At 61.6% G+C, this 57671-nt stretch carries 47 protein-coding genes (2 of these 47 only partly in view); 33 read left to right on the forward strand and 14 right to left on the reverse strand.

From position 1 onward, the window contains the following. The 4 genes from ACQ4WL_RS21345 to ACQ4WL_RS21360 all read left to right on the forward strand — a co-directional run. Positions 1 to 909 carry the 3' portion of a lipopolysaccharide biosynthesis protein gene (locus tag ACQ4WL_RS21345; RefSeq protein ID WP_436511540.1) on the forward strand. The gene continues 360 nt to the left of window position 1, outside the view, so 909 of the gene's 1269 nt are visible here — the last part of the coding sequence; its start codon lies beyond the left edge, outside the window; its stop codon occupies positions 907 to 909. Continuing rightward, the gene (locus tag ACQ4WL_RS21350) at positions 906 to 1652 is read left to right on the forward strand and encodes a glycosyltransferase family 32 protein (RefSeq protein ID WP_436511541.1); all 747 of its coding nucleotides are present in this window, start codon (positions 906 to 908) and stop codon (positions 1650 to 1652) included. The genes ACQ4WL_RS21345 and ACQ4WL_RS21350 overlap by 4 nt, the downstream gene beginning before the upstream one ends. A 678-nt stretch (positions 1653 to 2330) precedes the next feature. Next, the gene (locus tag ACQ4WL_RS21355) at positions 2331 to 2942 is read left to right on the forward strand and encodes a PIG-L family deacetylase (protein WP_436511542.1); all 612 of its coding nucleotides are present in this window, start codon (positions 2331 to 2333) and stop codon (positions 2940 to 2942) included. A gap of 801 nt (positions 2943 to 3743) precedes the next feature. Next, positions 3744 to 6002: a DUF4962 domain-containing protein gene (locus ACQ4WL_RS21360; protein ID WP_436511543.1), complete on the forward strand. Its 2259-nt coding sequence runs from the start codon at positions 3744 to 3746 to the stop codon at positions 6000 to 6002. 74 nt (positions 6003 to 6076) lie between these two features. Here ACQ4WL_RS21360 and ACQ4WL_RS21365 read toward each other — a convergent pair whose 3' ends face one another. After that, entirely contained in the window at positions 6077 to 7066 is a 990-nt protein-coding gene (locus ACQ4WL_RS21365) for a glycosyltransferase (protein ID WP_436511544.1), read from the reverse strand. A 181-nt stretch (positions 7067 to 7247) separates the two neighbouring features. Here ACQ4WL_RS21365 and ACQ4WL_RS21370 point away from each other — a divergent pair, with 181 nt between their 5' ends. From ACQ4WL_RS21370 to ACQ4WL_RS21405, 8 genes are all read left to right on the forward strand, one after another. Next, positions 7248 to 8468, forward strand: coding sequence for a glycosyltransferase (locus tag ACQ4WL_RS21370; protein WP_436511545.1), 1221 nt, complete (start codon positions 7248 to 7250; stop codon positions 8466 to 8468). 364 nt (positions 8469 to 8832) lie between these two features. Next, positions 8833 to 9684, forward strand: a complete 852-nt coding sequence (locus ACQ4WL_RS21375; protein ID WP_436511546.1) for a glycosyltransferase family 4 protein — start codon at positions 8833 to 8835, stop codon at positions 9682 to 9684. 31 nt (positions 9685 to 9715) lie between these two features. Beyond that, positions 9716 to 11584, forward strand: coding sequence for an asparagine synthase (glutamine-hydrolyzing) (asnB, locus tag ACQ4WL_RS21380; protein WP_436511547.1), 1869 nt, complete (start codon positions 9716 to 9718; stop codon positions 11582 to 11584). A 7-nt stretch (positions 11585 to 11591) separates the two neighbouring features. Continuing rightward, positions 11592 to 13607, forward strand: coding sequence for a heparinase II/III family protein (locus ACQ4WL_RS21385; protein ID WP_436511548.1), 2016 nt, complete (start codon positions 11592 to 11594; stop codon positions 13605 to 13607). Beyond that, complete coding sequence (locus ACQ4WL_RS21390; protein WP_436511549.1) at positions 13604 to 14914, forward strand: nucleotide sugar dehydrogenase; 1311 nt, start codon at positions 13604 to 13606, stop codon at positions 14912 to 14914. Before ACQ4WL_RS21385 ends, ACQ4WL_RS21390 begins: the two co-directional genes overlap by 4 nt. Continuing rightward, positions 14895 to 16157, forward strand: coding sequence for a glycosyltransferase family 4 protein (locus tag ACQ4WL_RS21395; RefSeq protein WP_436511550.1), 1263 nt, complete (start codon positions 14895 to 14897; stop codon positions 16155 to 16157). Before ACQ4WL_RS21390 ends, ACQ4WL_RS21395 begins: the two co-directional genes overlap by 20 nt. A 217-nt stretch (positions 16158 to 16374) precedes the next feature. Further along, positions 16375 to 17835 (forward strand): mannose-1-phosphate guanylyltransferase/mannose-6-phosphate isomerase, encoded by a 1461-nt coding sequence (locus ACQ4WL_RS21400; protein WP_436511551.1) that lies wholly within the window; start codon positions 16375 to 16377, stop codon positions 17833 to 17835. Between the two features lie 73 nt (positions 17836 to 17908). Next, entirely contained in the window at positions 17909 to 18940 is a 1032-nt protein-coding gene (locus ACQ4WL_RS21405) for a TIGR03790 family protein (RefSeq protein ID WP_436511552.1), read from the forward strand. Positions 18941 to 18999: 59 nt separating this feature from the next. On the opposite strand, the gene ACQ4WL_RS21410 is transcribed toward ACQ4WL_RS21405, so the two are convergent. Beyond that, on the reverse strand, positions 19000 to 19767 hold the full coding sequence (locus ACQ4WL_RS21410) for a PEP-CTERM sorting domain-containing protein (RefSeq protein WP_436511553.1): 768 nt from the start codon (positions 19765 to 19767) through the stop codon (positions 19000 to 19002). Between the two features lie 460 nt (positions 19768 to 20227). Here ACQ4WL_RS21410 and ACQ4WL_RS21415 point away from each other — a divergent pair, with 460 nt between their 5' ends. Further along, complete coding sequence (locus tag ACQ4WL_RS21415; protein ID WP_436511554.1) at positions 20228 to 23242, forward strand: ExeM/NucH family extracellular endonuclease; 3015 nt, start codon at positions 20228 to 20230, stop codon at positions 23240 to 23242. A 10-nt stretch (positions 23243 to 23252) separates the two neighbouring features. After that, positions 23253 to 23882 (forward strand): NF038129 family PEP-CTERM protein, encoded by a 630-nt coding sequence (locus ACQ4WL_RS21420; protein WP_436511555.1) that lies wholly within the window; start codon positions 23253 to 23255, stop codon positions 23880 to 23882. Positions 23883 to 23928: 46 nt separating this feature from the next. Here ACQ4WL_RS21420 and ACQ4WL_RS21425 read toward each other — a convergent pair whose 3' ends face one another. Next, entirely contained in the window at positions 23929 to 24330 is a 402-nt protein-coding gene (locus tag ACQ4WL_RS21425) for a protease inhibitor I9 family protein (protein ID WP_436511556.1), read from the reverse strand. A 231-nt stretch (positions 24331 to 24561) separates the two neighbouring features. Between ACQ4WL_RS21425 and gspG the strand changes: the two genes are divergently transcribed. The 12 genes from gspG to ACQ4WL_RS21485 all read left to right on the forward strand — a co-directional run bounded on the left by gspG (position 24562) and on the right by ACQ4WL_RS21485 (position 34649). Further along, the gene (gspG, locus tag ACQ4WL_RS21430; RefSeq protein ID WP_166447530.1) at positions 24562 to 25005 is read left to right on the forward strand and encodes a type II secretion system major pseudopilin GspG; all 444 of its coding nucleotides are present in this window, start codon (positions 24562 to 24564) and stop codon (positions 25003 to 25005) included. Positions 25006 to 25043: 38 nt separating this feature from the next. Next, positions 25044 to 26249: a type II secretion system F family protein gene (locus ACQ4WL_RS21435; RefSeq protein WP_436511557.1), complete on the forward strand. Its 1206-nt coding sequence runs from the start codon at positions 25044 to 25046 to the stop codon at positions 26247 to 26249. Next, a complete protein-coding gene (locus tag ACQ4WL_RS21440) occupies positions 26246 to 27943 on the forward strand; it encodes a GspE/PulE family protein (protein WP_436511558.1) in 1698 nt (565 codons plus the stop codon). The genes ACQ4WL_RS21435 and ACQ4WL_RS21440 overlap by 4 nt, the downstream gene beginning before the upstream one ends. Continuing rightward, entirely contained in the window at positions 27936 to 28760 is an 825-nt protein-coding gene (locus tag ACQ4WL_RS21445; protein WP_436511559.1) for a hypothetical protein, read from the forward strand. The genes ACQ4WL_RS21440 and ACQ4WL_RS21445 overlap by 8 nt, the downstream gene beginning before the upstream one ends. Further along, complete coding sequence (locus tag ACQ4WL_RS21450; protein ID WP_436511560.1) at positions 28757 to 29305, forward strand: ubiquitin family protein; 549 nt, start codon at positions 28757 to 28759, stop codon at positions 29303 to 29305. The genes ACQ4WL_RS21445 and ACQ4WL_RS21450 overlap by 4 nt, the downstream gene beginning before the upstream one ends. After that, complete coding sequence (locus tag ACQ4WL_RS21455; RefSeq protein ID WP_436511561.1) at positions 29302 to 29874, forward strand: hypothetical protein; 573 nt, start codon at positions 29302 to 29304, stop codon at positions 29872 to 29874. The genes ACQ4WL_RS21450 and ACQ4WL_RS21455 overlap by 4 nt, the downstream gene beginning before the upstream one ends. Then, entirely contained in the window at positions 29871 to 30392 is a 522-nt protein-coding gene (locus ACQ4WL_RS21460; RefSeq protein WP_436511562.1) for a hypothetical protein, read from the forward strand. Before ACQ4WL_RS21455 ends, ACQ4WL_RS21460 begins: the two co-directional genes overlap by 4 nt. Then, entirely contained in the window at positions 30392 to 32422 is a 2031-nt protein-coding gene (locus tag ACQ4WL_RS21465; protein WP_436511603.1) for a secretin GspD/PilQ domain-containing protein, read from the forward strand. Before ACQ4WL_RS21460 ends, ACQ4WL_RS21465 begins: the two co-directional genes overlap by 1 nt. Continuing rightward, positions 32419 to 32901, forward strand: a complete 483-nt coding sequence (locus ACQ4WL_RS21470) for a type II secretion system protein (protein ID WP_436511563.1) — start codon at positions 32419 to 32421, stop codon at positions 32899 to 32901. Before ACQ4WL_RS21465 ends, ACQ4WL_RS21470 begins: the two co-directional genes overlap by 4 nt. 3 nt (positions 32902 to 32904) lie before the next feature. After that, positions 32905 to 33297, forward strand: a complete 393-nt coding sequence (locus ACQ4WL_RS21475) for a type II secretion system protein (protein ID WP_436511564.1) — start codon at positions 32905 to 32907, stop codon at positions 33295 to 33297. A 5-nt stretch (positions 33298 to 33302) separates the two neighbouring features. Then, positions 33303 to 33929 (forward strand): type II secretion system protein, encoded by a 627-nt coding sequence (locus ACQ4WL_RS21480; protein ID WP_436511565.1) that lies wholly within the window; start codon positions 33303 to 33305, stop codon positions 33927 to 33929. Between the two features lie 222 nt (positions 33930 to 34151). Then, positions 34152 to 34649, forward strand: coding sequence for an FxDxF family PEP-CTERM protein (locus tag ACQ4WL_RS21485; RefSeq protein ID WP_436511566.1), 498 nt, complete (start codon positions 34152 to 34154; stop codon positions 34647 to 34649). A 161-nt stretch (positions 34650 to 34810) separates the two neighbouring features. On the opposite strand, the gene murJ is transcribed toward ACQ4WL_RS21485, so the two are convergent. Beyond that, on the reverse strand, positions 34811 to 36358 hold the full coding sequence (gene murJ, locus ACQ4WL_RS21490; protein WP_436511567.1) for a murein biosynthesis integral membrane protein MurJ: 1548 nt from the start codon (positions 36356 to 36358) through the stop codon (positions 34811 to 34813). 297 nt (positions 36359 to 36655) lie between these two features. Between murJ and rpsT the strand changes: the two genes are divergently transcribed. Then, complete coding sequence (gene rpsT, locus ACQ4WL_RS21495) at positions 36656 to 36922, forward strand: 30S ribosomal protein S20 (RefSeq protein ID WP_010395935.1); 267 nt, start codon at positions 36656 to 36658, stop codon at positions 36920 to 36922. A gap of 175 nt (positions 36923 to 37097) precedes the next feature. Here the strand turns inward: rpsT and ACQ4WL_RS21500 are convergent, their stop codons facing one another. The 3 genes from ACQ4WL_RS21500 to ACQ4WL_RS21510 form a co-directional block, all read right to left on the reverse strand. Beyond that, a complete protein-coding gene (locus tag ACQ4WL_RS21500; RefSeq protein WP_436511568.1) occupies positions 37098 to 37550 on the reverse strand; it encodes a DUF192 domain-containing protein in 453 nt (150 codons plus the stop codon). A gap of 128 nt (positions 37551 to 37678) precedes the next feature. Further along, positions 37679 to 37957, reverse strand: coding sequence for a hypothetical protein (locus ACQ4WL_RS21505; protein ID WP_436511569.1), 279 nt, complete (start codon positions 37955 to 37957; stop codon positions 37679 to 37681). A gap of 111 nt (positions 37958 to 38068) precedes the next feature. Beyond that, positions 38069 to 38632 carry a pseudouridine synthase gene (locus ACQ4WL_RS21510; protein WP_436511570.1) on the reverse strand — a complete coding sequence of 188 codons (564 nt, stop codon included), beginning with the start codon at positions 38630 to 38632 and terminating at the stop codon, positions 38069 to 38071. 310 nt (positions 38633 to 38942) lie between these two features. Here ACQ4WL_RS21510 and icd point away from each other — a divergent pair, with 310 nt between their 5' ends. Continuing rightward, a complete protein-coding gene (gene icd / locus ACQ4WL_RS21515; RefSeq protein ID WP_289949925.1) occupies positions 38943 to 40196 on the forward strand; it encodes an NADP-dependent isocitrate dehydrogenase in 1254 nt (417 codons plus the stop codon). 92 nt (positions 40197 to 40288) lie between these two features. On the opposite strand, the gene cspE is transcribed toward icd, so the two are convergent. After that, on the reverse strand, positions 40289 to 40492 hold the full coding sequence (gene cspE / locus ACQ4WL_RS21520) for a transcription antiterminator/RNA stability regulator CspE (protein ID WP_010395943.1): 204 nt from the start codon (positions 40490 to 40492) through the stop codon (positions 40289 to 40291). A 321-nt stretch (positions 40493 to 40813) separates the two neighbouring features. On the opposite strand from cspE, the gene clpS reads away from it, so the two are divergent. From clpS to ACQ4WL_RS21535, 3 genes are all read left to right on the forward strand, one after another. Then, positions 40814 to 41116, forward strand: coding sequence for an ATP-dependent Clp protease adapter ClpS (gene clpS, locus ACQ4WL_RS21525; RefSeq protein ID WP_096234388.1), 303 nt, complete (start codon positions 40814 to 40816; stop codon positions 41114 to 41116). Further along, positions 41113 to 43413, forward strand: a complete 2301-nt coding sequence (gene clpA / locus ACQ4WL_RS21530; protein WP_436511571.1) for an ATP-dependent Clp protease ATP-binding subunit ClpA — start codon at positions 41113 to 41115, stop codon at positions 43411 to 43413. The genes clpS and clpA overlap by 4 nt, the downstream gene beginning before the upstream one ends. A gap of 176 nt (positions 43414 to 43589) precedes the next feature. After that, positions 43590 to 46958, forward strand: a complete 3369-nt coding sequence (locus ACQ4WL_RS21535; protein WP_436511572.1) for a S41 family peptidase — start codon at positions 43590 to 43592, stop codon at positions 46956 to 46958. Positions 46959 to 46963: 5 nt separating this feature from the next. On the opposite strand, the gene ACQ4WL_RS21540 is transcribed toward ACQ4WL_RS21535, so the two are convergent. From ACQ4WL_RS21540 to prpR, 5 genes are all read right to left on the reverse strand, one after another. Further along, a complete protein-coding gene (locus tag ACQ4WL_RS21540) occupies positions 46964 to 47683 on the reverse strand; it encodes a LytR/AlgR family response regulator transcription factor (protein ID WP_436511573.1) in 720 nt (239 codons plus the stop codon). Next, entirely contained in the window at positions 47680 to 48735 is a 1056-nt protein-coding gene (locus ACQ4WL_RS21545; RefSeq protein ID WP_436511574.1) for a sensor histidine kinase, read from the reverse strand. The genes ACQ4WL_RS21540 and ACQ4WL_RS21545 overlap by 4 nt, the downstream gene beginning before the upstream one ends. Positions 48736 to 48744: 9 nt before the next feature. Then, on the reverse strand, positions 48745 to 49617 hold the full coding sequence (locus ACQ4WL_RS21550; protein ID WP_436511575.1) for an alpha/beta fold hydrolase: 873 nt from the start codon (positions 49615 to 49617) through the stop codon (positions 48745 to 48747). A gap of 90 nt (positions 49618 to 49707) precedes the next feature. After that, positions 49708 to 50643, reverse strand: a complete 936-nt coding sequence (locus ACQ4WL_RS21555; protein WP_436511576.1) for a phytanoyl-CoA dioxygenase family protein — start codon at positions 50641 to 50643, stop codon at positions 49708 to 49710. A gap of 24 nt (positions 50644 to 50667) precedes the next feature. Then, positions 50668 to 52293 (reverse strand): propionate catabolism operon regulatory protein PrpR, encoded by a 1626-nt coding sequence (gene prpR, locus ACQ4WL_RS21560; RefSeq protein ID WP_436511577.1) that lies wholly within the window; start codon positions 52291 to 52293, stop codon positions 50668 to 50670. A 209-nt stretch (positions 52294 to 52502) separates the two neighbouring features. Between prpR and ACQ4WL_RS21565 the strand changes: the two genes are divergently transcribed. Next, a complete protein-coding gene (locus tag ACQ4WL_RS21565) occupies positions 52503 to 56162 on the forward strand; it encodes a sensor domain-containing protein (protein ID WP_436511578.1) in 3660 nt (1219 codons plus the stop codon). Positions 56163 to 56242: 80 nt separating this feature from the next. On the opposite strand, the gene xth is transcribed toward ACQ4WL_RS21565, so the two are convergent. Next, the gene (gene xth, locus ACQ4WL_RS21570) at positions 56243 to 57007 is read right to left on the reverse strand and encodes an exodeoxyribonuclease III (protein ID WP_436511579.1); all 765 of its coding nucleotides are present in this window, start codon (positions 57005 to 57007) and stop codon (positions 56243 to 56245) included. A gap of 569 nt (positions 57008 to 57576) precedes the next feature. On the opposite strand from xth, the gene ACQ4WL_RS21575 reads away from it, so the two are divergent. Further along, positions 57577 to 57671, forward strand: partial view of a phiTE_015 family protein gene (locus ACQ4WL_RS21575; RefSeq protein WP_096234395.1) — the 5' portion only. Its footprint extends 277 nt past the window's final position; only the first 95 of its 372 coding nucleotides appear in the window; it begins with the start codon at positions 57577 to 57579; its stop codon lies beyond the right edge, outside the window.

The following is a 57671-nucleotide window of genomic DNA, read 5'->3' on the forward strand; positions in this document are numbered from 1 at the left end:
TCCGGATTCAATTTGTTGTTGCTGTCCCTGGCTGCAGTCTTTCCCGTGATCGGCACGCACAATGCCTATTTCAGACTGGTCAATCAATACAATGTGCTGATGTATGCCGGTTTTCTGACCAATCTGTTCAAGCTGATTGTGCTGTTTGCCGTGTCGCACTATCACCCCACCTTATCGAGCATGATCCTGGCGTATACGGTGCCGGAAGTGTTTCGTTGCCTGATCCTGTTCTTCCTGATTTTCCGCAGCAACTGCGGGATCGAAGGAGCACTGCCGGCGGCTGAGATGCATCAGGGGCGCCTGATGGAAGCGGGCAAGTGGAGTACCTTGCAGGCAATCTGCGATCTGCCTGTGGTGCAACTGGATCGTATCATCATTGGTTTCGCCTTACCCGGGGCCAGCCTCGGAGTATTCAGTATTCTAAAGCGCATCTATTCCCTGGTGAATTTGGCCACAGCGCCGTTCTATTCCACTTCGATTCCTGAGTTTGCCGAACTCGTTAATGCTGGCGATTTGAGGGGGGCATTTAGCTTGTGGATCAAGACGATGAAGATGTTGTTTGGCGTGACATCCGTGGCCGGCATCCTGTGTTATGTGAGTCAATTCTTCTGGATGCCGAGACTTTTCCCCGTGCTGCAAGATTATTTGCCGGAATTTAGCGTCGTTCTTTTGACCGCAGTCATCGCAGGTACTTTCGTGACCACGCATTCGTTTTACTGGGCGCTCGGGAAAATGCGGCAAACGACGATCATTTCTGTGGCGACAAATGCATTGTATTTGCTGGAATTGTGGCTGCTGACCGTGTATTTTGGATTGTTTGGCGCTGTATTTGCCTTCCTTGTCCATGTCATATTCGTTGCCGCTGTCATAATCGTCTTGCTGCGAAAAATTGCCTTGAGAAATAAATGATCCCCAAAATTATTCATTACTGCTGGTTTGGCCGTGGCGAAATGAGTACCTTGCATCGCCGCTGTATCGAATCCTGGAAGAAATATTGTCCAGAATATGAGTTGAAATTATGGAATGAGGATAATGCCGATATCGACAATGATTATTGTCGGGAGGCGATTATTCAAAAGAAGTGGGCTTTCGTTGCCGACTGGGTGCGTTTCGATGTGCTGTTCAAGCAGGGTGGCATCTACCTTGATACGGACCTGGAGTTGATCGCGTCGCTCGATTCGCTGCTGGGTTTGAATGGTTGCCTGATGGCCCGCGAAACGTTCAAGGAGGTGGGCCAGGGCTACGGTACGGGATTTTTGGCCTGCGAAGCAGGCAATCGCGTGATGGCGACGGCCCGCATCCTGATTTTGCACGAGCTGATTGCACAGCGCCTATTCGCTACTTCGCCCGTGGTGCTGAAGAAAGCGGTGGAACTCGATCTCGGCGGGAGCAGCACGCAACTTGAACCGGTTACCTTTTACCCTTTCAATCCGTACGATCGTAGCAACCCGCGTAATGCCATGCAACTGATGTATAGCGACATCACGCCGCAGACTATTGGCATTCATCATTATGGACTGAATGTGTCGTGGGTCGATAGCCGCATCAAGCGGCTGATCTTCAAGATAGTTAAGCGGATGGCCCTGCAGCGTCGTTGGGATATTTCCTTTACACCGTTCGGGCACGTCACACGTATCGCCGATGTTGGATGATGCTCCTGGCAATGTTAACGTTTTTGGCAGCGCTTGTATCATGCAGTACGGTGCCAGTTACGGGAAAGACGTCGTGTGCGAAAAACGTGGCGGGGCCTGAGGAGGAATCCGCTACGGCTGGTGAATAATTACCCTGATCTAGACTGGTAGAAGCCTGGCAGTTGATAGGCAAGAGCTATTCCATCTTCTTGAAGCTGGACTTCCCATGCAAACAATTCTGTCGAATACGTCAATCTGGCTGAATGTCCTGCGCGGCATTGGCTGCTCAGACCGTTGTTGTTGGGCATGCTAATGAGCGGCTTCTGACTATGTAGTAACAAGCAATTTACTCGCTGCCTATGGTTTTTTATACTTATTGCATCTTCCATTGATTCTATTTAGCATGAGTCTTGATCAGGAATTAGTTGCGCCGCAGCTTGTTCGAATCGAGGCGGTACTTCATTGCATGCTGTATTTATTGGCGGTTAATGCTGCTTCAATTCTGTTGTGGGCGGTAAGCGAACGACATGCGGCGGCTATGAGGAGTTTTGTTTTTGCGAGGCTGATCAATCGACGACTGGCCTGATGGGGAATAGTCGATAAGTTAAAAATCAATATGGTCGGAGGAAAATGTTACCCATTATAGTTTTCATTTCTCGCGTAAGTATATTTCGGAAATTTTACGCGTGCGTAAAGCCCTTGTTCTGGAAGGTTAAATTTCCTACATTGGATGTGGTTGCTGATTTCGAGAACATTCTCTTTATCGCCCACCCTGATGATGATGTGATTTTCTTTTATAATTATATTAAGGAATATAAGCCGTTTGTGGTATGCCTGACCAATGGCGACAATTTGGCGCGCCGCACTGAGTTTATTTTTGCAATGAGAGCATTGGGAGTAAAGGGTGTCATTCATGATTTTAAAGATGTTGTTAATGAACCCTTGCCGGAATCCGAACTGGAATATGTACTCTCTCACTATTTGTCGTTGAAGACCTGGCGTGCCGTTGCTACGCATAATGCCGAAGGTGAATATGGGCATAGCCACCACATGCAAATTTCCCACTGCGTCAGAAAATTAGTTGATTTCTCATCATCAGTACTGTTGATGCCGCCTGTCTTGAAAGACCTGGAAGCACCAAAATTTCTCGCTAAAAATATCAATGCGAAAATAAATTTTTTGGAAGAGTTTTATGCGACTCAAGCCCATGGAATATTATATTCTGGGCCTGTTTATCGCCGTTGGGTGGATTTCGAGGGCATCGTGCGACAATGGCCTGCTTGTGATATTAAACAAGATGTGCAAGTTTGACAACGCTGATGAAGAATCACAGCGGGAAATGCCATGATGATGGCGCTGTAGATTAATTAATTGGCCGCCATTCGCCGTGTGCCTCAGTCTAAGACGATTGAATATTCTCACAACTTGCCTTCGGCCACGTAAAAATATATTCAACATCAGATATGTTGCGTGAAGGCAAGGTCTTGTTTTTTTTGATATTCAAAGATATTGCGATTGATTGTCTGGAATTGTTCCATGGTTTATGGGAGTGGTATGGCGCTGCGTTTTTTTGCTGTAGCTGATGGCGATTAATATATGTCAACTCTTTGGGTGCGGCAGTCGTATACAACAGCTCTTGAATTTTTTGCATTTGAAAAAATGATAAATTTCCTGAAGGCATCTGTATTCTATTTTGCCAATAGATTGAAATTAAATCATTGTTTCAGTAGGGCTATTCAGGTTTGCAGTAATGAAAAGTTGATGAATTGTGAGAAATATTTCAAATATGAATATTATTTTCAAGTTCATTAATTTGTTTGAAATATTATGTTTTTTGTAGCTAGAGTGATTGTATTTATATATTGTAATTGGTGTACTTGGAGAAGATTTTTTTTGAATTTATTCTTGGTTTTATGGCTGTTTGTTGACTTCTGGTAACGCAATTTCTTTATATCAGGTGTATAGTTGTGAAAAGGAAGTATGAGGAGTGATATTCAAGTGCTGTGCATAAAGATGATGCACTGTACTTTTTTATACGGCAGCCTGGCAATCTCGATGAGGTTGCAGTGTCGCTCCCGCTTATGTCCGATTATTCTAGTGCTGGAGCCAATAATGATTTACAAGAAGTCTTTTTTTTCCGTCGGCCTTGCGTTGACAATGAGCGTGTTTTCCGGGCCGGGCAGGGCGGACTGGGCAGAAACGACAGATTTATCCGTCGTGCGACCAGCGCCTGTGGATCGCCAGATACAAGCGCAGAACCCGCCAGCCTTTGCGTGGTCGCGCTATCCCGGCGCATCCAAGCCGCCCTCTTACACGCTGGAAGTGCAAAAGAATGGCGCGACGGTCGCAATGTTTACGTCGACCAGTAACGTTTACTTGCCTTCAAAGGCTTTTGCTGCCGGTCAGTACACTTGGCGAGTGCGGCCCAGCACCAAGGCTGACTGGTCGACACCGCGCAGCTTTACGATCGACAGTTCGTCGCAGTTGTTTGAAGTGCCAGAGGCTGGAACGATCAAGGCCAGGATTCTGGCGCATGCGCGCCCGCGCCAGCAGGCCAGCACTTTTCTGCCCAGGTCCAAATGGACGCAAGCCATGATTACAGCGCGTGGCCCGGCCCTGAATCGGCTGAGCTCCTATGTGAGTAGCCAGATTGTTGGCCAGCAATACGCGCTGGCAGCGCCCTCGGATGCAAAATGGCCGTTGACCTCGACCATGCCGTCGGCGACGCGGTCTTTATATATTACCCAGATTTCACAGTCTGTGGGCGATGTCGCCAATCAGACTCTTGGTGCGGCGGTGCTGTATCGCATCACGGGCGAGTCGAAGTATCTGCAGGAAGCACTGACCCGCGGCGACCAACTGGCGGCGTTGAGTCCCGCTGGCATGACAAGCTATGTCAATCACGATATCGGATCGAGCACCATTACAATGGCACTGGCGAAGACGGCGGATTTGCTCTTCGCCGAATTGGCGAAGGATGGCGCACGCAAAGCCCGCTGGATGGCGTCGATCAATGCGCGCTTTGGAGCGCTGTACGCCGATCTTTCCAGCGACGATGGTCGCCTCGACTATCAGCCCTATGATTCCCACGGTACGGAGGCACGCGGTTTTCTGGCCCTGGTCTCGGCCCTGACGATAGGTGATATCCCTGCTGCTGAGAAATGGTTCGATTTCTCCTTCCGTCCCTATGTTAATTCCATCAGTGTCTGGAGCGGCCCGGAAGGCGGCTTTTCCAATGGCACTGCTTACGGCATGTACAGCGCGGATAATATGTTGCAAATGTGGCAGCCGATGGCCGAAATCACAGGCGTGAATATTTTCGATAAACCGTGGGCTGCCGGCTTTTCACGCTACCTGATGCAGTTCCTGCCGCCAGGAGCGCCCGGCCATGTATTTGGCGATGCGCACGAGGAGGATATGTATAACTTTGTGCTGAAAGGTTTTTCATCGCGCATCAAGTCGGCCAATGCCGCATGGTATGCCAAGAATATCCCCGGCGAGGAAGATGATTTGATGTTGTTGCAAGCGCCATACCCGCTGCCGGTCCAGACGGTGGCCGAAGCGCCGCTTCCTCCGCCAAATGCCGCCTTGTACCCGAGTATCGGCTGGGTCGCCATGCACAGCAATTTGTCCGACCTCAAACGCACCTCGGTGTATTTCAAGTCCAGTCCTTACGGTTCCTATAATCATAGCCACGGAGACCAGAATTCGCTTGTGATCGATAGCGGTGGACGCCGTTTGTTGATTGAATCGGGTTACCAAGACTATTTCTATTCGCCGCTGGGTATGTCATGGTATCGCCAGACCAAGGCTAAAAACGCCATCACCTTCAATAACGGCGTTGGGCAAATCATCGATCAAAATACGCAGAATCTGGCCATGAATGGCAAGATCACGGCGTTTTCCACTACGCCAGCACTGGACTATGCCGCCGGCGACGCGACGCCTGCCTATGGCGGCGCACTGAGTTCGGCCGTGCGCAAGGTATGGTATCTGCGCGGACAGGATGCGGTGGTCGTGGTCGACAAGCTGAGCGCGCCGACGGCGCTGTCGTTTGAATGGAATCTGCATGCGGGTGGGCCGATTCTCAAGGAGAAAGCGACCGCTGTGAAGATTAGCAAAGTCGATCGCACGCTGTGTATCAGTTCCCTGGGCACTGAAAAAAATGGCTATCAAGTTCGCACAGGACCACCGCCAAAGCAGGGCACGACAGAAGACCATGGGGCATTCGTCAAGACGGTGAAGGCGAAGTCTGCAGAATTTATCGTGTTGCTTGACGTGGGATGCAAGCGTCCGAAGACGACGCTCACGTCGACCCAGACGGGCAGGGTTCTGAAGGTGGGAGCGCAGACGATCACGATACCGAACTAAAGAAGTGACGTTCACACAGGCACTGTCATGCAGTGCCTGGCTTGAAAAGCCTGCGGCGTGCCGCAGGCTTTTTTTCAATCTGATAACAGAAACCGCTCGATTTCTTCCCCCGGGCTGCTGCTACGTTCCAGGTGCTGGTTGGCCTGGCGGATCTGGTTGCCGAGCGTGTTCCGGAAATCTGCGTCTTGCAAGGCACGCAGCAGCGCGCTGCGCATGGCGCCGGCGTCGCTGTGAGGGACGAACCCTCCGTAATCGCGGCCCAGATAGGCTTCGATCGCCTCATGGCGTGTCGCAATCAGCGGTTTGCCGTTGCGTAGCACGCGCAGAAGCACGCTTTGGCCGCAGGCCTCCCCTTGACTCTTCAAGGGCATGGCAACGACCCGACTGCGCGCCAGCAGTGCTTCAAATTTCTGTTCAGCAATATCCCGGTGTACCATGGCATGGGGGTGATCCGCAGCATCAATCTGATTGTGCGCGGAGGCGACGATGCAGAGTGGAACATCGATATCGCGCGTCGCCCTCAATAGCAGTTCATAGTCGCGATTGGAAAAACCGCCGCTGAAAATAAAGCCATCATCGCCAATGGTTGCCGCATCAGCCTGGCCATCGAGCGCCTGGCGCCACAGATGGAAATGTACGGCTGCCACATCCATGCCGACGTTGTCGACCAGATTGCGAGCTTCGCCTTGCGAGAAGGCGATAAACCCCATGCCAGGGAAGCGCAGCCATCGCCAGGCCCGATTGACAATACGGCGCGCCCGCTGCCCATGGATGAAGCAAGCCATTACCAGCAACTTCTTGGGCCGAGGCAATATGCCGAGACGTATCATGGCAAGTATCGGCAGCGATTGCCAGCCGATCACCAGAACGCGGTCGTTGGCCGTCCAGGCGCCGCGCGCTCGCAGCAAGGCTGGGGAGAACATCGACTTCAGAATGCTTTTCTTGCTGTGTATCCCTGCATCGGCGTTTGCTGGCCCGACGCTGATCACTTGCGCACCGCGCTGATGCAAGTGATCGACCACATCGCGATAGCTGCCAGTTTGCGACAACAAAATATGCATCATCGACGCCTCGCCAAAAAGATGCAATTATCGCATTAATTGCCGCCAGAATGACATATGCACGCAAAAAGATGTTCGCAAGCTAATTTTTCACCAATTGGTGGTATATCATGCAATTTTTATCTGTCGTGGCTAGCCGTATTCGGCCTTCATTTGCATTTTCCGGCTATTTTTCTGATCGACTATGTTTCTAAAAATTCTGCAGTTCGTGCCCGAAACCTTGCCCACTTTCCGCGCCGATGTCAGCGTGTTATTTGGCAAATATCTGCCCCGCCACCAAGTGCTGTGTGATGTGGTCGGCAAGGCGTCTCTCGACGCCCCCGACCTGCAAGGCTTCCGCTCGGTGCGTCGGCCAGCTTACCAGCGTAGCCGGGTGCGCCGTGAGCTGGCATATTTGTGGTTGAGCCTGAACACCTTGCTGGAAGCGAAACCGGGCGAGTGTGACGCCATCCAGGTGCGCGACATGGTGCCGCTGGGCTGGCTGGCCATGCTGATCGCCCGACGCAAGGGTATTCCCTTCTATTACTGGGTGTCGTATCTGATGAGCGAAGGGCGCATTGAGCGGGCACAGGAACAATTGCGGCGCGGCGCAGGGCTGCGCAGCCGGCTGGTGCTATGGAAGGGGCAGCTGGAACAGGCCTTGTTGTACAAGGTAGTCTTGCCACGCGCGCAACACGTTTTCGTGCAAAGTGACGCCATGCTGGCGGTGCTGCAGGCGAAGGGTATTCCAGCAGAGCGCATGACAGCGGTGCCGATGGGCGTCGATATGGAGCTGCTCGGCAAGTCCCAGCCTGAGCCGCGCCGGCCGGAAGGCTGGGGGGATGTGCCGCTGATTGCCTATCTCGGTACGCTGGACAAGTCGCGCCAGCTGGAACGGGTGATCGACGCGCTGGCGATCGTGCGCGCAACGTCGCCGACGGCTTGCCTGCTGTTGATAGGCAATTCGCCGACGCCACATGATGAAGTCATGCTGCTCGAGTATGTGCGCCAAGCAGGACTGGCGGAGGCCGTGCGCATCACGGGCTGGCTGCCATCGGCGCAGGCGTGGCAATTGCTGGTTGCCGCCGATGCGGCCGTGTCATATATTCCCCGCGGGCCGCTGTACGACGTCAGTTCTCCCACCAAGCTGCTCGAGTACCTGGCGCTGGGCATGCCGGCCGTGGGCAATGACACGCCTGATCAGGTACATGTACTGCAAAGTAGCGGTGCCGGCTGGCTCACCGCCAGCGACCCCGCTGCGCTGGCACAGGCACTGAACGAAATCCTTGTTGATCCGGCTGGCGCGCGCGAACGCGCTGCCACGGGGCCGGCATTTATCGAAGCGCAGCGCAGCTACCGCGAGCTGGCCGCCATGCTGGCCAAGCGCTACCGTACCTTGTTGCCCGCGCCTCCCCAGCGACGCTAGCGCAGCTGGGGGCGTTTGCTGTGTCACGGGCGCCGAACAGACATTAAACAACAATAAATATATTTTAGAAAAATGTCGTGTTTTTGCCAACCTTGTTGCTAAGAAATAAACTATACTCAAGGGTATGACTACTATCATGTTGCTTGGTCCTTCCTTGGGCGCTATCAGTGGGGTGAGCACTCACTTGAATCAGCTGCTGCAGTCGGCGTTACCCGGTGAGTTTCGCTTCGTGCTTTTTCAGGTCGGCAGCGAAGGCAGGGCGGAATCGCTACCGGGCAAAGTGTGGCGCCTGTTATTTAGTCCTGTGCTGTTTTTCATCGCGTTGTTGCGTGAGCGTCCAGCGATCGTGCATTTGAATACTTCGATGGAACCCAAGAGCTACTGGCGCGATGTCGTGTATCTGACAATTGCCAAGCTGATGCGTAAAAGGGTAATTTATCAGGTGCATGGTGGCGCCTTGCCGCAAGAGTTTTTCGGTGGCCGGCATCTGTTGACGGGCTTGCTGCGGCGCGTCCTGCGCCTGCCCGATGCGGTGGTGCTGCTGGCGCAGTGCGAATTGCGCGGCTATCGCAGCTTCGATGCAACCTTGGCGCTGGAGGTGATTCCGAACGCCATCGATGCGGGTCTGGACGCGGGCGCCAAGCCGCTTGCGCCGCAGCGCCCGTTGTCGCTGGTGTACGTGGGCCGCCTGGTGGACAGCAAGGGACTGTTTGAACTGATCGAGGCGATGCGGTTGGTGCGCGCTGCCGGCGTGACGGCGAGCCTGTCGCTGGTTGGCAGCGGTCCGGACGAGGCGGCCCTGCGCGAGCGGGTGGCGGCCTTGGGCCTGCAGCAGGAGGTCACGTTCCCGGGGCAGAAGTTTGGCGCGGAAAAAGATGCGGCTTGGCGCAATGCCGACCTGTTCGCCTTTCCCACGTATCACGAGGGCTTGCCGTATGCCTTGCTTGAAAGCATGGCGGCGCGTACGCCGGCGCTGCTTTGCCCCGTGGGCGCGATTCCCGACGTGGTGCAGGATGGCATACATGGCGTGTTCGTGCCGCCGCGCAATGTGCAGGCGCTGGCTGACGCCATCGTGCGCCTCGACGGCGACCGCGCCTTGTTGCCGCGCATGGGACAGGCGTGTCGCGAGCGCATCGAGAGCCACTATACGGTCGAGCGGCTGGCGCAGGATTTCCGCCGTGTCTACCGCGCCTTGCTGGCGCCGCCAGCGCTCTAGTCGGCCCCCTATTTTTTTTAAGAGAGCCATTATGTGCGGTATAGCCGGTTTGATTTTCCCTTCGTCCGTCGCCGGCCTGCCGGCTGCACTGGACGCCATGGGGTGCGCCATCGCGCACCGTGGCCCCGATGACACGGGCGTGCTGCAGGCGGGCACCGCCGACGGCGCCTGGCAGGTGGGCTTGCTGCACCGCCGCTTGTCCATCATCGATATCGCCACGGGCCACCAGCCGCTGGGCAACGCGGCGGGCGATGTGCAAATCATCTTCAATGGCGAAATCTACAATTTCCAGCCCCTGCGCGACGAACTGATCGCGCTGGGCCACCATTTTCGCACGGCATCAGACACGGAAACCATCGTGCATGCTTACGTGCAATGGGGCGAGGAGTGCGTGCAGCATTTTCGGGGCATGTTCGCGTTTGCCATCTGGGATGCGCGCAAGAATTGCCTGTTCATGGCGCGCGACCCGTTCGGCAAGAAACCCCTGTTCCTATGGCAACACGAAGGCAAACTGGCTTTCGGCTCGGAAATCAAGGCGCTGCTGGCCTTGCCCGATGTGACGCCGCAACCCGACCAGGCTGCCATCTGGGATTATTTCGCTTACCGCTACGTGCCAGGCCCGGCCACGCTGTTCCAGGGCATCCGCAAGCTGGCGCCCGGTTCCACGGCCACGTGGGAAAACGGCGTGCTGCGCGAGCGCGTGTATTACACGCCGCCCGACAGCCGGCCCCGCGCGGTGGCGCCGCTGCCGGCCGATCCCGTCGCTACCTTCCTCGACAAGCTCGATGAATCGGTGCGCATCCGCATGATTTCCGACGTGCCTTTCGGCGCTTTCTTGTCCGGTGGCATCGACTCGTCGGCCGTGGTGGCGCTGATGTCGCGCCATGCGGGCGTGCCCGTGAAAACCTTTTCCGTCGGCTTCAAGGAGGGCGGCTTCAGCGAGTTGGGGTATGCGGCCGATATCGCCCGTCAATTTTCCACGCAACACCATGAGCTGGAAGTGTCCGTCGACCAGGTCATCGCCTTGCTGCCCGACCTCGTGCGTTTCCGTGACGCCCCCGTGGCCGAGCCGTCCGACATTCCCATCTACCTGCTGGCGAAGGAATCGCGCAAGACGGTTAAGATGGTCTTGACGGGCGAAGGCTCCGATGAAATCCTCGGCGGCTACCCAAAACACGTGTACGAGCGCTATGCGGGCAACTACCAGATGCTGCCGGGCCTGCTGCGCCGCGGCTTGATCGAGCCGGCCATCGGCGCCTTGCCCTACCGTTTCCGTCGCGCCAAGACGGCCATCGTCAACCTGGGCCTGGAAGCGTTCGATGAGCGCATGCCGCGCTGGTTCGGCATGATGTCCGACCAGGAACGCGCGCGCCTGGTGGCCATGCAGCCGCCGGTGCGCCAGCGCGACCCCTCGCTGGGCTGCGGCAGTGCCGGCAACAGTGCCTTGCGCCGCATCCTGTGCTTCGATCAACTGAGCTGGCTGCCCGACAATCTGCTGGAACGGGGCGACCGCATGACCATGGCTGCCTCGCTGGAAGCGCGCATGCCCTTCATGGACCACGAGCTGGCCGCGTATGTGTCGAGCCTGCCGGACGAGTACCGTGTGCGCGGCCGTACCACCAAGTGGATCTTGCGCGAAGCCATGAAGCAGTTGCTGCCGCAAGCCATCCTGGAACGGCCGAAAGTGGGCTTCCGCGTGCCCGTCAACGAATGGTTCCGCGGCCCCATGAAGGATTACCTGTACGAGCACTTGACGGGCGCCGAGTCGCGCACGCGCCACTATTACCATGCGCAAGCCCTGCAGCAGGTGCTGGCCGAGCACGTGGCCGGGCGGCAAAACCACGAGAAGCTGCTGTGGAGCTTGCTCACCCTGGAAATCTGGCATCGCCAGTATCTGTGAGATGCCCATGCTGAGCAACCTCTCCTGGAAACTGAACCGCTTGCGCGCCATGGGGGCGCCCGAGGTGGCGCACCGCGTGCGCGATGCTGTGCAGCAACGGTTGCAGGCGCGCGGCTATGGCCTGGCGCTGGTGCCGCCGCCCGCCGCGCGCCAGTGTTTCGGCGCGCCATGGCTGGGCTTGCCCATTGATCCTGCGCCGCACCTGGCGGCAGCCGAACGCATCCTGGCAGGCCGCTTCGACGTCTTCGCCCTGCGCGATGCAGAGCTGGGTTTTCCGCCCGAATGGAACCGCGATCCGAAGACGGGCACCGTGGTGCCGCTTGGCTTTGGCAAGACGCTCAATTACCGCGATGAAGCGGTGGTGGGCGACATCAAATGCTTGTGGGAACCGAACCGCCACCTGGCCGTGGCCGACCTGGCGATGGCGTACCGCCTCGGCGGCGACCTGCGCCATGCACACGGCGCGCAAGCCTTGCTCGAATCGTGGTGGCAGCAGTGTCCGTATCCGCTGGGGCCGAACTGGAGCAGCGCGCTGGAACTGGCCTTGCGCCTGATCAGCTGGTCGCATGCGTGGCACTTGCTCGGTGGTATCAATAGCCCCTTGTTCCAGGGCGCGCAAGGGCAAGCGTTCCTGCAGCGCTGGCTCGACAGCATCTACCAGCATTGCCACTTCATCGCGGGGCACTTTTCGCGCCACTCATCGGCCAACAACCACCTGTTTGGCGAATTGACGGGCTTGCATATCGCCGCGCTCACATGGCCGTGCTGGCCGGAAAGTGCCGGCTGGCTGGCGCAGACGGAACACGAGCTGGAAGCGCAGGCGCTGCAACAGAACGGCGCGGATGGCGTGAACCGCGAGCAAGCCATTTACTATCAACACACGGTGGCCGATGAAATGCTGCTGTGCGTGCTGGCGGGCCGCGCGAATGGCCACCCCCGCTCAGCCGCTTTCCTGCGACGCCTGGAAGCCATGCTGGAATTTATCGCCGCCATGACGAATGTGGCGGGCGAGGTGCCGATGATCGGCGACGCCGATGACGCGCTGCTGGCGCACTGGGACAAGGCGCCCGGTGCGAACCCCTACAGCTCGCTGCTGGCCAGCGGCGCGGCACTGTTCGGCCGCGCCGACTTCAAGGCCAAGGCGCGCACCTTCGACGAGAAAAGCGCCTGGCTGCTGGGCGCGGCGGGGAGCCAGGCGTTTGACGCCTTGCCGGACGTTGCGCCCGAGTCCTTGCCGCGCGCCTTCCCCGATGGCGGCTATTACGTGATGGGCGCGCGTTTCGATACGCCGTCCGAAGTGCGCCTGATTGCCGATGCCGGTCCGCTGGGTTACCTGGGCATTGCCGCGCACGGCCACGCCGATGCGCTGGCGCTGACCTTATCGGTGGCGGGCCAGATGGTGCTGGTCGATCCGGGTACCTATGCGTATCACACGCAAAAGCAGTGGCGCGATTATTTCCGTGGCACCAGCGCGCACAACACCGTGCGCATCGATGGCCGCGACCAGTCCGAGTCGGGCGGCAACTTCCTGTGGCTGCGCAAAGCCAGGGCAGAATGCCTGGCGTGGCGTGACGATGCCGACGGGCAATTCTGGAGCGCCAGCCATGACGGCTACCTGGGCTTGAAAGATGCCCTGTTGCACCGGCGCGACGTGCGCGTGGCGCCCGGTGCCGCGCTGATTGTGGTCGACGATGTGCTCGAATGCCAGGGCGCGCATGAGGTGGAGCTGTTCTGGCACGTCGATCCCCGCTGCCGCTTGCAGCTGGACGGCCATGTGCTGCGCGTGGCGGGCGATACCTTCTCTCTGGACATGCATTTGCCGTCGTTGCCGGATGCCTCCGTGCAACTGGTGTGCGGCAGCGACGATCCACCGCTGGGCTGGATGTCGCACCGCTTCGATGAAAAACAGGCTGCTCCTGTGCTGGTCTGGCGCGGGCGGCTGCAAGGCACGGCCACCTTGCACACGGAGTTTCACCTGAATTCGGCTACCCCTGATCTGTCAGAAAATACGAGGAAAACATGAAAATTAGCATATTTGGTTTGGGTTATGTGGGTGCCGTCTCGGCCGGTTGCCTGGCAACGGATGGGCACGAAGTGATCGGCGTCGATCCGAACAGGACCAAGGTGGAACTGATCAACCAGGGCACCACGCCCATCATCGAAAAAGACATCGGCGAGATGATCGCCGCCACCGTGAAAAGCGGCCATTTGCGCGCCACCTTCGATGTGCGCGACGCCGTCTTCGGCTCGGACATGTCGCTCATCTGCGTGGGCACGCCTTCGCAGCTCAATGGCAACCTGGACCTGAGCCACGTGCGCAAGGTGTGCCAGGAAATCGGCGCCGCCATCCGTGAAAAGGATACCTTCCACGTCGTCGTGGCGCGCTCGACCATGCTGCCCGGCTCCATGCGTTCGCTGGTGATTCCGACCCTGGAAGCGGCGTCGGGCAAGGTGGCCGGCGTCGATTTCGGCGTGTGCAACAACCCGGAATTCCTGCGCGAAGGCACGGCCGTCTACGATTACTACCATCCGCCGAAGACCGTCATCGGCGAATCCGATGAAAAGGCTGGCGCCTTGCTGGTGCAACTGTATGAAAAGATGGATGCGCCACTGGTGCGCACGGACGTGGAGACGGCCGAGATGGTCAAGTACACGGACAACACCTGGCACGCCGTCAAAGTGGCGTTCGCCAATGAAATCGGCAATATCTGCAAGGCCGTCGGCATCGATGGCCACAAGGTGATGGAAATCTTCTGTCAGGATACCAAGCTGAACCTGTCACCGTACTACATGAAGCCGGGCTTTGCCTTCGGTGGTTCGTGCCTGCCGAAAGACGTGCGCGCGCTGACCTACAAGGCGCGCAGCCTGGACCTCGATTTGCCGCTGCTCAACTCCATCCTGCCATCGAACCAGCGGCAGGTGGAAAAGGGCATCAAGATGATCGTCGACAAGGGCGCGCGCAAGGTGGGCATCCTGGGCTTTTCGTTCAAGGCCGGCACGGACGATTTGCGCGAATCGCCGCTGGTCGATGTCATCGAGTATCTGCTGGGCAAGGGCTATGAGCTGAAGCTGTACGACAAGAACGTCAACCTGGCTGCCTTGACGGGCGCCAACCAGGATTACATCTTGAATCACATCCCGCACATTTCCAAGCTGATGGTGACGAACATGCAGGACGTGCTGGACTTCGCCGACACCATCGTCATCGGCAATGGCGCGGCCGAATTCAAGAGCGTGCCGGGCAGCCTGAAGCCGCACCAGCACATCGTCGACCTGGTGCGCATTAGCAAGGAACAAAGTGGAGAACAGTATGACGGCATCTGCTGGTAACACCGTGGCCGGCCAGCCGCGCCGGGTGCTGATCCTGGTGGAAAACCTGCCGTCGCCATTCGACCGGCGCGTGTGGCAGGAAGCGACCACCCTGCATGCGAACGGCTATGCAGTGTCGATCATCTGCCCCACAGGCAAGGGCTACGAGTCGCGCTACGAAGCCATCGATGGCATCCATATCTACCGCTACCACCTGCCGCTGGAAGCGGAAGGGGCCAAAGGTTATCTTGTGGAATATTCGCTGGCGCTGTTCCACACCTTCCGCCTGGCGTGGAAAGTCCATTTTGCCCGTGGTTTCGACGTGGTTCACGCCTGCAATCCGCCTGATTTGCTGTTCCTCATCGGCGGCTTCTTCAAGTTGACGATGGGCAAGCGTTTCCTGTTCGACCACCATGACATCAACCCCGAGCTGTACGAAGCCAAGTTCGGCCGGCGCGATTTCTTTTACAAGCTGATGGTGCTGTTCGAGCGCTGGTCGTTCCAGAGCGCCGACGTGTCGATCGCCACCAACGAGTCGTACAAGAAGATCGCCATCGAGCGGGGCGGCATGAAGCCCGAGGATGTCTACGTGGTGCGCAGCGGGCCCAAGCTGGACCGCTTGCGCGTGCTGCCGCCCGTGCCGGCACTCAAGAAGGGCCGCAGCTACCTGGTCGGCTACGTGGGCGTGATGGGCGCGCAGGAAGGCATCGATCTGCTGCTGCAGGCGGCGCAATACATCGTGCAGACTTTGCAGCGCGAGGATGTGCACTTTGGCCTGGTGGGCGGCGGCACCTCGCTGGAACAGATGAAACAGATGGCGCAGGACCTGGGCATCGCCGACTACGTGACGTTCACGGGGCGCGTGCCGGATCAGCAATTGCTGGAAATGCTCAACACGTCCGATGTGTGCGTGAACCCGGACGTGGCCAACGACATGAACGACAAGTCGACCATGAACAAGATCATGGAATACATGGCGCTGGGCAAGCCGATCGTGCAATTCGACCTGGTCGAGGGCAAGGTGTCGGCGCAGCAGGCGTCGCTGTATGCCTTGAAGAACGACCCCATCGACATGGCGCGCAAGATCGTCGAATTGCTGGACGACCCGGCCCGCCGCGAGCAGATGGGGGCGTTCGGCCGTCATCGCGTGATCAATGAGCTGGAGTGGGAATATGAAGCGCCCAAGCTGCTGGCCGCGTATGCGCGCCTGTTTCCCGCCGCCGCGCCCGCCGCTCCCGTGGTGCTGAGCAAGGATGGCCACTGATAACGCCGAACAAAACCGCCGCGAGCGGAGGCACGTTTGGCTGAGAAGCGCAGCTGTGCTTTGGTGCCGCGAGCATCGGCGGCCGCAACCTGCGGCGCGCAGCAGGTTTTGTTCGGTGTTCCAGGGCGCGCGGCGTGCTGGGTGGCATGCTGATCGCCTGAAGGATTATAGTGTCGAGCGTGCATGCTCCCCAATAAACTGTTTTTGAAATGAAACCATGAAAATTTACCCAGTCATCCTGTCCGGCGGTTCGGGCACCCGTCTATGGCCGCTGTCGCGCGCCGTGCTGCCCAAGCAGTTGCTGCCGCTGGTAACGGAGAAGACCATGCTGCAGGAAACGGCGCTGCGCGTGACGAGCCTGCCCAACCGCCGTGCCGGTGATAACGGACTGGCCGATGTCGACGTCATGCCGCCGCTGGTGGTGTGCGGCAATGAGCACCGCTTCATGGTGGCCGAGCAGCTGCGCGAGATCGGCTTGCCGCCGCTGGGCATCTTGCTCGAACCGGTGGGGCGCAACACGGCGCCGGCCGTGGCCGTGGCCGCGCAATACCTGCTGGCCATCGACCCGCAGGCGCTGATGCTGGTCTTGCCAGCCGACCATGTCATCACCGATGTTGCCGCGTTTCACCAGGCCATCGTCCAGGCGGCACTGCTGGCGGCCGATGGTGCCCTGGCCACCTTCGGCATTGTGCCGACGGCACCGGAAACGGGGTATGGCTACATCCGCAGCGGCGCGCCCGTGAGTGCGGGTGCCGCGGGATGCAAGGTCGAGCGTTTCGTGGAAAAGCCGGACCTGGCCACGGCGCAAGCGTTCCTTGCCGCCGGTAATTATTTCTGGAACAGCGGCATGTTCATGTTCCGCGCCGAACGTTATCTGAGCGAGCTGGGGCAATTCCAGCCGGCCATGCTGGCCGCCAGCGAGGCCGCCGTGCGCGACGGCTATCGCGACCTCGATTTCTGCCGCCTGGAAGAGAAGGCCTTCGCCGCCTGCCCATCCGATTCGATCGACTATGCCGTCATGGAGCATACGGCGCATGCGGTGGTGCTGCCGGCCGCCATCGGCTGGAGCGATGTCGGTTCCTGGTCGGCCCTGTGGGAAGTGCAGCAGAAGCAGGCTGACGCCAACGGCAATGTGGTGCGCGGCGACGTGTATCTCGATGGCGTCAGCAATTGCCTGGTGCGCGCCGAGCGCCGCATGGTGGCCGTGCTGGGCGTGCAGGACTTGATCGTGGTGGAAACGGACGACGCCATCCTGGTGGCGCACAAGGACCAGGTGCAGCGCGTGAAACAGGTGGTCGATCACTTGAAGCAGGCGGGACGCAGCGAGCACGTGCAGCACCGCAAGGTGTACCGCCCATGGGGCAGCTATGAAGGCATCGATATCGGCGAACGCTTCCAGGTCAAGCGCATCACCGTCAATCCGGGCGGCAAGTTGTCCCTGCAGATGCACCATCACCGCGCCGAACACTGGGTGGTGGTCAGCGGCACGGCCAGCGTGACTTGCGGTGACAAGGTGACCTTGCTGACGGAGAACGAATCGACCTATATCCCCATCGGCATGACGCATCGCCTGGAAAATCCTGGCAAGCTGCCGCTGCACCTGATCGAGGTGCAGTCGGGCAGTTACCTGGGAGAGGACGATATCGTGCGCCTGGAGGATGTCTACCAGCGCGCCTGATGGCGATATGATCAAAGGGCAGCCGTGCCCCTGGCCGCCTGCCTCCGATTCCTTCTTACCGGTACACTGACCCTTGCGCAACTTCCTTTGTCTTTCGCTGGCGCTGGCCGCCGGCGTCGCCCATGCCGATACCCCTGCTGCAGCCGTGACCCCTCCCGGATTGCAGCCGTCGCAGCTGGCCATCGTCATCAATGATGCCGAACCCAACAGTGTCGAAGTGGGCGAGTACTACCGCAAGGCGCACGGTATTGCGGACGCCAATGTGGCGCACGTGAATATCCCCAACCGCCCGAGCAAGCTGAGCATCGATCAGTTCGCGCAGTTGAAGGAACGCATCAATGCGCAGCTGAAACCCGAGATCCAGGCCGTGCTGATGGTGTGGAGCGCGCCATACGCCGTAGAATGCAATGCCATCACTTCTGCTTTTACCCTTGGTTATGATGGGGATCAATGCGCGAAGACCTGCGGCCCAGGCAAGCCCAGCGTATATTTCAACAGCGAGGTGGCGCAGCCATACAGGCAGCTGGGCTTGCGCCTGTCGATGCTGCTGCCCATCGATTTCGTGGAAGAGGCCAAGGCCGTGGTGGATCGCGGCACGGTCATCGGCTTTTCCGTGCCGGCCGCCAGCGCCTATTACCTCACGACCAGCGATGCTGCACGCAACAGCCGTGCCGCTTTCTTCCCGCCGGCCGGCGTGGTGCGCCAGCGCAAGCTGACCATCAAGAACCTCAAGGCGGACAGTCTGGAAGGGGCGCAAGACATCATGGTGTACCAGACGGGGCTGGCCAAGGTGGCCAAGCTGGAAACCCTGCGTTTCCTGCCCGGCGCCCTGGCCGATCACCTGACCTCGTTTGGCGGCGACTTGCAAGGCAGTAGCCAGATGAGCAGCCAGCGCTGGCTGGAAGCGGGCGCGACGGCCAGCTATGGCACCGTCAGCGAACCGTGCAACTATTGGCAGAAGTTTCCCAATCCGACTGTGCTGTTGCGCCGCTACCTGTCCGGCAGCACGGCACTGGAAGCGTACTGGGGCAGCGTGCTGTGGCCGGCCCAGGGCCTGTTCATCGGCGACCCGCTGGCCGCCCCGTACGCGGGCTTCCGGCGTTGAGGCCTAATTCCTTCAGGCAATAAAAAAAGGCCCTTGCGGGCCTCTTTCATGGTGCAGCGCTATTTGCTCTTGCGGCGGCGCGCCAGGGCGACGAGGCCCAGTCCGGCCAGCAGCATGGCATAGGTTTCCGGTTCCGGCACGGCTGGAATTTCCGGCGTCACGGCTGGAATTTCCGGCGTCACGGCCGGAATGTTCGGCGTGACGGGCATGATGCTGCCGCCTGTGAAGCCACCGCCCGAGCCGCCACTACCAACGCCACCGCCAGTGGCAGGCAAGCCTTCGCCGAGCGACGACGAGAAGATCAGTGGCGCAGCGGTGTCGTCGCTGCGGCCCTGGTTGTACAAACGGCCCGGGCCGCGGTATCCGGCGGCGTCATTGAAGGGACGGTTTTCTTCGGAGGCGACGAAATCGCGCGTGGCAAAACGGTAGTTGCGGTCGCTACTGGCGAGCGCCTGGCGCGGCTCGCTGGCGTCGGCATCGGCAGGCAATTGGCGCGTGGCCAGCCGGTGCTTATTGTCGGCCGATGGGACGTTGCGAAATTCCTGGTCGGACATGCTGCCGTCAAATTCCGGTGTCTTGTTCTTGCCGTCGCCGAGGCGATTGCCGAAGCCGATGAAGCCGTTGGCCAGGCTGCAGGCGCTGTAGGTGCCGTCCAGATTGGCATCTTTCGCATTGCCATTCGCGGCCTGCGTGCTGGCCTGGCAATTCTTTTCATTCTTTTGCTCAGGCGGGGCCGTTTGCGCTTGGGCGCTGGCGCCGAACAGCATCAATGCTGCGGCCAGCAGCAAGGGACGGGAAGAGGCTGGCGTGAAAATTGCTGTTGGCATGATCGATCTCTCAAAAAGCATGGAAGGGTGCGTTGCTCAACGCGTGTATCCACATGCGATTGTTGTCACGCCCGTCCAGGCTGCCGTTGCGAGCAAGGCCGGGGGTGCACTTCAAGGTCAGGCATGGATAGGGCCTGCACTACTGGGTCTGATGTTGCCGCCCAATTCCTTATCAGGAACTAAACTTATTTGTTTGAATTATATCATATTGTGCGGCCGAGTACGCTCCGGCATTGCTGTGCAAAGCCCGGCGTTGTTGAAAGGAGACTGTCGGCAAGCGGCTGCCAGCCTGGATACCGCTTGAGCGTTACTCCGTTCAGCTTAATGAAATGTCATCAACTCGTCATGCCGGCTGTTTAATATGTAAATCACAATTTCGTCATCATTTTATCAAGACCAGGCTGCCAGCGCCTGCCCGGGCTGGCGCACCCAGGCTTACCTTTAACTGATCAGGAAAACCATGAATGCCCACCTTGCCGCCTTGTCCATCTCCCCCTTGTCCCTGGGTAAACCCTTGCGCCTGACGGTCATGGCCGCCGTGCTGGCCAGCCTGTCCCTGCCAGCCCTGGCTGCCTCCGACGTCGTCATCAGCCAGGTGTATGGTGGCGGCGGCAACACGGGTGCCGTGTACCGCAACGATTTCATCGAGCTGTTCAACCGCGGCGCCAGCGCCGTCAACCTGAGCAACTGGAGCGTGCAGTACGGCGCCGCCGCCAATACGAGTTGGTCCGTGACGGCCTTGCCGGCTATCGATTTGCAAGCTGGCCAGTATTTGCTGGTCCAGCAAGCCAAGGGCGCGGGCGGCACGCAAGACTTGCCCGCGCCGGATGCCACGGGCGGCCTGGCCTTGTCGGGCACGGCGGGCAAAGTGCTCTTGAGCAATAGCAAGACGGCGCAAACGGGCGCCAGCCCCACGGGCGCAGCCGTCATCGACCTGGTCGGTTTTGGCACGGCCAACGGCTTTGAAGGCGCCGTGGCGCCCGCGCCGTCGAATACCCTGTCGATTGCACGCGCGAATGGCGGCTGCGGCGACACGGACAATAACAGCGTGGATTTTGTCACCGGCAGCGTGACGCCGCGCAATACGGCTTCGCCGCTGAATGTGTGCGGCGGCCCCGTTGTGCACCAGATCGTCACCAGTTGCCCGGCCAGCCTGGCCCTGGCCGTGGGCAATGGCGGCAGCGCCGTGCTGCGCGCGGCCGATGTCGATGGCGTCGTGAATGCGGCAAGTGTGACGTCGCCGGCCGTGGCCGGCATCAGCCTGGCCAGTTTCAGCGCGGCCGGCGTGGCGGGCGAGAGCGCCACGGTCAGCCTGCTGGTGGCCGCTGGCGTGCCGGTGGGTAATTATCCCGTCATCGTGAGTTTCAGCAACGACCAGCAGCAAAGTACCAGCTGCAAGATCGATGTCGCCGTGCAAGGCCTGGCCGCCGTCAGCCACACGATTCCGCAGATCCAGGGCTCGGGCGCAGCCAGCCCCTACGCCAATTCCGTGCAAACGACCGAAGGCGTGGTCACCCTGAAAGTGGGCACGGGCTTCTTCATTCAGGATGCGGCCGGCGATGGCGATCCGTCCACCTCGGACGGCATCTTTGTCTACACGGGAGCGAATGTCACCACCGTGCAGCCGGGCGAACTGGTGCGCGTGACGGGCACGGTGGTCGAATACACGCCCACGGGCGCGAAAAATTCCTACACAGAATTGAAGGACGTGACGGCCACCCTCGCGCAAAGCGCCGGCCACCGTATCGTGCCCACGAATGTGACCTTGCCAAACGACAAGCTGGCCGCCGTGGAAGGCATGCTGGTGCGCTTCACGCAACCGTTGACCGTATCGCAAAACGCCTACCTGGGCGCGCGTGGCGAGTTGACCCTGTCGGCGGGACGGCGCGAAGTGCCGACCAACCGTCATCCGGCCGGCTCGATGGAGGCGCGAGCCTTGATCGCGGCCAATGCAAACAACCTGATCGTCCTCGATGATGGCATTTTCGTCACGCCGCCCACCATTCCGTACATCGGCCAGGATGGCACCGTGCGCAGCGGCGACACGGTGTCCGACCTGACGGGCGTGGTGGATTTTGGTGCCATCGGCGGTGGCGGCGCCGCATACAAATTGCAGCCGACGCAGACGCCGCAATTCTCGCGTGACAACCCGCGCACGGGTAGCCCGGAACTGCCATCCGGCAACGTCAAAGTGGCCAGCGCCAACGTGCTCAATTTCTTTACGACCTTTACGAATGGCAATAACGTCTTTGGTCAGACGGGGCAGGGCTGCACCGTGGGCGCCTCGACCACCAAGTCGAACTGCCGCGGCGCCGACAGCCTGGCAGAGTTCGAGCGCCAGCGCGACAAGATCGTGGCCGAGCTCAAGGCCATCGATGCGGACGTGGTGGGCTTGATGGAAATCCAGAATAATGGCGAAATTGCCGTCACTTACCTGGTCGAGCAGCTCAACGCGGCCATCGGCGGCGTCACGTATGCCGTGGTGCCGAAACCGGCCGCCACGGGCACGGATGCCATCCGCGTGGCCATGATCTACAAGCCAGGCAAGCTGGGGCTGGTGGGCGGCGCCTTGTCGGACGCCAACGCCATCAACAACCGTCCGCCCATGGCGCAAACCTTCCAGGCCGGCAATGGCGAGAAATTCTCGCTGATCGTCAACCACCTGAAGTCGAAGGGCAGCTGCCCGGCAAGCGGGCTGGACGCGGATCAGAACGATAGCCAGAGCTGCTGGAACGCCACCCGCGTGCAGCAAGCCCAGCGCCTGGTGGGCAGCTTCGTGCCGCAGGTGGCGAGCACTGCCGGCGACGCGGACGTGCTGGTCATCGGCGACTTGAATTCGTATGGCGCGGAAGACCCGATCCAGGTCATCACGGGCGCCGGCTTCGTCAACGAACTCGAGCGTTTTGTGCGGCCGTCCGGCATGCCGTATTCATATGTGTTTGGCGGCCAGAGCGGCTACCTCGACCATGCGCTGGCCAGTGTCAGCCTGAGCCAGCAAGTAGCCGGAGTAGCCGAGTGGCATGTGAATGCGGACGAGCCGGAAGTGATCGACTACAACATCGACTCGGCCAGGCCGCAAGACCTGTACAACGCCTTGCCTTACCGCGCCTCGGACCACGATCCTGTCGTCATCAGTCTGGACTTGCAGCCCGCCTACCGCGACATCACGGCTGGCGTGGCGCAAGCCAGCTCGGGCCTCGCGTTCAATCGCGTGACGCAAAAGTATACAGGCACGTTCTCTTTCACCAACACGGGCAGCAGCGCCTTGGCCGGCCCGTTCCAGGTGGTGTTTGGCGGCTTGCCGGCTGGAGTCAGCCTGGCGAATGCCACGGGCAGCCATGCGGGCGCCGCGTATGTCACCGTCAACGCCGCCAGCCTGGCGCCGGGCGCGACGGCCTCGTTCGCCGTCAGTTTCACCAATCCGTCGAAAGTGACGATCCGTTATTCCGCCAGCATCTACGCCGGCAACTTCTAAGGACACTACCATGTTGACAAGCAAACTCCATCCGTCCCTGCGCCGCGCCGTGCTGGCTGCCGTGCTGGCCGCCAGCAGCAGCCTGGCGCTCGCCGATCCGCTCGGTTACCGCGTGGAAATCGACACCAGCGCGTTCTCGGGCGCCGGTTTCCTCGATTTCGCCTTTATCGCCGGCAATAGCCCCGCGCCGGGTGCCAGCGCCTTGCTCAGCAATTTCTCGGGCGCGTTCGGCGCGCTGGCGTCGCAGGAAGGCAATGTCAGCGGCAGCGTGCCCGGTACCTTAATCTTCGGCAACAGCGGTGCCTACAACGACTGGTTTCACAACGTGACCCTGGGCGGCAAGTTCGGTTTCAATATCGTCTTTGGCGGCGACTTCCTGAACACGGCCGGCAACGCGGGCACGACCTTCGGCGTGGGCTTGCTCGATGCCACGGCCACGTCCTACCTGGGCAATGCGAATGGCAACTTGCTGCAATTCGAACTGACCCCGCTCAACGGCGGCTTGCCCGCCAGCATTACCGGCAGCACCTATGCCGGCATCGCGACGATCTCGGCCGTGCCGGAAGCGTCGGAATGGATGATGCTCACGGGTGGCCTGGCGCTGATCGGTTTTGCCCTGCGCCGCCGTCAGGCCGTGTGAGCCTTTCGGCACGGCGCACGTCGGTGCGTCATGTTATTGCGCGGGCTTAATGTTGCGGGGCGGACCCGGTGGCCCGGTGCGTGCCGCCGTCGTTGACATGCTCGTCGGTATTGGGAGAGACCCGCGCGACGAGGGGACTGGCGCGCAGGCGCTTGACCTCGGCCGGTGTGAGCAGGGCGGCAAAGCCGTCCAGGGCGTTCGTGTAGCGGTATTGCACTGGGGCGTCAGGCACTAGCGCCAGCACGGCGCGCTGCCGTTCTGCGCGCCGGGCCGCATCGCCATCAGCCTGCGGCGTCCGGGGTGTGGCTGTCAATTGCACAATGTAGGCGTGGCGCGGGGGCGCCGCCGGCGCGGCAGGCAGGATACAGGCGCTGGCCAGGATGGCAAAGCTCAGGCGGAAGGCCTGCATGGCTGCTCCTCGGTGCGTGGTGGCGGCACGGCCGCCCATGTGCCGATTGTACGCGTACCACGGGGCGGGGCAAGCGGCGCGCGACTTGCGTTAGTGCAAACTTGATGGTTTCCCCGGAGTTTTGTTGTTTTCAGTACAAAGAAAAGATTGTATTAAGTATAAGCGGCATGGTAGCCTGCTATGCATCAGGCAGGCGCGCGCCGCCTGTGCGCAGCCACCAGCGGCGCACAGGCGGCAATGTATTGAAGGTAGGCAAGAAGGAGTTACCGGATGCATGCAGCACACAGGCAGAACCTTGCGGCAACGCGCCATGCGCGTGGCTTTACCTTGCTCGAACTGTTGGTCGTGATCGTGATCATCGGCTTGCTGGCGGCCTATGTCGGCCCCAAGTATTTCGCCCAACTGGGCAAATCGGAAGTGACGGTGGCCAAGGCGCAGATTGAAGCATTTGAAAAATCACTCGACACCTACCGCCTCGATGTGGGGCGCTACCCCACCACGGAAGAGGGCCTGGCCGCGCTGCTGGTCGCGCCGCCAGCCGCCGGCACGCGCTGGAATGGCCCCTACTTGAAAAAGGCCGTGCCGCTCGACCCGTGGGGCCATGCCTATCAATACCGCGCACCGGGCAGCAAGGGCGAATATGACATCGTTTCCATGGGCAAGGATGGCCAGGCGGGTGGCAGCGGCGAAAATGCCGACATCAGCTCGCAATAAGGCCAGCGCGCCCACTCTTTCGCCACGGACACGCCATCATGCAGTTTGAAGTACGCGCGCTTTCCACGGAGCAGGCAGTCGCCACCTTGCACACCTGCGTGATCGATGGCCGGGACGAAGCCGATGCGCGCCGCCAGGCCGAAGCGCGCGGACTGTTCGTCAGCGCCATCCGTCCCCTGCGCGCCACGCCGTTCAGCGCGGCCGGGCGCCAGCGCGCGCGGGCGCTGCCCTTGCTGCTGTTCAGCCAGGAATTGCTGGCCTTGCTCTGTGCGGGCCTGGGCATCGTCGAGGCGCTGGAAGCTTTGCTGGAAAAGGAAGCATCGCCGGCCACGCGCAGCGTGCTCACCCGCCTGCTGGAAGGCTTGCGCGAAGGCAAGCGCTTTTCCGCCGCACTGGCGGAGCAGGCCGAACTCTTCCCCCCCTTGTACATCGGCATCGTCAAGGCGGCCGAGGGCACCAGCGACTTGCCGCGCGCGTTGTCGCGCTACATCGACTACCAGCAGCGCATCGATACGGTGCGTGGCAAAATCGTCAGCGCCGCCATCTATCCCACCATCCTGCTGGCCGTGGGCGGCGGCGTCAGCACCTTCCTGATTAGCTATGTGGTGCCCCGTTTCGCCGAGGTCTACCAGGGCGCCGGGCGCAACTTGCCGTGGATGTCGCAAGTCATGCTCAGCTGGGGCCAGTTCGTCACGCAGCACGGCGTGCTGCTGTTGCTCGGGCTGCTTATCACCGGCACCATCGTATTTTCCGCCGTGCGGCGCGCGCTGCGCCATGGCGGCGTGGCGCGCCTGCTGGCGAAACTGCCCGGTATCGGCGAGCGCGTGCGCATCTATGAACTGTCGCGCCTGTATCTGACCCTGGGCATGCTGGCCGAAGGCGGCATCACCATCTTGCAGGCGATTACTACCGTGCAAGCGATGGTGTCGCCGGGCATGCAGGCGTCGTTGCAGCAGGCGCGCGGCGCCATCGAGGCGGGCCAGCCCCTGTCGTCAGCCTTTGAGCAGTATCAACTGACGACACCCATTTCCCTGCGCATGCTGCGTGTGGGCGAGCGCACGGGCGACATGGGGCCGATGCTGACGCAGTCGGCCGCCTTTTATGACGGCGAAATCAGCCGCTGGATCGACCGTTTTACGCGCACTTTCGAACCCTTGCTGATGGCTGCCATCGGCCTGGTCGTGGGCGCCATCGTGATCCTGCTGTACATGCCCATCTTTGACCTGGCCGGCGACATTTCATGATGCAAACCGAATCCGTGCCCACCGTGGCCATCGATCCTGCGCTGCTGCAGCGCGCGCATATCCTGAGCCGGCAATCGAAGCGCAGCCTGGTCGAGGAATTGCAGCAACTGAGCGGCATCGAGGCGCGCGCCGTGGTGCGCGAACTGGCGCGCCCGTTCGGCCTGGAGGTGCTGGAAACGGCCGACATGCTGGCGTTGTCTCCCGCCTTCGACCTGCTGCCGCTGTCGCAGGCGCTGGCGCGCCACAGCGTGCTGCTGCGGGCCGCCGACGGCCAGCTGGTGGGCGTGATCGCCGACCCGTTCGACCTCGACCTGCAAACCTGGCTCAGTGCGCGCGCCGGGCAGGGCGCCTTGAACGTGCGCCTGGCGCTGCAGTCCGACATCGCCGCCTACCTGTCGAAGCAGGAGGAATCGGCGCGCGCCGTCGACAGCCTGCTGCCCGGCGCCGCCAGTGACGCGCGGCGCGATGGCAGGACGGCCGCCGTGCTGTCGTTCGCCAGCGTCTCGGAAGCGGCCAGCCCCGCCGTCAAGCTTGTCAACTCGACCTTGTATGATGCGCTGAAGGCCGGTGCTTCCGACATCCACCTGGAAAGCACGGCCGGTGGCCTGGCCGTCAAGTACCGCGTCGACGGCGTGCTCGATCATGCCACGTCCGTCAACGGCATCGAAGTGGCCGAACACATCATCTCGCGCCTGAAAGTGCTGGCCGAACTCGATATCGCCGAACGCCGCGTCCCGCAGGACGGCAGCTTCCGCGTCGAGTCGGGCGGGCGCGAAATCGATTTGCGCGTCTCCATCATGCCCAGCATCCATGGCGAGGATGCCGTCATCCGCATCCTCGACAAGCGCGCCATGATCGAAGCGTACGGCGCCCTGACGCTCGAAGCGCTGGGTTTTGACGCGCCGTCGCTGGAAGCCTTGCGCGCGCTGGCGCAGGAAGCCTACGGCATGCTGCTCGTCACCGGTCCCACGGGGTCGGGCAAGACCACGACCCTGTACGCGGCGCTGACGGAAATCCACAACGGACGCGAAAAGATCATCACCATCGAAGACCCCGTCGAATATCAGTTGCCCGGCATTTTGCAAATCCCCGTGAATGAAAAGAAGGGACTGACGTTTGCCAAGGGCTTGCGCTCGATCCTGCGCCACGACCCCGACAAGATCATGGTGGGCGAGATCCGCGACCGCGAAACGGCGGAAATCGCCGTGCAGTCGGCCCTGACGGGCCATTTGGTGCTCACCACCGTGCATGCGAACAATGTGTTTGACGTGTTTGGCCGTTTTACCCACATGGGCATCGATCCGTATGCGTTTGTCTCGGCCCTGAACGGCATCTGGGCACAGCGGCTGATCCGCACTAATTGCCCTCATTGCGTCACCGGGTACACGCCGGACGATGGTGAGCTGGCCAGCGTGGGCCTGGCGCGCGCTGACGTTGAGGAATATCAATTCAAGCAGGGCAAGGGCTGCGGCGACTGCCGCGGCACGGGCTACAAAGGGCGCCGCTCGATCGCCGAAATCCTCGTGCTGACCGATGAAATCCGCGAACTGATCGTCGATAAAAAACCGATCCGCCAGATCAAGGCGGCAGCGTATGCGAACGGCACGCGCAGCCTGCGCCTGGCGGCACTGGAATTGGTCAAGCGGGGCGCCACCACCATCACGGAAATAAAGAGGGTCACCCTGCATGCGTAGAGGTCTTGGACATGCACTGCGCCTGGGCGTGGCGGCGGGCACAGTGAGCCTGTGGCGCAGCAGCCGCTGGCGCGCCCCAGCCTGGACCTTGCTGGGCGAAGCCGCGTATGTGCCGGACGCCGGTCTGGGCCTGCATGGCGACTTTGCCGCCCTGGGCCAGGCGCTGGAACAGATTCTGCCGGCGGGGCAATACGCTCGCTGGCCCTTGTCCGTGGTGCTCGACGATGCGTTGGCGCGCCTGTGGCAGGTGGATCTGCCGCTAGGCGCCGCGCGCCTGGCCGACATCGAGGCGGCCGCCGCGTTGCGCTTCCAGTCGCTGTATGGCGATGTGTCCGGCCTGTGGCACAGCAGCAGCGCCTGGAATGCGCGCGCACCGTTTTTCTGCGCCGTGCCGCGCGCGCTGCTGGCGCAACTGACGCGCGTGGCCGTTGCGCGCAAGCTGGCCTTGATCTTCATCACGCCGCAATTCGCGCGCCACTGGAACCGCTGGCACGGCGCGCTGAAACCGGGCGCCTGGTTTGGCCAGTTGCAGGAGCACACCTTGACCCTGGGCGTGCGTCATGATGGCTGCCTGCGCGCCGTGCGCGCGCTGCCCGTGCCGCCGGGCGCGGGCCAGGATTGGCTGCAGCAGATGCTGGCGCGCGAGGCGCTGCTGCAAGGCGTATCGGCGCCCGCGCTGTTGCAGCTGTGCGGCGCGCCGCCAGCGGGCTGGCTGGCGCCTGCGGGACCGTTCAACTGCCAGATTTTCTTCACGCCAGACGGGGACGGCGCCTGGTCGCCGGCTGCCCAACTGGCCCACAGCGGAGGCGTGGCATGACGCGCCTCGATATCGATTTTGCGCCGCCGAATTGGCGCCGCAGCCTGCACCGCGTGCCCGCGTGGGCGTGGTGCGTTGGCGCGCTGGGCGTGGCGCTGACCGTCACGGCGGCGTGGACTGGCTGCGCCGCGCTGCAGCGCCAGCAGCTGCGCGAGGGGCAGCTGCAGCGCGCGCAGCAGCGCGTGATGGCCGCCATGCAGGGGCCGGCGCCTGCACCGCAAGTGCTTATCGCACCCGCGCAGGCGGCGGCCGTGAATGCGGCCATCCTGCAATTGAACCTGCCGTGGCGCGACCTGCAGGATGCGCTGGCCAGCGCCACGCCACCCGGCATCGCGCTGCTGGCGCTGGAACCGGATGCGCGCAAGCGCGTGCTGAAGATCACGGCCGAGACGACCGGCAGCGATGCCATGGTGGCCTACATCGCGCAATTGAAGCAGCAGGAGCTGTTCGGCACCCGCGTGCAGCTGCTGCGCCATGAAATCAATGCGCTCGATCCGAACAAACCATTGCGCTTCCAGCTCGAAGCACGCTGGGGCGCGCCATGATGGCCATCGACCTCGCGCTCTTGCGCTTACGCGCACAACTGCTGCTGCGCCGCGCGGGCGCACCCGCCTGCCTGGCCCTGGCCTTGCTCGTGCTGGGCATGGCCGCCTGGGCCTGGGCCTGGCAGCAGCACGCCGTGGCGGCGCAGCTGGAGGCGCGGCCCTTGCCGCAGCCATCGCTGGCCGCAGCCATCGTGGCACCGCCGGCGACGGCCAGCGAGAACCTGGCGCGCTTTTATGCCACCCTGGGACAGCAGCGTCACGCGGAACAGCAGGTCAAGCAGCTGTTCGACCTGGCCGCGAAAAACGGCTTGCTGCTGGCGCAGGGCGAATACAAGAGCGGCTACGACAAGGCCAGCCGCGTGGCCACCTGGCAGGTGACGTTGCCGCTGAAGGGCAGTTATGCGGCCGTGTGGCAATTCGCGCTGCAAACGCTGCGCGCCGCGCCCTTCGCCTCGCTCGATGAACTGAGTTTTCGCCGCGAGCAGATCGCCGATACGCAACTCGAAGCGCGCTTGCGCCTGACCTTCTATCTGACCGATACGCCTGGCGATGCGGGAGAGGCGCCATGACCCCGCGCCATAGTCTCATGCTGGCAGGCGTGCTGGGCGCGGGCGCCTTGCTGTTGTTCGGCGAGCGCCAGCCCGTGGCCGAGGTGGCCGAGGCGGTGGAGCGAGCCGTCGTGCCGGCGCGCCATGCGCCCGCCAGGCCGCCAGCCGCGCAGCCGGCCATCCTGGTCCTGCTGCCGCGCAGCGAAGTGGCGGGCGAGGACGGCGACACCTTTGGCGGCGCAGATAGCGTCTTCCAGAGCCAGAACTGGACGCCGCCGCCGCCGAAAATGGCGGTGACCGCTGCGGCGCCACCACCACCGCCGATGGCGCCGCCACTGCCGTTCGTCTACCTGGGCAAGGCGGCCGCCGATGGCGCGTGGGAAGTGTTTTTGTCGCGCGCCGACAAGACGTATATCGTGCGCGCCAATACCGTCATCGATGGCGCCTACAAGGTCGTGACAATCGCGCCGCCCGTCATGACGCTTACTTATCTGCCGTTGAACCAGGTTCAGCAGCTCAACATTGGAGTACTCGAGTGATGCCTCGTTCCTTTTCATCGGCGCTGCTGCCGGTACTGCTGGTGCTGTTGTCCGGCTGCGCCGGGCAGCAAGCTTACCGCGACGGGCGCGAGCTGCTTGCGCAAGATCAGATCCCGGCTGGCCTGCGAAAGCTGCAGGAAGCGCTGCAGCAGGATCCCGGCAATGCACAGTACCGCAGCGCCTATCTGCAGGCGCGCGAACGGGCGACTGGCAGCCGCTTGCAGCAGGCCGAGCGCCAGGCGCAAGCGGGGCAGGATGAGCAGGCGCGCACCTCTTTCATGAGCGTGCTGGAAATCGATGCGCAGAACGAGCGCGCCAACAGCGGCTTGCGCGCGCTCGAACGCGCGCAGCGCCAGGGGAAATTGCTGTCTGAGGCACGCACGGCGTTGGAGGCAAAACAATACGACCCGGCGCGCCAGCGCCTGAACGCCATCCTGACGGAGCAGCCGAACCATGCGGGCGCGCGGGCGCTGCTGCGCGAGGTCGATGAAAAAACGGCGCCGCCCCTCGTCGAATCGGGCCTGGCCAGGTCGTACAAGCAGCCGATCACGATCGAGTTTCGCGACGCGCCATTAAAGCAGGTGTTCGAGCTGATCGCGCGGCGCTCGGGCCTCAATTTCGTCTTCGACAAGGACGTCAAGGCGGACGCGAAAACCTCGATCTTCCTGAAGAACAGCACGGTGGAATCGGCCGTCTACTTCCTGCTGGTGACGAACCAGCTGGAGCAGCAGGTGATGGATGCGAACACCATTTTGATTTATCCGAACGTGGCGGCGAAATTGAAGGAGTACCAGGAAGTGCTGGTGAAAACCTTCTTCCTGGCGAACGCGGACGCCAAGCAGGTCGCCAACACGCTCAAGACCATCTTGAAGACGCGCGACGTGGTGGCCGATGAAAAGCTCAACCTCGTCATCGTGCGCGACACGCCTGAGGCGATCCGCCTGGCCGGGCGCCTGATCGCGCTGCAGGACGTGCCCGAGGCGGAAGTGGTGCTGGAACTGGAAATCCTCGAAGTCAAGCGCAGCCGCCTGCTGGAACTGGGCGTGGCCTGGCCGACGAGCCTGACCCTGACGCCGCTCTCCACCTCGGGCGGGATAGGCCTGACGATCAATGACTTGAATAGGCTGAACCAGCGCAGCATCGGCGTGAGCGACCTGTCCGTGACGGCCAATGTCAACAAGACGGATGGCGATGCGAACATCCTGGCCAACCCGCGCATCCGCGTGCGCAACCGGGAAAAGGCGAAGTTCGTCATCGGCGACAGGGTGCCGGTAGTGACCACCACGATTTCGCCGGGCACGGGCGGCTTTGCTTCGGAATCGGTCAGCTACCTGGACGTGGGCTTGACGGTGAACGCCGAGCCGACCATCTATTTGAATAATGAAGTGGGCATCCGCATCTCGCTGGAAGTGAGCAACCTGGGCGCGGCCACCATCACCCGAAGCGGCTCGACGCTGTACCAGATCGGCACGCGCCAGGCGTCGACCATGCTGCAATTGAAGGATGGCGAAAACCAGGTGCTGGCGGGCCTGATCAACAATGAAGAGCGCAGCTCGGGCAACAAGGTGCCGGGCCTGGGCGACATTCCCGTGCTGGGACGCCTGTTCGGCAGCAGCAAGGATGACAGCCAGAAGACAGAGATCGTGCTGTCGATCACACCGCACCTGGTGCGCACGGTGCAGCGTCCGGAAGCGAAGGAATCCGAATTCTCGGCTGGTACGGAGGGCAGCTTCCGCCGCCGTCCCGACATGGCGGCCAAGGCGCCCACCCAAATGCCGGGCACGCTGATCGTGCGTTCCGGACCGTCGGCAGTCGGCATGCAGCCGGCGCCCGCGCAGCCGCTGATGGCGCCTGGCCAGGTGCCGCCGATCTTGCCACAGACATTGCCGCAGAGCGTGCCCGCGCCGGAAGTGGCGCCGTCGCCCGAGCCGGCTGCGTCGCCTTTGCCAATATCGTCCGGCCAGCCCGTGCCGCTGCAGGCGGCGCCCTTGCCGCTGTCGTCGGGCCAGCCGGTGCCGGTCGTCAAATGAGACTGGCGCGCACGCACGGCGGTTTTACGCTGATCGAGCTGCTGGTTACGCTAGCCATCCTGGGCGTGCTGGGCACGCTGGTGGTGCCCGTCACGCAGGTGGCCATGCAACGGCGCCAGGAGCAGGACTTGCGGCGCGCGCTGCGCGAGATCCGCCAGGGGCTCGACGCCTATAAACGGGCCGGTGACGAGGGCCGCATCCTGCGTGCGCCCGATGCCAGCGGCTACCCGAAAAGCCTGGAGCTGCTGGTCGAGGGCGTCCCGGACCAGCGCAACCCGAAGCGCAGCAAGCTGTTTTTCCTGCGCCGCGTGCCGCGCGACCCGTTCAACGCAGATGCTGGCCTGAGCGATGCGCAAACGTGGGGCAAGCGCAGCTACGCCAGCGAGGCGGCCGCGCCGCGCGAAGGCGACGATGTGTACGATGTGTATTGCACGTCCGGCAAGACGGGCTTGAACAACGTGCCTTACCGTCTATGGTGAACCATGGCCGCTGAAATCCTTCCTGCCCGCGCGCGCGGCTTTACCCTGATCGAATTGCTGGTGGTGCTCGGCATCGTGGCGCTGCTGCTGACTCTGGCCGTGCCCCGTTACTTTCCCAGCCTCGACAAGGCAAAGGAAACCGTGTTGGCAGACAACTTGCGCAACCTGCGCACGACCATCGACCAGTTCCACGGCGATACGGGCCGCTATCCCGATACTTTGGAGCAACTGGTGGAAAAGAAATACCTGCGCGCCATGCCCATCGACCCCATCACGGACAGCGATGCCAGCTGGGTCATCGTGCCGCCGCCCGACGACACGCCGGGCCAGGTGTATGACGTGAAAAGCGGCGCGCCCGGCAAGGACCGCAGCGGCACGCCGTTTGCCGACTGGTAGCTGCCATGCACCGTCCTGCGCGCCGCCAGCGCGGTTTTACTTACCTGGGGCTGATCATCCTGGTGGCCATCCTGGGCCTGGTGGGGGCGGCTGGTCTGAAGATGGGCTCCTTGCTGCAGCGCCAGGCTGCCGAGCAGGAATTGCTCGACATCGGCGCGCAGTTTGTCGATGCGCTGCAGAGCTACGCTGGCGCCACGCCACCCGGCCAGCCGCAGCAGCCGCCGAATCTGGCCGCCTTGCTGCGCGACCCCCGTTTCCCGCAGGTGCGCCGCCACCTGCGCAAGCTGTATGTCGACCCCATCACGGGACGCGCCGAGTGGGGCTTGCTGTACCAGCCCGGCAGCCAGGGCATCATCGGCATGCATAGCCTGTCGTCGTCCGCGCCTTTAAAAGTGGGCAATTTCGAGGCCCGCTTCACTGGCTTCGAAGGCAAGTCGCACCTATCCGAGTGGCAATTTGTCGCCGGTGGCCCCGTGCCACCGGCGGGGCTGGTGCCGGCAGACATGCCCGCGCCGCCTGCATTGTTTCCGCCTGCAGCGCCAGCACCCGCCGTGCCCAAACCCGCGCCGCCCGAGGTGGCGGAGCCGGAAGAAGGGGACGGCGCGCAGCAGGAAGCACCCAATCCGCTGTAACCATAAGTCAATGGAAAGCGATACGGCGAGAACTATTTTCAATAGGAAATTCCCCGGCGTATGCAACCATTTCGTGGAAGAAATACTTATTTTAAATGTAATTGAGATAAAATAATTGCAAGTAATTTAATATCTTTATGCTACCATTCTGTCTGGTACTTTCAGTACTAAAACGGTGGCTGGCCCTACCTGGCGGCCATACATTACTTTAAGGGATAAGTTATGAAATTGAAATTTATCGCGGCCGGCATTCTGGCTGCAGCATCGTTCAGCGCGTCGGCGGCCACTTACAATCTGGGCATCCTGGACCCGAGCGGATTTGATACACGGGCATCCATCACCACCAATTTCGCTGCCAATTCGGTGATCGACGATTTGTGGACCTTTAAACTGCTGACGCCATCGTCGGCGTCGTTCGGTGCATTGCAAACGTTTTCCGTTCCCGATGGCGCAATCAGCAACTTTGCCGCCACACTGGTGGGCTATGGCGACCTGACCTGGGCATCGGTAGCTGGCATCCAGAGCCTGAGCTGGGCGGGGCCGTTGGCGGCTGGCAGCTACGAGGTGCGCGTTTCCGGCTTGACCGGTTTGCAGAATGGCCAATACGTGGGTACGGTATCGGCCTTGCCCGTGCCGGAACCTGAAACCTACGGCATGCTGCTGGGTGGCCTGGCACTGGTCGGTTTCGCGGCCCGCCGCCGCGCCCGCAAAGCCGTTTGATTGTTTTTCAGCCAGAATGACAAAACCCGCCGAGGCGGGTTTTTTTGTTTCTATTGCATGGCTATATGTGCGATTGCGACAACATGCGCAGGACCAGGCGCCAAGTCGACGACAGTACGCTAGTCCAGCGAGACGCAGGCAACAACGTCCTGCGCATGTTGTCACGCGTGGCGCTTGAAGTCGCGGAAGCGGAAGCCAACGAGGAACAGGGTGGCAAAGTAGGCCACGCCGCACAGGCTCACCAGCAGGGCCAGCGCGCCGGCCCGCAATAGCGGATGGGCTTGCATAGCGATCCAGTCGATGCGCATGGCGCCAACATACGCCACGCCGCCCATCACGATGAGTGCCGGCAGCAGGCGCAGGAAGAACTTGGCCCAGCCCGGTTTCGGCTGGTAGATGCCGCGCTTGCGCAAGCCCCAGTACAGGAAGCTGGCGTTCAGGCAAGCGCCCAGGCCGATCGACAGGGCCAGGCCGGCCACGGCGATGTAGGGCACGAACAGCAAATTCATCAGCTGTGTGGCGATCAGCACGCCGATGGCGATTTTCACGGGCGTGCGAATGTCCTGGCGCGCATAGAACGCGGGCGCCAGGGTTTTCACGAGGATGATGCCGATCAGGCCCAGGCTGTAGGCCACCAGCGGCTGCGTCGACATGGTCACGGATTCGGCCGTGAACTTGCCGTAGTGGAAGAGGGTGGCGATCAGCGGCGTAGCCAGGGTCGCCATGCCGACGGCGGCGGGCAGGGCCAGCAAAAAGGTCAGGCGCAAGCCCCAGTCCAGCAGGGCCGAGTATTCCGTCTTGTCGCCATCTACATTCGCCTTCGACAGGCTGGGCAGCAAGATGGTGCCCAGGGCCACGCCCAGCATGGCGGTGGGGAACTCCATCAGGCGGTCCGCGTATGACAGCCAGGAAATGCTGCCCTCGGCCAGGCGCGACGCGATGCTCGTATTGATCATCAGGCTGATCTGCGCTGCCGAGACGGCGAACACGGCCGGCCCCATCTTCTTCAGCACGCGGCGCACGCCGCCGTCGGACAGGCCAATGGCAGGATTGAGCGACAGGCGCGGCAGCATGCCGATCTTGATCAGCGCGGGAATCTGGATCGCCACTTGCAGCAGGCCGCCGGCGAACACGGCAATGGCCATGGCGTAGATCGGCTGTTTTAAATAGGGTGCGAGGAACAGCGAGGCGGCGATGAATGACAGGTTCAGCAGCACCGGCGTGAACGCGGGAATCTTGAATTCGCGCCAGGTATTCAAGATGCCGCCGGCCAGGGCCACGAAAGACATGCAAGTAATATAAGGGAACATCAAGCGCGTCATCCACACGGCCGCATCAAAAGCGCCCGCATCCTTGGTCAGGCCCGTGGCGATCGCGTACACGAACCACGGCGCACCGACGATGCCGATGGCGGACACGAGCACGGTGGCCCAGACCAGGGTGGTGGCCACATGGTCGACCAATTGTTTGCTGGCCTCCTGGCCATGCTGGTTCTTGTATTCCGACAAGATCGGCACGAAGGCTTGCGAGAACGCACCCTCGGCAAACAAGCGGCGCAACAGGTTGGGGATGCGGAAGGCAACAATGAAGGCGTCCGTGTACGCGCCGGCGCCAAAGGCGCGCGCGAACAGGCTTTCGCGCAATAATCCGGTCACACGGGACAGCATCGTCATGCTGGAGATGGCGGCGAGGGTTTTAAGCAAGTTCATGGAGGCAGATTATAGCCGTGCATGGCCTTGGAAAACGCTTAAAATATGGTAACAATCGCTGTTGATTCGCCCTTGTCAGGCCCATTTTCAGGTGTTTTTGGCGTCACACACGGTTTTTTGATTTGCCCCCGCTTGAAAATATCGCTATAATCGAAGGCTGTACAGAATTCTGTTACGCAGACACTAATGTTTGACAGGCACTGGTTTGGCACACATGGTTCGGCAGACGCACAGAACGCACCGGTTGGCAAACACTAATGTTTGCAAACGCACTTTGACCCTGTTTTAGGAAATTCCATGGCAAATACCGCACAAGCGCGCAAACGCGCTCGTCAAGCAGTTAAGCAAAACGCACACAATTCGTCCCAACGTTCGACCTTGCGCACGGCTATCAAAGCTGCTCGCAAAGCGATCCAAGGTGGCGACAAGGCAGCTGCTGCTGCAATCTTCCAAGCATCCGTGTCGACCATCGACCGTATCGCTGACAAGAAGATCATCCACAAAAACAAGGCAGCTCGCCATAAGAGCCGTCTGGCAGCTGCTTTGAAAGCACTGTCCGCTTAATATTCTCCAGCAGGCAAGTCACCAAGGTGGCCTTGCCTGTGCCGGTACGCTGGCACTGGTTGAAAAGCAAAAACCCGCAGATTCATTCTGGCGGGTTTTTTCGCGTGGGCGCGTGCTTTTTATGGCCACCTTCTGCTGCGTTTTCCGGCAGCGGCCCGCTGCCGGCCGCCACGGCTTAGTGCAAGGCGGGCAAGTTGCCGATGTTCATGCCTGGCTTGATGTTCTTTTGTTTGAACCAGCCCAGGTTCATTTCCAGCGCATAGCGCACGGGCACGGTCCTGGTGGAGCAATGGCTGTCGAGTGTATGCGCTTGCATGTCTTCGATGTTGACGATCTTGCCACTGGCGTCGATAAAGGCCACCGACAGGGGCAGCGGCGTATTTTTCATCCACATGCATTGCGTCGACGGGTTGCCAAAGACGAACAGCATGCCCGCATTCACCGGCATCTTTTCACGGTACATCAAGCCTTGTTCGCGTTGCTCTTGCGTGGCGGCGACTTCCGCCTGGATCAAATGCATGCCGGCCGACAGTTGCAAGCTCTTGCCTTGCGATGTTTGCGCTTGCGCAATGCTGGCGCAAGCCATCAGGGCGATGGACAGGCTGAGACAGCGTAGGGAAGTTTTCATGGCGCGGGACGGTGGCTGCGAAGCGGCGATTAAGCCATGCAGGCAGCCGCCCGGTCAAGCCTGCAGTCTGGCCGCGCCGAAAGCGTGGGGTTACAGCAACATAGTTGTTGTAACCCCGGGGACGACGCTTATTTCACGGGCTTGCCTGCTTCAGCGGCTGGCTGCTTCGTCTTGCGCGCCTGGGGAAGCAGGCGCGCCGCATCCGTCGCGGCCGAAGCGTTGACGGAAGCCGCTGCCGGCGGCACCGGTTTGATGGCATCGGGGGCGGCCGAAGCATGGCTGGCTGCCGATGCGGGGGGCGGTTTGACGGCATCGGGCGCTGCGGAAGCGTGCACCTTGGCACCTGATTGCGCTAATGCGGCGCCGGCAAGCAGGGAGGCGGCCAGCGTCAGTATTACTTTTGTCATCATCTTTCCTTTTCCGTCATGTTAAGGTGGGGTGATTTTAATGCATTATCTAAAAATAAATAGTGCTTATTGGCAAAATTTTAGTACTGAAGCCATCTTTTCTTGTCCTGCTCACGCTTTTCCAATGTTCTCGACCGGCACTTCACACCATTCGCCAGGCAGCAGGGGGTGGCTGGCCAGCGAGAACGGGCCGATGGCACTGCGCACCAGGCGCAGGGTGGGCAGGCCGACAGCAGCTGTCATGCGCCGCACTTGCCGGTTTTTCCCTTCTTTCAACGTGATCGCCAGCCACGAGGTCGGCTTGTCGGCGCGCGCGCGGATGGGCGGGTTGCGGGGCCACAGCCAGTCCGGCTCGGTGATGCGCACGGCCTTGCACGGCTTGGTGACGAAGTCGCCCAGATCCAGCGGCGCCTGCAGGCGCGCCAGGCTGGCCGCGTCGGGTACGCCATCGACTTGCACCAGGTAGGTTTTCGCTTCCTTGCGGTCGGGGTGGCTGATCTCGTGCTGCAGGCGGCCGTCGTCCGTCAGCAGCAGCAAGCCTTCGCTGTCGGCGTCGAGCCGGCCGGCCGGGTAGATGCCGGGAATGGTCAAATGGTCAGCCAGGGTGAGGCGGCCGTCCTGCGGCGAAAACTGGCACAGGACCTGGAATGGTTTATTGAAGAGAATGAGTGGCATGCTGATAAATGAATGGATGCAAACGATGGTGGCCGCTGGTTGGCGCCGCAAAAGCGTGGCGCCCTGTGAGATACTGGTGCATAATGTGAAACGCTGGTCTTATGTCTTATAGAAGACTTGGTGCCAGCGTGGCGATATAATTCTTTGGCGCTGCATTCTGCAGTGCGGTGCAGATGGCCCGGGTGTTCTTTCCCTGCTAAAGTGCGTTGTTGCCGCCATGTTCGGACTTGTTTTTGTAAACTCTGCAACCGCAGAGCGCGTCGCTGGCCTGTGTTGCCCGCCAGCGGTGTGTCCCACTTCGGAGATCACGATGTATCAACATATCACTGTACCTGCTGACGGCCAAAAAATCACCGTCAACGCCGATTTTTCGCTGAATGTACCCGATAATCCCATCGTTCCCTTCATTGAAGGCGATGGCACAGGCATCGATATCAGCCCGGTCATGATCAAGGTGATTGACGCTGCTGTGGCCAAGGCTTACGGCGGCGCGCGCAAGATCAGCTGGATGGAAATCTATGCGGGCGAAAAATCGACGAATGTATACGGCCCCGATGTGTGGTTGCCGGAAGAAACGTTGGCCGTGCTGAAAGATTACGTCGTTTCCATCAAGGGCCCGCTGACCACGCCCGTCGGCGGTGGCATCCGCTCGCTGAACGTGGCGCTGCGCCAGCAGCTGGACCTGTATGTCTGCCTGCGCCCCGTGCGCTACTTCACGGGCGTGCCATCGCCCGTGAAAGAGCCGGAAAAGACCGACATGGTGATTTTCCGCGAAAATTCGGAAGATATCTACGCCGGCATCGAATACCAGCAGGGCTCGCCCGAAGCCAAGAAATTGATGGATTTCCTGATCAATGAAATGGGCGTGACGAAGATCCGCTTCCCGGCCACCTCGGGCCTGGGCATCAAGCCCGTGTCCATCGAAGGCACGCAGCGCCTAGTGCGCAAGGCCATCCAGTACGCGATCGACAATGACAAGCCATCCGTGACGATCGTGCACAAAGGCAACATCATGAAGTACACGGAAGGCGGCTTCCGCGACTGGGCGTATGCGCTGGCGCAAAAGGAATTCGGCGCCGAACTGATCGATGGCGGTCCCTGGTGCAAGTTCAAGAATCCGAAGACGGGCCGCGACATCATCGTCAAGGATTCCATCGCTGACGCGTTCCTGCAACAAATCCTGTTGCGTCCGGCCGAATACAGCGTCATCGCCACCCTGAATTTGAACGGCGATTACATTTCCGACGCGCTGGCGGCGCAGGTGGGCGGCATCGGCATCGCACCGGGTGCCAACCTGTCCGACTCCGTCGCCATGTTCGAGGCGACGCACGGCACGGCGCCGAAGTACGCGGGCAAGGATTACGTGAACCCCGGTTCCCTGATCCTGTCGGCGGAAATGATGCTGCGCCACATGGGCTGGCTGGAAGCGGCCGACCTGATTATTTCTTCGATGCAAAAGTCGATCGCCTCGAAGCGCGTTACCTACGATTTCGCCCGCCTGATGGAAGGCGCGACGCAAGTGTCGTGTTCCGGTTTCGGCGACGTGATGATCGAGCACATGTAACACGCGGGACAGGGCAGGGTGCAGCGCACCCTGCGGACGAAAAAAAACCCCGTTTGACAACGGGGTTTTTCACATCTGAGGGCCGGCGATGCTTAGGCTGCTTGGATGTTGGAAGCTTGCTTGCCTTTAGGGCCTTGCGTGACTTCGAATTGAACTTTTTGACCTTCTTTGAGGGTCTTGAAACCGTTCATGTTGATTGCGGAGAAGTGAGCAAACAAATCTTCGCCGCCGTCATCTGGAGTGATGAAGCCAAAACCTTTGGAATCATTGAACCACTTAACTGTACCTGTTGCCATAAAAAGAACTTTCAAAATTAAAACAAATCACACGAGCCATAAAAGCAAGAAGCTTCTTGCCCCCTCCTCGACGTCTCACTTCTTATCAAGCTGTACATTACTGCAACAGTCGATACAGCATTGTTGGCGGAATAAATAATGAAGTCAAGCGCTTTTCCATCGATATTGCCAAATTCTTCACGGCAACCAAAAAAGCCACTCTTGATTTTGACAGCAAGGTCGCCATCTGCGCACTATTAAGAAAACGCGTAAGATTGAAAACAATTGGAAAGGCGTAGATATTGCGCATGACAACCACTGTGAAAGCATTAGAATAAGCGTATGGCAACCAAGCACGACACAGAAACCCTGCTGGAGCGGCAGGTACTGAAGCCGCCACCGCTCTACCAGGTAGCCTTGCTCAATGACGACTACACCCCGATGGAATTTGTGGTGGCCATCATTGAGGAGTATTTCAACAAGGATCGTGAAACGGCGACGCAAATCATGCTCAGTGTTCATCGCTACGGCAAAGGAGTGTGCGGCGTGTTCTCTAAAGATATAGCGTGTACCAAAGTGGAGTTCGTTTTAACGCATGCGCGCAAGGCGGGGCACCCCCTGCAGTGCGTGATGGAGGAAGTATGATTGCGCAGGAATTAGAAGTTAGTTTGCACATGGCGTTTGTCGAAGCTCGGCAGGCACGGCATGAATTCATCACGGTTGAGCATTTACTGCTGGCACTGCTGGACAATCCCTCCGCTGCCGAGGTGTTGCGTGCCTGCGCGGTCAATATAGACGACCTGCGCAAGACCCTCACCAATTTCATCGGCGATAACACGCCGACCGTGCCTGGCACGGGCGAAGTCGACACCCAGCCGACGCTTGGTTTCCAGCGCGTGATCCAGCGCGCCATCATGCACGTCCAGTCCGCATCGAATGGCAAGAAGGAAGTCACGGGCGCCAATGTGCTGGTGGCCATCTTCGGCGAAAAGGATTCGCATGCTGTGTACTACCTGCACCAGCAGGGCGTAACGCGCCTGGACGTGGTCAATTTCATCTCGCACGGCGTGCGCAAGGACCAGTCGACGGAAAGCGCGAAAGCCTCCGAAGGCGTGGAAGAAGCGCCTGTCGATGGCCAGCCGAAGGAAAGCCCGCTCGACCAGTTCACGCAAAACCTGAACAAGGCCGCTGCCGAAGGCAAGATCGACCCTCTGATCGGCCGCGAGGAAGAAGTCGACCGCGTGATCCAGATCCTGTGCCGTCGCCGCAAGAACAATCCGCTGCTGGTCGGCGAGGCGGGCGTGGGCAAGACGGCCATCGCTGAAGGCCTTGCTTACCGCATCACGCAAAGCGATGTGCCGGAAATCCTGCAAAATGCCGTCGTGTATTCGCTGGACATGGGTGCCTTGCTGGCCGGGACCAAATACCGCGGTGACTTCGAACAGCGCCTGAAAGCCGTGCTGAAGCAATTGAAGGATAATCCGAACGGCATCCTGTTCATCGACGAGATCCACACCATCATCGGTGCGGGCTCGGCCTCGGGCGGCACCCTGGATGCCTCGAACCTGCTGAAACCGGCACTGGCCAACGGCCAGTTGAAATGCATTGGCGCGACCACGTACACGGAATTCCGCGGGGTGTTTGAGAAAGATCATGCCTTGAGCCGTCGTTTCCAGAAAGTGGACGTCAACGAGCCGACCGTCGAGCAGACCATACAGATCCTGCGCGGCCTGAAATCGCGCTTCGAAGAGCACCATGGCGTGAAATACTCGGCCTCGGCCCTGACGACGGCCGCCGAACTGGCGGCGCGCTTCATCAACGACCGCCATCTGCCCGACAAGGCGATCGATGTCATCGATGAAGCGGGCGCGGCGCAGCGCATCTTGCCGAAGTCGAAGCAAAAGAAAACCATCGGCAAGGCCGAGATCGAGGACATCATCGCCAAGATCGCGCGCATTCCGCCGCAAACGGTCAACCAGGATGACCGCAGCAAGCTGCAAACGATCGACCGCGACTTGCGCAATGTGGTATTCGGGCAAGATCCTGCCATCGATGCGCTGGCGTCGGCCATCAAGATGGCGCGCGCGGGTCTGGGCAAGACGGACAAGCCGATCGGCTCCTTCCTGTTTTCCGGCCCGACGGGCGTGGGCAAGACCGAGGTGGCCAAGCAACTGGCTTTCATCCTCGGTATCGAGCTGATCCGTTTCGACATGTCGGAATACATGGAACGCCACGCCGTCAGCCGCCTGATCGGCGCGCCACCGGGCTACGTTGGTTTCGACCAGGGCGGCTTGCTGACGGAAGCGATCACCAAGAAGCCGCATGCGGTCTTGCTGCTCGATGAAATTGAAAAAGCCCATCCGGACATTTTCAATATCCTGCTGCAAGTGATGGACCACGGCACCTTGACGGACAACAATGGCCGCAAGGCCGATTTCCGCAACGTGATCATCATCATGACCACCAATGCGGGGGCGGAAAGCTTGCAGAAAGCTTCGATCGGTTTCACCAATTCCAAGCAGGCAGGCGACGAGATGGCCGACATCAAGCGCATGTTCACGCCGGAATTCCGCAACCGTATCGACGCGACCATCAGCTTCCGCGCGCTGGACCAGGAAATCATCCTGCGCGTGGTCGACAAGTTCCTGATGCAGCTGGAAGAACAGTTGCACGAGAAAAAGGTCGAAGCCGTGTTTACCGAGAAGCTGCGTGCTTTCCTCGGCAAGAAAGGCTTCGATCCGCTGATGGGCGCGCGGCCGATGGCACGCCTGATCCAGGATCTGATCCGCAAGGCCCTGGCCGACGAGCTGCTGTTCGGCCGTCTGGTCACGGGCGGACGGGTCACGGTCGACCTCGACGACAAGGACCAGGTCTTGCTGGAATTCCCGGAACCGCCCGACGCGGCGCCGACGGCAGCACCGGAAACGGTGGAAGTGGAATAATTCCTCCCGCGCCACGCGCGATCAAAAACCCGCCCACGCAAGTGGCGCGGGTTTTTTTACGTTTTTGTGAGCAATAAAGAAGGTTTTCTTTGGTCGTGCTTATGCCAGAATTGCTGTCCGGTATCGACATGAAGTCCATGCCACCTTATCGCCCTGACCGCTATCTGGATGCTCACATGAAAATTTCCAACAATCTTACCTTGCTCCTGTTGTCCGCCGGCCTGCTGGCTAACGCTGCGGCCGCCGCTGCCACCGCGCCTGCCGGCAGCTATTTCCGTTTTCCCGCCGTACGCGGCGATACCGTCGTCTTCACGGCCGAAGGCGATTTGTGGAAAAGCAGCGTGCACGGCGGCGCGGCGCAGCGCCTGACCACGCATCCCGGCTATGAAACGAATGCGGCGATTTCCCGTGACGGCCTGTGGCTGGCGTTTTCCGCCGCCTATGAAGGGGCGCAGGAAGCCTATGTGATGCCGCTGGCCGGTGGCTTGCCGCGCCGTATTTCGTATGACAATGGCGGCGTGCTGGTGCTGGGCTGGACGGCACAGGGCGAGGTGCTGGTCAGCACGCAAAATACGGATGGCCCCGCCTCGCGCCGCATCGTCGCCGCCATCGATCCCGTGAAACAGACGCGGCGCGTGTTTCCCGTGGCTGACGCCAACGATGCCGTGCTCGACGACGCGGGCAAGACGCTGTTCTTCACACGTTTCGGCCTGGCCATGACCAACGACAATGTGCGCAACTACCGGGGCGGCGCGCATGCCACCCTGTGGCGCTATGCGCTGGACGGCAAGGGCGAGGCCGCGCGCATGCACACGGAGCCTGCCGTATTGGCGGGCAACAACAAGCGCCCCATGTGGTGGCAGGGCCGCGTTTATTACATCAGCGACGCGGGCGGCAGCGACAACCTGTGGAGCATGCTGCCCGATGGCTCCGACCGCCGCGCGTTGACCAGCCACACGCAGTGGGACGTGCGCAACGCTGCGCTGGGCGATGGCAAGGTCGTCTATCAGCTGGGCGCCGATTTGCATGTGCTGGACCTGAACCTCCCGGCAACGGGCGCCTCGCAGCCGCTGGCCATCAGCCTCGTGTCCGACTTCGACCAGCAGCGCGCGCGCCAGATCCGCTCGCCGCTCGATACCTTGAGCAATGTGCAGCTGTCGGGCAAGGATGAGCGCATCATCCTCACCGCACGGGGCCGTGTCAGCATCGCCGGCACGGGCAGCTTGCGCCGCGTCGATATCGCCATTCCCGAAGGAGCGCGGGCGCGCGATGCCGTTTTCAGCAGCGATGAGAAATCCGTCTACGCCATCGTCGACACGAGCGGCGAAAATGAGATATGGAAGTATGCCGCCGATGGCTCGGGCAAGGGCGAGCAGCTGACGATGCAGGGCGATAATCACCGCTGGAAACTGTACCCGTCGCCGGACGGACGCTGGCTGGCCCACACGGACAAGAAGGGCCGTTTCTGGCTGCTGGACCTGGCGACCAAGGGTAACCAGCTGATCGACGATGCGGGCAAGGCGGGCGTGGACAAGCACGACGAAGTGCAATGGTCGCCTGACAGCCGCAACCTGGCCATCGTGCGTGTGGCCAGCAACGAGCAGCGCGAGCAGATCGGTCTGTACAACCTCGTGTCGAAACAGCTGCAGTTCGTCACCAGCGACCGCTATACGTCTGGTTCTCCCGTGTTTTCGCCCGATGGAAAATGGCTGTATTTCCTGTCGGCGCGCAATTTCCAGCTGGCAAACGGTTCGCCGTGGGGCGACCGCAACATGGGTCCCGTGTTCGACAAGCGCATCGGCGTGTATGCGCTGGCGCTGCAGCCAGGCAACCGTTTCCCGTTCCAGCCCGACGATGAACTGAGCCGTCCTGGCGTCAAGCCGGCCGAGACGGACGATGAAAAGGCGGCCGAACTGGCGGCGGAAAAGGCCCTGGAGAAGGCCGGCAGCAAGACGGCCGTGAAGAAAACGCCGGCGGCCCTGCCGGACGTCGTCTTCAAGGGACTGGCCGAGCGCCTGTATGAAGTGCCGCTGGCGGCGGGCAACTACAGCGCGCTGGCCATGGATGACAAGCGCCTGTATTTCCTCGAACGGGAAAGCGGCGAGAACAAGTCCAGCCTGAAGACCCTCGCCATCGGCAATGCCGGCTCCAAGCCGGAACTGCTGGTGGCCAATGTGCGCGAATTCGACCTGGCCCAGGATAAAAAGCATTTGTACTATCGCACGGCGACGGCCACCGGCCCGGGCGAGATGCTGGTGATCGAGGCGGGCGCCAAGCTGCCATCCGACCTGTCGAAGGCCAAGGTCAAGGTCGATGACTGGACGTTTGTGTCGAATCCGCGCCTGGAATGGAAGCAGATGTTCAACGACGCCTGGCGCTTGCACCGCGATTTCCTGTACGACGCGAAGATGCGCGGCGTGAACTGGAAGGCGGCGCGCGACAAATATGCGCCGCTGGTCGAGCGGGTCACGGATCGCGCCGAACTCAATGATTTGTTGGGCATGATGGTGGCCGAAGTGGGCGCCCTGCATTCGCAGATTCGTCCCGGCGAACTGCGCCGCACGGAACAGGAAGGCACGCCGGCCGGCCTGGGCGCCGTGCTGGTGCGCACTGGCGATGGCTACCAGGTCGAGCATGTCTACCGCAGCGAAGCGGAATTGCCCTCGGCGCGCTCGCCCCTGTCGCGCCCTGAAGTGGATGTGAAGGCGGGCGACGTGATCACGGCCGTCAACGGCAAGGACGTGCTGGCCGCGCGCGATATCAGCGACCTGCTGCTGAACCAGGCCGACAAGCAGGTGCTGCTGCAGGTCAAACGGAGTAATGGCAAGGGGAGCGCGCCGCGCGCCGTCATCGTCACGCCCGTCAACATGGCAAAACAGACGGCGCTGCGCTATGGCGACTGGGAACTGAGCCGCGCCGAGCAGGTGGCGGCCGCCTCGCAGGGGCGCATCGGCTACCTGCACCTGCGCGCCATGGGCGCGAACGACATCGCCTCGTTCGCGCGCGACTTTTACGCCAACGTCAACCGCGAAGGCCTGATCATCGACGTGCGGCGCAATAACGGCGGCAATATCGACAGCTGGATCATCGAAAAACTGCTGCGCAAGGCCTGGGCCTACTGGGCGCCGCCGGGCGTGCAGCCATCGTCGAACATGCAGAACACCTTCCGCGGCCACCTGGTGGTGTTGGTCGATGAACTCACGTATTCGGACGGCGAGACCTTCGCTGCCGGCATCAAGGCCCTGGGCCTGGCGCCGCTGGTGGGCAAGCGTACGGCCGGCGCCGGTGTCTGGCTCAGCGACAATACGCGCCTGCTCGATAACGGCATGGCGCGCGTGGCGGAAAACGGCCAGTTCGGCATCGATGGCCAGTGGCTGATCGAAGGCGTGGGCGTGGTGCCGGACGTCGAGGTGGAAAATCCGCCGCACGCCACCTTCAATGGTGCCGACCGCCAGCTGGAAGTGGCGCTCGACATGCTGGCGAAAAAGCTCAAGGAACAGCCGCGCCCCGCCTTCCAGGCGCAGCCGATCCCCGCGCTGAAATAGTCCCGTTACAGGCCGCAGGCAGCCTTGAACTGCTGCGCGCGGCGGCGCGATACTTCCACCACGCTGCCGTCCAGCAGGTGCAGGTCGAGGCCATCGGCGGCGTTCGGCGCGAGCTGCGCCACCTGCGCCAGGTTGACGATCTGGCGCCGGTTGGCGCGCAAGAACAGGGCGGGGTCCAGTCTTTCTTCCAGCTGGTTCAGGGTGCGTAGCATCAGCGGATGCTGTGCGCCGAAATGCACGCGCGTGTAGTTGCCTTCCGATTCCAGCAGGCGGATATCGTCAAATGCCACGAACCAGCAGCGTTCCCCATCCTTGATGAAGACCTTGCGTGGCGCGGGCGGCGGCATGGCTTGCGCCCGCGCGCCGGCGCGTGCCAGCGCCGTGGCCAGGCGTGCCGCCTGCACGGGTTTTTGCAGGTAGTCCAGGGCGCTCACCTCGAACGCCTGCAGCGCGTACTGGTCGAAGGCCGTGCAAAAGATGACGTCGGGAGCATCATCCAACGCGGCCAGCAGGTCGAAACCGGAGCCGCCCGGCATCTGCACGTCGAGCAGCAGCAGGTCGGGCCGCAGCTTGCCGATCTGCGCAACGGCCTCGGCCGCGCTGGCCGCCTCGCCCACGATGTCCAGGGCACCGCGCTGCACATGTGGTGCCAGCAGGCGCCGCAGCTCGGCGCGCGCCAGGCGCTCGTCGTCGACCAGCAGTACCTTGAGCGGTTGACCGTTCATGCCTGCTCCGGCAAATGGATGGTGGCAAATACCCAGTCCGCCTGCTGGCGCAATTCCAGGCTGGCGCGCTCGCCGCAGGCCAGCTGCAAGCGCTGGCGCGCATTGCGCAGGCCGACGCTGGTAGACGTGCCGGGTTCGCGCAAGGCGCCTGTGTTGGCCACATCGATCTGCAGCATGGCGGCGCCGTCGGCAGGAGTGGAACGCCGCGCCGCGATGCGGATATCGGCGCCATTGGCGCTCGCTTCGACGCCATATTTGACGGCGTTTTCCACCAGCGTTTGCAGGGCCATGGGCGGTACGCGCACGTGTTCTACGCCGGGGGCGATGTCGAAGCTGACGCGCAGGCGCTGTTCGAAGCGACTCTGTTCGATCGCCAGGTAGGCACGCACGGCATCGAGTTCGGCTGCCAGCGGCACCGTCGCGTGCTGGCCAGATTGCAGCGCATGGCGCATCAGGTTGGCCAGCTGGTCGATCATGTGCGCGGCTGCCTCGCGGTCTTCGAAGATCAGCGCGCGCACGCTATTGAGGCTATTGAAGAAAAAATGTGGGTTCACTTGTGCCTGCAGGGCGCGCAACTGGGCATCCTTGGCCAGCACTTCCAGGCGCAGCGCCTCGGCCTCGAAGCGGCTGGCGCGGCGCAGCGACTGCACCATCGCGTACAGCGCGGTCCACACGAGAAAGATGCCAGTCCATGAGGCCAGGGCCGATGGCAGCCAGTCGATGCTGCGCACGTTGCCGAAGGGACGCAGCACGAAATATCCCAGCGCCACGAGGGCCGTTTGCAGCGTGCCCAGCGCCAGCAAGGCCGGGACAATGCGCTTCCAGTCCGCATGCCGGCCCACCAGCTGCTGGCGGCGCAGCCAGCGCCGCCAGGGGATGGACAGCGCCAGGCCACTGGCTGCACCCCAGAAGCTGGTGCCGGCGATGGCCCAGCTCAGGCCCTGGTAGCTGAGGCTCAGCAAGGTTAGCAAGCCGATGGCGCCCCAGCCGGCCAGCTGGAAGATCCAGTACCAATTCAGGCGAGCGAACAGGGGGCGGCGTGCTTGCTGCATGGCGCGCGGCTAATCGAGGAACTGTTCGATGCGCCCCAGCATCCAGTCCGGCTGATCGTACATGATGAAGTGGCGCGCCGTGTCGGCCAGCGCGATCTGCACGCCGGGCAGTTGCTGGTACTGGGTACGGAAGGTGTTTTCCACTGCGGCGCGAGTCGTGTAGTCGCGGTACGCGGCCCAGGTTCCCAGCACCAGAGCAGGCGACTGCACTTTTGCCACGTCCTGGCGCAAGTCAGTTCCCACTAGCGTGGACATGGCGTCGATCACGCTGTTCCTGTCCGAGCGCTGGCCCCAGTCCAGGATGCGCGCCACGTCTTCCGGTTTGCTGGCCATGGTCGAGACACTGCGTCGCTGGCCTTCCGCGAACGATGCCGCATCCTGGCCGTGCATGGCCGTGCGCATCTGCGTGGCAATGCCTTGCAGCTGCTGGGGCGTGATGGATGGCAGCTGGAGGGCGCCCAGGGCAGGCAGCGCATCGACGATCACCAGCTTGCCCGTTTGGGCTGGATGGTCGATGGCCATTTTCAGGGCCAGGAAGCCGCCCAGGCTATGCCCGATGATGGCCGGCCGGCCCAGTTTCTGGGTGCCGATGTAGTCGGCCAGCTGCTGCTCCGTCTGTGCCAGCAAGTCGCCTTCGATGGGCGCCACGCCGGCAAAGCCGGCCAGTGTCAGCACGTGGCATTGGCGTGCGGCTTGCGGGCCGCACAGGCGCGCCACCGTGCCTTGCCAGACTTCGCCCGAAGACGCCAGGCCGGGAATCAGGATCAGCGGGCGGCCCTGGCCCGTGACCTCGACCGTGAATGCCGCGGGCGCGGCAGCCCGGCTGGCGCCTGCCAGCAGCACGGTACTGAGCAAGATCAATGTTTGCAGTGTTCGTTTCATGGGGTACTCCTCCTTGACGACCATGCTAGCGGCGCAGGCGAGCGGCCGCCAGTGCCGCGGGATGAGCGGCGGCAGGGCGTGATGAGTGGTTCAGAGCCACACATCCTGATCCTGGTAATGGTCGGGAAGGTAGGTCAGGTACTGCACCATGCGCGGCGCCAGGCCGTGGTTGGGCGTGGCGCAATGGGGCAGGGCCTGGTGCCAGATGATGAAATCGCCAGCCATGCCGTCGACAGGCACGGGCCGCAAGTTGTCGACGGCCCATTCGCGCGGCTGGCGGCCCGGCGGCACTTGCCGCAGCCAGCTGGCCATGCGGTGCTGGAAGCCGGGCACGCAGTGAAAGGCGCCGTGCTGCGCGGGACAGTCGCTCAGGTACAGCATGCCTTGCAGCTTGAACGGAACCGGCTGCTGCAGGCTGACGTCCCAGTGCAGGGCGCTGCCCAGGAAACGGTGCTGCGGCGTTTCCGGCGGATTGAAGCTCACCTTGTCGATGCTGGCGTAAATGCCGGCGCCGGTGCCGAGGCCGGTGTCGTACAGCTGCTGGCAGGCGTGGCGTATGTGCGCGTTGTGGCGGTTTTCCTCAAGGGCCGGATGGTCGGAAAACTGCAGCATCAGGCCCCGCTTGCCCGGGTGCGGCTGGTACCACGATGCCGCATCATCCGGCCTGGCGCCCAGATAGTCCCAGATGGCAGTCCGGGCAGCGGCGCACTGCGCGCGCGGCACGGCACCGCGCAGCACGAGATAGCCGTGCTCCTCGAAATGGCGCAGCTCGGCGGCGGACAGCACGTCCTGGTGAGGACTGGCGGCGTGCGCCGGGCGTGCTCGCGTGCGCGCGGCGATCCAGTCCGTGTAGGCTTGCAGGGTCGGCCGTTGCTGATACAGGAAGTGCAGCGTGTCTTCCATCGAAATGCCGCGCGCGTACAGGGCCTTGATGTCCTGGTGGTCGCGCGCCAGTCCGCTGGTGCCGCCGGCGCCATGTCCCGTGCAGCGTTGCCATAAGTCGTGCAGGTGAGGCCAGTCGTCCATGGTGTTTTTGGTAGGGTTGAAAAATCAGCCGGCGCGCAGGCGGCGCCACAAGGTGGTGCGGCTGATGCCAAGGTAGTGGGCGGCGGCGTCGCGGCGCCCGCCGAAGCGTGCCAGCACGGCGCTGGCGCTTTCATCTTCCAGGCGTGGCGTGATAGCGGCGGCCGGTGCCGGCGGCAGCACCGCCGTACCGGCAGCGTTGCCCAGTTCCGGCGCCACGCCCAGCACGAAGGCGGGTGTCAGCGCCTGCAGCGGTTCGGCGGCCAGGAACAGTGCCAGGCGTTCGGCCAGGTTGCGCAGTTCGCGCACGTTGCCGGGCCAGTCGTAGCGGCGCAGCAGCGGCGCGCAAGCCTGGATCTCCGCGTGCAGGTTGGGGTGCGGCCGGGCGCCCAGCGCGGCCAGCGCGTTTTTCAGCGACCATTCGGCCAGGCCGGGAATGTCGCTGGCGCGTTCGCGCAAGGCGGGCAAATGCAGGCGCAGCACGGCCAGGCGGTAGAACAGGTCGGCGCGGAAGCGTCCTTCGCGGATGCGCTGTTCCAAGTCGCAGTGCGTGGCGCTGATGATGCGCACATTGATGGCGATGGGCCGCGTGCCGCCCACGCGCACCACTTCGCGCTCTTCCAGCACGCGCAGCAGGCGCGTTTGCAGGGCCAGCGGCATTTCACCGATTTCGTCGAGAAACAGGGTGCCGTGGTTGGCCGCTTCGAACAGGCCCGCATGGCCGCCCCGGCGCGCACCCGTAAAGGCCCCGTCCTCGTGGCCGAACAGCTCCGATTCGAGCAGGGATTCGGCGATGGCGCCGCAATTGATGGCGATGAAGGGCCGGTTCGCACCCAGGCTGCGCGGGCTTTCGCGGTGGATCGCCTGCGCCACCAATTCCTTGCCGCTACCCGTCTCGCCCTGGATCAGTACCGTCGCCGGCGAGCGGGCGTATAGCACCACCGACTGGCGCAGCGCTTCCATCGCTTCCGATTCGCCGCGCAGGTCGTGCAGGCCATGCCGCGCGCGCAAAGTGTCGGCCACTGCCGCGCGCCGTCCGCGGTTTGACTCGATCTGGGTCAGGCGCGCCAGTTCCAGCGCGTCGTCGAAGGCGCGCCGGATGGCCGTAGCCGAATACACGAAGACGGCGGCCAGTCCGGCTTCCTCGGCCAGGTCGGTGACGAGGCCCGCGCCGACGACGGCCTTGACGCCGGCCGCCTTCAGTTCGTTGATCTGTGCGCGTGCGTCTTCCTCGGTGGCATAGGTGCGCTGGGCAATCTGGAAGCCGAAGGTGGCGGCAAATTCGGCCAGTTCCGGCATCGGGTCCTGGTAGGTGACGACGCCGATCTGCGGCGAGATGCGCCGCGCGCGCGCCAGCGCCTGCATCACGTCGTAGCCGCTGGCCTTGGCGATGATGACTGGCACCGACAGCCGGCCTTTAAGGTAGGCGCCGTTCGAGCCGGCCGCGATGACGGCGTCGCAGCGCTCGGTGGCCATGCGTTCGCGGATGTGGCGCACGGCGTCGTCGAAGCCCAGGTTGATCGGCTCGATCGTCGCCAGGTCGTCGTATTCGAGTGTGATGTCGCGGAACAGGTCGAACAGGCGCGAGACGGAGACGGTCCAGATGACGGGTTTGTCGCGGTGGTCGAGCGGAGGTTGGGAAGGGCGGCGCATGCTTTATTCTAAACGATTTGTTTCATTTTATTCCCATGCAACGGCTGTGCAACGGGCGTGTTGCAAGTGGTCTGTGGCGTTTCAGATATTGCCAATAAGGAATATGAAAAAACCCCGGGAAACTGGTTTATGATCTAACAGCACCGTGATGCCTGAGGAATGTATTGCTCAGGTGTATTCCGAACGCTACCAACCGACCCATGGTGTCCATGAACCGCGTACCGACCAGTCCCGATTTCATCGCCGATGCCTTGCAGCTGATCGCCTTGCCCGCCTGCGCCTGCGATGCGTGCGGCATGGTAGTCGCGGTGAATGGCGCCTTGAGCGCCCTGCTGGGCAGGGATGTGTCGGGCCGGCTGCTGGCCGACTGTTTTACCGACGCCTACCGTGCGTCGAGCACCAGCATGCTGCGTGGCGTGCTGGGCGCTGCCGGGCGCGAACGGCACTGGGACAGCAGCCTGGAGGGGATCGATGCCGCCATCGCCGTGCAGGTATGGGCCAAGCCGCTGCCGGTGGGCGAGGGCTTGCCGGGTGCGACCCTGGTGTTTGCCGACATCAGCGTGCAGCAGCGCGACCAGCAAGCCTTGCGCAAGACCTTGCTGGAACAGCAGGCTATCCTGGAAAGCGCTGCCGTCGGCATCATGTTTTCCAAGGGCGGCTTCATCGAGGAGTGCAATATCCGCGCCGCCGAGATGCTCGGCTATGCGCGCCACCAGTTGACGGGCATGCCGGGCGCGGTGCTATACCGCTCCGCCGAGCATTGCCGCATCCTGGGGCTGGAGGCGGCGCCGCTGCTCTCCAAAGGCAAGCCATACCGCACCGAACTGGAATTGCGGCGCCAGGACGGCACGCTGTTCTGGAGCCGGCTGCACGGGCGCGCCGTCGATCCGCTCAATACGCATGACGGCACGGTATGGATTATCGAAGATATCAGCGATCACCGGCGCGATGAAGACCAGCTGCGCCGCGCCATGCTGGAAATGCAGGCCGTGATGGACAACGCGCCGCTGGCCATCGGTTTTCAGCGCGACAAGGGCGTGCTGCGCTACAACCGCCGCTTTGCCGAATGCTTTGGTTTTGATGGCGACAGCGGCGTTGGCCTGGCCGTCGCCGACCTGTACCCGTCACGCGCGGCGTATGAGAACGTGGTGCGGCAAGCGTCGCCCCTGCTGCGGCGCGGCCAGCCGTTCCAGGGCGAGATGGAGATGCGCCGCCGCGACGGCTCCACTTTCTGGGCGCTGGCGTATGGTTATGTACTGAACCCGGAGAGCCAGATCGACCGCGGCTTGCGCGACACGATCTGGCTGTTCGACGACCGCAGCGCGCAGAAGGCGGCCGAGGAGGCCACGCGCCAGCTGATGCTGGAGCAGCAGGCCATCCTCGACAATGCGTCCGTCGGCATCCTGTTTTCGCGTTCGCGCCTGGTCTTGCGTTGCAATCCCCGCTTCGCCGAAATGTTCGGCTACGCGCAGGAGGAGATGACGGGCTTGCCCGCCGCCGAGCTGTTTCCCTCGCCTGCCGCCTACGAGGCGTTTGGCGTGCAGGCCACGCCGCTGCTGGGACAGGGTTTGCCGTACGAGCAGGATGAAGCGCTGTTCCGCCGCCGTGACGGCAGCCTGTTCTGGTGCCGCATCCGCGCCAAGGCCGTCGACCAGGCGCACAGCGAGCAGGGCGCCATCTGGATACTCGAAGACATTACCGACAGCCGCCAGGCGCAGATGGAAGTGGCGGCCATCATGACGAATGCCTCGGTCAGCATCCTGTATACCAAGAACCGCCAGATCACGCGCTACAACCTGGGCTTTGCTGCGATGTTCGGCTACAGCGGCGACGAGGCACTGGGCCTGCCCGGGCGCGCGCTGTACGTGTCGCAGCAGTCCTACGAGTTGCTGGGCGCGGCGGCTTTCCCCTTCCTGTCGGTGGCCAAGCCGTTCCAGACGGAAGTGGAAATGATGCGCCGCGACGGCAGCACCTTGTGGGCGCAGCTGATCGCCTACGTCGTCAATCCGGACGATCCCGCTGCAGGCACCATCTGGATCATCGAGGACCGCACGGAAGCCAAGCGCGCCGAAGAATCCTTGCGCAATGCGCTGCTGGAAAACCAGGCCATCCTCGACAGCGCCGTGCTGGGCATCTCGGTGGTGGAGGGCGGTTACAATTTGCGTGCCAACAGCAAGATGGAAGAGCTGTTCGGCTACGGCCCCGGCGAGATCAACGGCCTGTCGGTGCAGGCCTTGTATCCGGACGTGGCCGCGTGGAAGGCGGCCCGCGGCGAGACGGCGCGCGACTTCGAGGCCGGCAGGGTGCACATGTCGGAATACCAGCTGGTGCGCAAGGATGGCAGCCGTTTCTGGGCGCGCCTGTCCGGCCGGCCGTTCGACCTGGCGCATGCGCATGGCCGTTCCGTGTGGCTGGTCGACGACGTGACGGCGCGCCGCGAGGCGGCCGAGGCGGTGCGCCGCGCGCGCGACGAACTGGAGCTGCGCGTACACGAACGCACGGCTGAACTGGCCGGCGCCAATCTGCTGCTGCAGGGTGAGATCGCCGAACGGCGCCAGGCCGAGGCGCGCGTGCATCACATGGCCTACCACGACAACCTGACGGGCTTGCCGAACCGCGCGCTGCTGTCGGACCGCCTGGAACGGGCCATGCTGTCCTCGCAGCGCTCCGGGCGCAAGCTGGCCGTGATGTTCATCGACCTGGACCGCTTCAAGACCATTAACGATTCGCTCGGCCACATGACGGGCGACGTGCTGCTCAAGGAAGTGGCCGGCCGGCTTTGCCGCGCGGTGCGCGCCAGCGATACGGTGGCACGTTTGGGTGGTGATGAATTCGTCGTGCTGGTGCCCGGCATCCGCGACACCGACGAAGCGTCGCGCGTGGCCGAGAAGATCATCGAGATGCTGACGCCCGCCTTTCCGCTCGATGGCCATGTGCTGCACGTCACGCCGTCGATCGGCATCTGCCTGTATCCGGACGATGGCGGCGATGTCGACACCTTGATGCGCCATGCCGATGCGGCCATGTACCACGCCAAGGGCAATGGCCGCAATAATTATCAGTTCTTCACGCAGACGATGAACCAGGCGGCCGCCCTGCACTTCGACCTGGAAAGCAGCTTGCGCACGGCGCTGGCGCTGCAGCAGTTCGAACTGTTTTACCAGCCCATCATCGATATCGCCACGCGCCGCCTGCATGGTATGGAAGTGCTGCTGCGCTGGCGCCGTCCCGGCCATGGCCTGGTGCTGCCTGACCGCTTCATTCCCATCATGGAAGAAAACGGCTTGATCGTACCGGTGGGCGAGTGGGTCATGCGCCAGGCGTGCGAGCAAAGCATGGCCTGGCAGCGCCAGGGCTTGCAGCCCGTGCTCTTGGCGGTGAACCTGTCGCCGCGCCAGTTCATGCACAAGGGCCTGGTGGCGGCCATCGGCGCGGTGGTGCGTGAAACGGGCATCGATCCGGCGCTGCTGGAATTCGAGATCACCGAGACGGCGCTGATGCAGCACGGCGAGCATACCCTGGAGATTTTGCGACAGATCAATGGCATGGGCCTGCGCCTGTCGATCGACGATTTCGGCACCGGCTATTCCAGCCTGGCCTACCTGAAGCGCTTCCCCGTGAAAAAGGTCAAGATCGACCGTGCCTTCATCAAGGACCTGGAACACAGCGCGGAAGACCGCGCTATCGTGGCGGCCATCATCGCGCTGGCTGACAGCCTGCAATTGTCGACCGTGGCCGAGGGCGTAGAGACGGAAGAGCAGTTCGCCCTGCTGCAGGCGAACGGCTGCCGCTATGCGCAGGGTTATCTGTTCTCGGCGCCCGTGCCGGCGGCGAATGCGCTATCGCTGCTGGAACGGTTGCCTGATTAGTCGATGGTGGCCACAACCGGCGCATGGTCGGACAGCTGTTCCCACTTGCAGTGGTCCACCTTCGATGATGCCCGCATCGCTTAATCGATGCTTGCCACAACCGGCGCGTGGTCTGAAGGTTGCTCCCACTTGCGGGGCACGCGGTCAATCACGCAGGCCGTGCAGCGGGCCGCCAGGGTTGGCGAGAGCAGGATATGATCGATGCGCAAACCCTTGTTCAGGCGGAATCCCAACTGGCGGTAATCCCACCAGCTGAACGATTTTTCCGCCTGCTCGAACAGGCGGAAGGCGTCCGTCAGACCGATGTCGAACAGGCGCTGCAGGGCGGCACGTTCCTTGTCCGAGACCAGCACCTGGCCGGCCCAGGCGACAGGATCGTGCACGTCGCGGTCGTCGGGCGCGATATTGTAGTCGCCCACGACGGCCAGCTGCGGGTGCTGCTGCGCTTCTTCGGCCAGCCAGTCGTGCAGGGCAGCCAGCCAGCCCAGTTTGTATTCGTATTTGTCCGAATCGACGCTCTGGCCATTCGGCACATAGGCACAGACGATGCGCACGCCACCGATGGTTGCGGCCAGGATGCGCTGCTGCGCATCTTCATACAGGGGATTGTTCTTCACCACGTCGGTGATCGGCAGCTTCGACAGGATGGCCACGCCGTTGTAGGTCTTCTGGCCGCTGAAGACTACCTGGTAGCCGGCCGCCTCGACCTCGGCGACGGGGAACTTGTCATCCGTGAGCTTGGTCTCTTGCAAGCAGAGTATGTCGACCGGGTTGTCTGTCAGCCACTGCAGCACTTGCGGCAGGCGCACTTTGAGCGAGTTGACGTTCCAGGTGGCGAGTTTCATGGGAAAAATCCTTGCTTGAATAGGTATCGATAGGCGCGAATCTTACCGCATGCGTCTCGCCGGCGTCCTGCTCCCCGTTTATCGCCAAGCACTTTATTTTCCTACAGGGAAAAAGAGTATCAATAAAGTATTTATATTTAGCCAATCGTGACGCATGATTATTATGTTTTTGTGTATGATTGATCAATCCCTATGTTTGATTTGGCATAAGTGGCTGGCGTGGCACGCTGCGTCTCGCCATTTAACGCGACAAAGGTGTAAAGTTTCTCGCTAAAACGCGATAAAAACTACTAAAATGGCACAATGTAACAGCTGTGTCATACGGCTTTGTTACAGCCAAGTTGAGAACCGAACAGGAAGCAGTTGTAATTAGTTGTAATTGCTATTCCGATTACATGACCACTGTGCCGGGGCGGAGCGTCAATTCCGTCCTTGGTGCCGCCAGACTTGTTATATAAATTGCAGTACTATATCTATGAGACTGTTTTGCGACATCAATAGATGGTACTATTTTGAAATGTTGCAGTTTTAATAGTGAGACTTGCGCGTAGCATTTGCAAAGGAAGAAAATGCGAACTGCATTTGAAGCGTGGGCGCAGCGTGACGGCCACATTGTGCGGCGAAGAGAAGACAAACCGGATGAGTACCTGATTTTCGAGACTCA

It is taken from the genome of Janthinobacterium kochi, assembly GCF_051380715.1.
Lineage (GTDB): Bacteria > Pseudomonadota > Gammaproteobacteria > Burkholderiales > Burkholderiaceae_D > Janthinobacterium.

Bases quoted from the DNA above. Each gene is read 5' to 3' on its own strand.
- ACQ4WL_RS21450 (WP_436511560.1), top strand. From the start codon at position 28,757: ATGACGCGCCTCGATATCGATTTTGCGCCGCCGAATTGGCGCCGCAGC.
- ACQ4WL_RS21350 (WP_436511541.1), top strand. From the start codon at position 906: ATGATCCCCAAAATTATTCATTACTGCTGGTTTGGCCGTGGCGAAATG.
- ACQ4WL_RS21390 (WP_436511549.1), top strand. From the start codon at position 13,604: ATGAAAATTAGCATATTTGGTTTGGGTTATGTGGGTGCCGTCTCGGCC.
- ACQ4WL_RS21460 (WP_436511562.1), top strand. From the start codon at position 29,871: ATGACCCCGCGCCATAGTCTCATGCTGGCAGGCGTGCTGGGCGCGGGC.
- ACQ4WL_RS21395 (WP_436511550.1), top strand. From the start codon at position 14,895: ATGACGGCATCTGCTGGTAACACCGTGGCCGGCCAGCCGCGCCGGGTG.
- ACQ4WL_RS21545 (WP_436511574.1), bottom strand. From the start codon at position 48,735: ATGCAGCAAGCACGCCGCCCCCTGTTCGCTCGCCTGAATTGGTACTGG.
- ACQ4WL_RS21375 (WP_436511546.1), top strand. From the start codon at position 8,833: ATGGAACCCAAGAGCTACTGGCGCGATGTCGTGTATCTGACAATTGCC.
- ACQ4WL_RS21365 (WP_436511544.1), bottom strand. From the start codon at position 7,066: ATGATGCATATTTTGTTGTCGCAAACTGGCAGCTATCGCGATGTGGTC.
- cspE (WP_010395943.1), bottom strand. From the start codon at position 40,492: ATGGCAACAGGTACAGTTAAGTGGTTCAATGATTCCAAAGGTTTTGGC.
- ACQ4WL_RS21370 (WP_436511545.1), top strand. From the start codon at position 7,248: ATGTTTCTAAAAATTCTGCAGTTCGTGCCCGAAACCTTGCCCACTTTC.
- ACQ4WL_RS21415 (WP_436511554.1), top strand. From the start codon at position 20,228: ATGAATGCCCACCTTGCCGCCTTGTCCATCTCCCCCTTGTCCCTGGGT.
- ACQ4WL_RS21550 (WP_436511575.1), bottom strand. From the start codon at position 49,617: ATGAAACGAACACTGCAAACATTGATCTTGCTCAGTACCGTGCTGCTG.
- asnB (WP_436511547.1), top strand. From the start codon at position 9,716: ATGTGCGGTATAGCCGGTTTGATTTTCCCTTCGTCCGTCGCCGGCCTG.
- murJ (WP_436511567.1), bottom strand. From the start codon at position 36,358: ATGAACTTGCTTAAAACCCTCGCCGCCATCTCCAGCATGACGATGCTG.
- clpA (WP_436511571.1), top strand. From the start codon at position 41,113: ATGATTGCGCAGGAATTAGAAGTTAGTTTGCACATGGCGTTTGTCGAA.
- ACQ4WL_RS21420 (WP_436511555.1), top strand. From the start codon at position 23,253: ATGTTGACAAGCAAACTCCATCCGTCCCTGCGCCGCGCCGTGCTGGCT.
- gspG (WP_166447530.1), top strand. From the start codon at position 24,562: ATGCATGCAGCACACAGGCAGAACCTTGCGGCAACGCGCCATGCGCGT.
- ACQ4WL_RS21465 (WP_436511603.1), top strand. From the start codon at position 30,392: ATGCCTCGTTCCTTTTCATCGGCGCTGCTGCCGGTACTGCTGGTGCTG.
- ACQ4WL_RS21400 (WP_436511551.1), top strand. From the start codon at position 16,375: ATGAAAATTTACCCAGTCATCCTGTCCGGCGGTTCGGGCACCCGTCTA.
- ACQ4WL_RS21455 (WP_436511561.1), top strand. From the start codon at position 29,302: ATGATGGCCATCGACCTCGCGCTCTTGCGCTTACGCGCACAACTGCTG.
- xth (WP_436511579.1), bottom strand. From the start codon at position 57,007: ATGAAACTCGCCACCTGGAACGTCAACTCGCTCAAAGTGCGCCTGCCG.
- prpR (WP_436511577.1), bottom strand. From the start codon at position 52,293: ATGCGCCGCCCTTCCCAACCTCCGCTCGACCACCGCGACAAACCCGTC.
- ACQ4WL_RS21425 (WP_436511556.1), bottom strand. From the start codon at position 24,330: ATGGGCGGCCGTGCCGCCACCACGCACCGAGGAGCAGCCATGCAGGCC.
- ACQ4WL_RS21510 (WP_436511570.1), bottom strand. From the start codon at position 38,632: ATGCCACTCATTCTCTTCAATAAACCATTCCAGGTCCTGTGCCAGTTT.
- ACQ4WL_RS21555 (WP_436511576.1), bottom strand. From the start codon at position 50,643: ATGGACGACTGGCCTCACCTGCACGACTTATGGCAACGCTGCACGGGA.
- ACQ4WL_RS21410 (WP_436511553.1), bottom strand. From the start codon at position 19,767: ATGCCAACAGCAATTTTCACGCCAGCCTCTTCCCGTCCCTTGCTGCTG.
- ACQ4WL_RS21540 (WP_436511573.1), bottom strand. From the start codon at position 47,683: ATGAACGGTCAACCGCTCAAGGTACTGCTGGTCGACGACGAGCGCCTG.
- ACQ4WL_RS21480 (WP_436511565.1), top strand. From the start codon at position 33,303: ATGCACCGTCCTGCGCGCCGCCAGCGCGGTTTTACTTACCTGGGGCTG.
- clpS (WP_096234388.1), top strand. From the start codon at position 40,814: ATGGCAACCAAGCACGACACAGAAACCCTGCTGGAGCGGCAGGTACTG.
- ACQ4WL_RS21440 (WP_436511558.1), top strand. From the start codon at position 26,246: ATGATGCAAACCGAATCCGTGCCCACCGTGGCCATCGATCCTGCGCTG.
- ACQ4WL_RS21485 (WP_436511566.1), top strand. From the start codon at position 34,152: ATGAAATTGAAATTTATCGCGGCCGGCATTCTGGCTGCAGCATCGTTC.
- ACQ4WL_RS21435 (WP_436511557.1), top strand. From the start codon at position 25,044: ATGCAGTTTGAAGTACGCGCGCTTTCCACGGAGCAGGCAGTCGCCACC.
- ACQ4WL_RS21385 (WP_436511548.1), top strand. From the start codon at position 11,592: ATGCTGAGCAACCTCTCCTGGAAACTGAACCGCTTGCGCGCCATGGGG.
- ACQ4WL_RS21535 (WP_436511572.1), top strand. From the start codon at position 43,590: ATGAAAATTTCCAACAATCTTACCTTGCTCCTGTTGTCCGCCGGCCTG.
- ACQ4WL_RS21565 (WP_436511578.1), top strand. From the start codon at position 52,503: ATGAACCGCGTACCGACCAGTCCCGATTTCATCGCCGATGCCTTGCAG.
- ACQ4WL_RS21360 (WP_436511543.1), top strand. From the start codon at position 3,744: ATGATTTACAAGAAGTCTTTTTTTTCCGTCGGCCTTGCGTTGACAATG.
- ACQ4WL_RS21475 (WP_436511564.1), top strand. From the start codon at position 32,905: ATGGCCGCTGAAATCCTTCCTGCCCGCGCGCGCGGCTTTACCCTGATC.
- ACQ4WL_RS21445 (WP_436511559.1), top strand. From the start codon at position 27,936: ATGCGTAGAGGTCTTGGACATGCACTGCGCCTGGGCGTGGCGGCGGGC.
- rpsT (WP_010395935.1), top strand. From the start codon at position 36,656: ATGGCAAATACCGCACAAGCGCGCAAACGCGCTCGTCAAGCAGTTAAG.
- ACQ4WL_RS21500 (WP_436511568.1), bottom strand. From the start codon at position 37,550: ATGAAAACTTCCCTACGCTGTCTCAGCCTGTCCATCGCCCTGATGGCT.
- ACQ4WL_RS21505 (WP_436511569.1), bottom strand. From the start codon at position 37,957: ATGACAAAAGTAATACTGACGCTGGCCGCCTCCCTGCTTGCCGGCGCC.
- ACQ4WL_RS21470 (WP_436511563.1), top strand. From the start codon at position 32,419: ATGAGACTGGCGCGCACGCACGGCGGTTTTACGCTGATCGAGCTGCTG.
- icd (WP_289949925.1), top strand. From the start codon at position 38,943: ATGTATCAACATATCACTGTACCTGCTGACGGCCAAAAAATCACCGTC.